The organism is Bradyrhizobium sp. 153, assembly GCF_023073835.1.
Lineage (GTDB): Bacteria > Pseudomonadota > Alphaproteobacteria > Rhizobiales > Xanthobacteraceae > Bradyrhizobium.
The window spans coordinates 1-49,085 of record NZ_JADPKH010000063.1 but is presented as its reverse complement, the minus strand read 5'-3'; the positions used below and the strand labels follow the sequence as shown (position 1 = coordinate 49,085).

General features: G+C 63.1%; 43 protein-coding genes and 1 pseudogene. 24 read left to right on the top strand and 20 right to left on the bottom strand.

Going from position 1 to position 49,085, the window contains the following annotated elements; all coding sequences use genetic code 11:
* On the bottom strand, positions 1–272 hold a 272-nt coding region (locus IVA91_RS15155), incomplete at its 3' end, for a hypothetical protein (RefSeq protein WP_247458893.1).
* 2,536 nt (positions 273–2,808) lie between these two features.
* Positions 2,809–3,381, bottom strand: coding sequence for a hypothetical protein (locus IVA91_RS15150; RefSeq protein ID WP_247448976.1), 573 nt, complete (start codon positions 3,379–3,381; stop codon positions 2,809–2,811).
* A 97-nt stretch (positions 3,382–3,478) separates the two neighbouring features.
* Here IVA91_RS15150 and IVA91_RS15145 point away from each other — a divergent pair, with 97 nt between their 5' ends.
* Positions 3,479–4,063, top strand: a complete 585-nt coding sequence (locus IVA91_RS15145; protein ID WP_346015490.1) for an HAD family hydrolase — start codon at positions 3,479–3,481, stop codon at positions 4,061–4,063.
* Between the two features lie 636 nt (positions 4,064–4,699).
* Here IVA91_RS15145 and IVA91_RS15140 read toward each other — a convergent pair.
* On the bottom strand, positions 4,700–5,248 hold the full coding sequence (locus IVA91_RS15140; protein ID WP_247458892.1) for a hypothetical protein: 549 nt from the start codon (positions 5,246–5,248) through the stop codon (positions 4,700–4,702).
* 455 nt (positions 5,249–5,703) lie between these two features.
* Positions 5,704–6,927, bottom strand: a complete 1,224-nt coding sequence (locus tag IVA91_RS15135; protein ID WP_247448974.1) for an AMP-binding protein — start codon at positions 6,925–6,927, stop codon at positions 5,704–5,706.
* Between the two features lie 89 nt (positions 6,928–7,016).
* On the opposite strand from IVA91_RS15135, the gene IVA91_RS15130 reads away from it, so the two are divergent.
* Entirely contained in the window at positions 7,017–8,171 is a 1,155-nt protein-coding gene (locus IVA91_RS15130; RefSeq protein ID WP_247448973.1) for an AGE family epimerase/isomerase, read from the top strand.
* Here the strand turns inward: IVA91_RS15130 and IVA91_RS15125 are convergent.
* The 6 genes from IVA91_RS15125 to IVA91_RS15100 all read right to left on the bottom strand — a co-directional run bounded on the left by IVA91_RS15125 (position 8,168) and on the right by IVA91_RS15100 (position 15,314).
* Entirely contained in the window at positions 8,168–9,007 is an 840-nt protein-coding gene (locus tag IVA91_RS15125) for an ABC transporter ATP-binding protein (protein WP_247448972.1), read from the bottom strand. The genes IVA91_RS15130 and IVA91_RS15125 overlap by 4 nt on opposite strands.
* Positions 9,008–9,149: 142 nt before the next feature.
* Positions 9,150–10,433 (bottom strand): ABC transporter substrate-binding protein, encoded by a 1,284-nt coding sequence (locus IVA91_RS15120; RefSeq protein ID WP_247448971.1) that lies wholly within the window; start codon positions 10,431–10,433, stop codon positions 9,150–9,152.
* Positions 10,434–10,475: 42 nt separating this feature from the next.
* Positions 10,476–11,549 (bottom strand): branched-chain amino acid ABC transporter permease, encoded by a 1,074-nt coding sequence (locus tag IVA91_RS15115; protein ID WP_247458891.1) that lies wholly within the window; start codon positions 11,547–11,549, stop codon positions 10,476–10,478.
* A gap of 3 nt (positions 11,550–11,552) precedes the next feature.
* Positions 11,553–12,446 (bottom strand): branched-chain amino acid ABC transporter permease, encoded by an 894-nt coding sequence (locus IVA91_RS15110; RefSeq protein ID WP_247278769.1) that lies wholly within the window; start codon positions 12,444–12,446, stop codon positions 11,553–11,555.
* Positions 12,447–12,564: 118 nt separating this feature from the next.
* Positions 12,565–14,496 (bottom strand): long-chain fatty acid--CoA ligase, encoded by a 1,932-nt coding sequence (locus tag IVA91_RS15105; protein ID WP_247458890.1) that lies wholly within the window; start codon positions 14,494–14,496, stop codon positions 12,565–12,567.
* Positions 14,493–15,314 carry an ABC transporter ATP-binding protein gene (locus IVA91_RS15100; protein ID WP_247448968.1) on the bottom strand — a complete coding sequence of 274 codons (822 nt, stop codon included), beginning with the start codon at positions 15,312–15,314 and terminating at the stop codon, positions 14,493–14,495. Before IVA91_RS15100 ends, IVA91_RS15105 begins: the two co-directional genes overlap by 4 nt.
* A 334-nt stretch (positions 15,315–15,648) precedes the next feature.
* Here IVA91_RS15100 and IVA91_RS15095 point away from each other — a divergent pair, with 334 nt between their 5' ends.
* Positions 15,649–16,323 carry a Crp/Fnr family transcriptional regulator gene (locus tag IVA91_RS15095; RefSeq protein ID WP_247448967.1) on the top strand — a complete coding sequence of 225 codons (675 nt, stop codon included), beginning with the start codon at positions 15,649–15,651 and terminating at the stop codon, positions 16,321–16,323.
* On the opposite strand, the gene IVA91_RS15090 is transcribed toward IVA91_RS15095, so the two are convergent.
* Both IVA91_RS15090 and IVA91_RS15085 read right to left on the bottom strand, forming a co-directional pair.
* Positions 16,320–17,582 (bottom strand): MFS transporter, encoded by a 1,263-nt coding sequence (locus IVA91_RS15090; protein WP_247458889.1) that lies wholly within the window; start codon positions 17,580–17,582, stop codon positions 16,320–16,322. The two genes, IVA91_RS15095 and IVA91_RS15090, sit on opposite strands and share 4 nt — an antisense overlap.
* 176 nt (positions 17,583–17,758) lie before the next feature.
* The gene (locus IVA91_RS15085) at positions 17,759–18,598 is read right to left on the bottom strand and encodes a uroporphyrinogen-III synthase (protein WP_247448965.1); all 840 of its coding nucleotides are present in this window, start codon (positions 18,596–18,598) and stop codon (positions 17,759–17,761) included.
* A gap of 145 nt (positions 18,599–18,743) precedes the next feature.
* Here IVA91_RS15085 and purU point away from each other — a divergent pair, with 145 nt between their 5' ends.
* A complete protein-coding gene (gene purU, locus IVA91_RS15080; protein WP_247448964.1) occupies positions 18,744–19,607 on the top strand; it encodes a formyltetrahydrofolate deformylase in 864 nt (287 codons plus the stop codon).
* Between the two features lie 111 nt (positions 19,608–19,718).
* Here the strand turns inward: purU and IVA91_RS15075 are convergent, their stop codons facing one another.
* Positions 19,719–20,003 (bottom strand): hypothetical protein, encoded by a 285-nt coding sequence (locus IVA91_RS15075; protein ID WP_247422020.1) that lies wholly within the window; start codon positions 20,001–20,003, stop codon positions 19,719–19,721.
* 522 nt (positions 20,004–20,525) lie between these two features.
* On the opposite strand from IVA91_RS15075, the gene IVA91_RS15070 reads away from it, so the two are divergent.
* The 6 genes from IVA91_RS15070 (at position 20,526) to IVA91_RS15045 (ending at position 26,510) form a co-directional block, all read left to right on the top strand.
* Positions 20,526–21,704 carry an ABC transporter substrate-binding protein gene (locus IVA91_RS15070; RefSeq protein ID WP_247448963.1) on the top strand — a complete coding sequence of 393 codons (1,179 nt, stop codon included), beginning with the start codon at positions 20,526–20,528 and terminating at the stop codon, positions 21,702–21,704.
* Positions 21,705–21,943: 239 nt separating this feature from the next.
* The gene (locus tag IVA91_RS15065; RefSeq protein ID WP_247458888.1) at positions 21,944–22,813 is read left to right on the top strand and encodes a branched-chain amino acid ABC transporter permease; all 870 of its coding nucleotides are present in this window, start codon (positions 21,944–21,946) and stop codon (positions 22,811–22,813) included.
* 8 nt (positions 22,814–22,821) lie between these two features.
* Positions 22,822–23,850, top strand: coding sequence for a branched-chain amino acid ABC transporter permease (locus tag IVA91_RS15060; protein WP_247278759.1), 1,029 nt, complete (start codon positions 22,822–22,824; stop codon positions 23,848–23,850).
* Positions 23,847–24,602: an ABC transporter ATP-binding protein gene (locus IVA91_RS15055; RefSeq protein ID WP_247448960.1), complete on the top strand. Its 756-nt coding sequence runs from the start codon at positions 23,847–23,849 to the stop codon at positions 24,600–24,602. Before IVA91_RS15060 ends, IVA91_RS15055 begins: the two co-directional genes overlap by 4 nt.
* Entirely contained in the window at positions 24,595–25,311 is a 717-nt protein-coding gene (locus IVA91_RS15050) for an ABC transporter ATP-binding protein (RefSeq protein WP_247448959.1), read from the top strand. The genes IVA91_RS15055 and IVA91_RS15050 overlap by 8 nt, the downstream gene beginning before the upstream one ends.
* An 80-nt stretch (positions 25,312–25,391) precedes the next feature.
* Positions 25,392–26,510: a cobalamin-independent methionine synthase II family protein gene (locus IVA91_RS15045; RefSeq protein ID WP_247448958.1), complete on the top strand. Its 1,119-nt coding sequence runs from the start codon at positions 25,392–25,394 to the stop codon at positions 26,508–26,510.
* A gap of 7 nt (positions 26,511–26,517) precedes the next feature.
* On the opposite strand, the gene IVA91_RS15040 is transcribed toward IVA91_RS15045, so the two are convergent.
* The 3 genes and pseudogenes from IVA91_RS15040 to IVA91_RS15030 all read right to left on the bottom strand — a co-directional run.
* Positions 26,518–27,087 carry a transposase gene (locus IVA91_RS15040; protein WP_247448957.1) on the bottom strand — a complete coding sequence of 190 codons (570 nt, stop codon included), beginning with the start codon at positions 27,085–27,087 and terminating at the stop codon, positions 26,518–26,520.
* Positions 27,041–27,298, bottom strand: coding sequence for a hypothetical protein (locus IVA91_RS15035; protein ID WP_247458887.1), 258 nt, complete (start codon positions 27,296–27,298; stop codon positions 27,041–27,043). The genes IVA91_RS15040 and IVA91_RS15035 overlap by 47 nt, the downstream gene beginning before the upstream one ends.
* 349 nt (positions 27,299–27,647) lie before the next feature.
* A pseudogene (locus IVA91_RS15030) lies at positions 27,648–28,116 on the bottom strand (peptidase C14, caspase catalytic subunit p20); the annotation flags it as partial.
* A gap of 176 nt (positions 28,117–28,292) precedes the next feature.
* On the opposite strand from IVA91_RS15030, the gene IVA91_RS15025 reads away from it, so the two are divergent.
* The 9 genes from IVA91_RS15025 (at position 28,293) to IVA91_RS14985 (ending at position 37,901) form a co-directional block, all read left to right on the top strand.
* The gene (locus tag IVA91_RS15025; RefSeq protein ID WP_247448978.1) at positions 28,293–29,648 is read left to right on the top strand and encodes a hypothetical protein; all 1,356 of its coding nucleotides are present in this window, start codon (positions 28,293–28,295) and stop codon (positions 29,646–29,648) included.
* Between the two features lie 60 nt (positions 29,649–29,708).
* A complete protein-coding gene (gene metK, locus IVA91_RS15020) occupies positions 29,709–30,905 on the top strand; it encodes a methionine adenosyltransferase (protein ID WP_247278754.1) in 1,197 nt (398 codons plus the stop codon).
* A gap of 128 nt (positions 30,906–31,033) precedes the next feature.
* Entirely contained in the window at positions 31,034–32,455 is a 1,422-nt protein-coding gene (gene ahcY / locus IVA91_RS15015) for an adenosylhomocysteinase (protein WP_247448955.1), read from the top strand.
* A gap of 164 nt (positions 32,456–32,619) precedes the next feature.
* Positions 32,620–33,069, top strand: a complete 450-nt coding sequence (locus IVA91_RS15010; RefSeq protein WP_247458886.1) for a hypothetical protein — start codon at positions 32,620–32,622, stop codon at positions 33,067–33,069.
* Positions 33,070–33,084: 15 nt separating this feature from the next.
* Positions 33,085–34,551: an NAD(P)/FAD-dependent oxidoreductase gene (locus tag IVA91_RS15005; RefSeq protein ID WP_247448953.1), complete on the top strand. Its 1,467-nt coding sequence runs from the start codon at positions 33,085–33,087 to the stop codon at positions 34,549–34,551.
* A gap of 159 nt (positions 34,552–34,710) precedes the next feature.
* On the top strand, positions 34,711–34,866 hold the full coding sequence (locus IVA91_RS15000; RefSeq protein ID WP_007612486.1) for a hypothetical protein: 156 nt from the start codon (positions 34,711–34,713) through the stop codon (positions 34,864–34,866).
* A gap of 128 nt (positions 34,867–34,994) precedes the next feature.
* A complete protein-coding gene (locus IVA91_RS14995) occupies positions 34,995–35,924 on the top strand; it encodes an aspartyl/asparaginyl beta-hydroxylase domain-containing protein (RefSeq protein WP_247278751.1) in 930 nt (309 codons plus the stop codon).
* 13 nt (positions 35,925–35,937) lie between these two features.
* Positions 35,938–36,396 carry a nuclear transport factor 2 family protein gene (locus IVA91_RS14990; protein ID WP_247278750.1) on the top strand — a complete coding sequence of 153 codons (459 nt, stop codon included), beginning with the start codon at positions 35,938–35,940 and terminating at the stop codon, positions 36,394–36,396.
* A 164-nt stretch (positions 36,397–36,560) separates the two neighbouring features.
* Entirely contained in the window at positions 36,561–37,901 is a 1,341-nt protein-coding gene (locus IVA91_RS14985; RefSeq protein WP_247448951.1) for an MFS transporter, read from the top strand.
* A 61-nt stretch (positions 37,902–37,962) separates the two neighbouring features.
* Here the strand turns inward: IVA91_RS14985 and IVA91_RS14980 are convergent, their stop codons facing one another.
* The 3 genes from IVA91_RS14980 to galE form a co-directional block, all read right to left on the bottom strand.
* Positions 37,963–38,664 carry a fumarylacetoacetate hydrolase family protein gene (locus IVA91_RS14980; RefSeq protein ID WP_247278748.1) on the bottom strand — a complete coding sequence of 234 codons (702 nt, stop codon included), beginning with the start codon at positions 38,662–38,664 and terminating at the stop codon, positions 37,963–37,965.
* Positions 38,665–38,702: 38 nt separating this feature from the next.
* On the bottom strand, positions 38,703–40,505 hold the full coding sequence (locus IVA91_RS14975) for an ABC transporter ATP-binding protein (protein ID WP_247458885.1): 1,803 nt from the start codon (positions 40,503–40,505) through the stop codon (positions 38,703–38,705).
* Positions 40,506–40,623: 118 nt separating this feature from the next.
* The gene (gene galE, locus IVA91_RS14970) at positions 40,624–41,637 is read right to left on the bottom strand and encodes a UDP-glucose 4-epimerase GalE (protein ID WP_247458884.1); all 1,014 of its coding nucleotides are present in this window, start codon (positions 41,635–41,637) and stop codon (positions 40,624–40,626) included.
* A gap of 126 nt (positions 41,638–41,763) precedes the next feature.
* Here galE and IVA91_RS14965 point away from each other — a divergent pair, with 126 nt between their 5' ends.
* Positions 41,764–42,801, top strand: a complete 1,038-nt coding sequence (locus IVA91_RS14965) for a glycosyltransferase family 4 protein (RefSeq protein WP_247448948.1) — start codon at positions 41,764–41,766, stop codon at positions 42,799–42,801.
* A gap of 178 nt (positions 42,802–42,979) precedes the next feature.
* Here IVA91_RS14965 and waaF read toward each other — a convergent pair whose 3' ends face one another.
* On the bottom strand, positions 42,980–44,050 hold the full coding sequence (gene waaF / locus IVA91_RS14960; protein WP_247448947.1) for a lipopolysaccharide heptosyltransferase II: 1,071 nt from the start codon (positions 44,048–44,050) through the stop codon (positions 42,980–42,982).
* A gap of 156 nt (positions 44,051–44,206) precedes the next feature.
* Between waaF and rfaD the strand changes: the two genes are divergently transcribed.
* From rfaD to IVA91_RS14940, 4 genes are all read left to right on the top strand, one after another.
* On the top strand, positions 44,207–45,187 hold the full coding sequence (gene rfaD / locus IVA91_RS14955; protein ID WP_247458883.1) for an ADP-glyceromanno-heptose 6-epimerase: 981 nt from the start codon (positions 44,207–44,209) through the stop codon (positions 45,185–45,187).
* Between the two features lie 11 nt (positions 45,188–45,198).
* Positions 45,199–46,683, top strand: coding sequence for a D-glycero-beta-D-manno-heptose-7-phosphate kinase (gene rfaE1, locus IVA91_RS14950; protein WP_247458882.1), 1,485 nt, complete (start codon positions 45,199–45,201; stop codon positions 46,681–46,683).
* A complete protein-coding gene (locus IVA91_RS14945; RefSeq protein WP_247448944.1) occupies positions 46,680–47,966 on the top strand; it encodes an O-antigen ligase family protein in 1,287 nt (428 codons plus the stop codon). The genes rfaE1 and IVA91_RS14945 overlap by 4 nt, the downstream gene beginning before the upstream one ends.
* A gap of 125 nt (positions 47,967–48,091) precedes the next feature.
* The coding region (locus IVA91_RS14940) for a polysaccharide biosynthesis protein (RefSeq protein ID WP_247448943.1) at positions 48,092–49,085 on the top strand (994 nt) is incomplete at its 3' end.

The window sequence follows — 49,085 nt, the reverse complement described above, 5'->3', positions numbered from 1 at the left end:
GCGCTGCGTCTGCGCACTGTTTTTATCTGCTCGGCATGCATAGGAAAGGAACCTTTCATCCCAGCAATTTGAAGCGCCGTAGAGCCGCTGCTGATGGGGCTGCTATGTAGTTCGAACAGTCGCGACAGAGTCAGGGGGTAGCTGTTCGGAATCCACTTGGCATGTTTGCTTCTGCGTTGCCTCCGATCATCCCGGACGATCGGCTCGACCGTGCATAAATGCTCAGGCGACTGGGTAATCAGTCTCCGCGCATCCACAATTCTTTTCGGCATGGAAAAATTCTGAGGCGGCAGACCCGTGCCGTTTCGTCCCGCAAATTGGCCCGCCACAACAAGCGGTTCTGTCCGGCATGAATGCCGAGTGGCTGCGCAGCGGAGCTGCCCGAGGCCATTCACCTTGCGTTGCGTGAATCAACGAAGGAACAGGCGGCGAGCGGGATCAGGACGGCCGTCAGTGCAATGTGGACATTTTTCCGTCGCGAAGGGTTGAGCGCCGTTCGGCCGGCTGAGCAGAATTGGCCAGACATCGCCCCGTAAACGGATACGCTGGAAGCCCTATCAGCGCCGGATTAAAGCTTCGCGACTACTGACAAGACTTGGACCAAAACCAACCTGCGTGGCTGCGACCGAGCAGTCAGCATCTTCAACCATCTGCGCCCTTCGGCCACCTGAAGACAATGACTTTCATCGCGGCGCTGCGCCGCGATTGGATTGATGCGCCCTGGCTGGGTGGCGCGCCCCGTGAATGGTGAGCTCTTCACGCTCGACGTCGAGAAGGTGCTGGCGCAAAGTCTGGCACAAGGCGAAATCATCATCTTTCAACAACCTTAGACAACCCCAAGGGCCCGAGGCAACTTGGAAAGCCAGCGCCGGGGAACATATTCATTCGTGGCGTGCATTTATGCAAGAAGCGTAGAAGGCCAGGAGCTGAACACGAGCTAGATGCACTCGCCGAACGCTTTTAAGGGATTCCCCCTCTGGACATGGCGCACGATCCTGGCCGTAGGCTACAGTTACCATCTAGCACGACCAAAAGAAACCCGGCCGAAGTTGCGAGCCGGCAGGAGTATGGACTGTACATCACGAACGGCATCACCGAGCGTGGCCGGCATCTATCATGAAACGTCGGAGCGCGAAGGTGAAGCGGCGCCGGGCAATCCACTGCTGCCTATGACTTGTCCGTGCGCTCACCTACGGGTGAGCATCATACTGTTCAGTTTAATTCGGAGACCTGCCATGCAGGCGAATTGCTCGCAATGATTTTGCTCGCTTGTGCGTTTTGGAGCAGCAGCCAAGCGCAAATATGCGCGACCCATCCGGAGAGACCTTGGCCGCCTCGATCTTCGACAGGCATGAACTCAGGCGGCAAACGACACGCCAGACTCGAGGGCAGTTTGCAGCTAACGCACAGGACTAAAGGCGAAATCCAAAGCACTGGAGGGCAAAATGAGCGGACGGGACGAGCTTATGGGCGATTTTTGGAATTGATGCAGGCTGCATCAGAAGTAGCGTTCCCTCACTGGGGGACATTGCGGACTACGAAGATCTCTCCATGCATGACGCCGCCTGGCACGTCGGGATCGTCTCCAGCTCGCGTAGCCAAGTGCTCAAAACGGCAAGCCGGCAAACGACAGCCGATCTCTTCATAAACCTCTCTTACAATACATTCCAGGAAAGACTCGTTGCCTTCGCGATGGCCCCCAAACAATCCAACTTTCCCCGGATGTAGGATTCCAGGAACAGTGTCACGCTGCTGCAATAGAAGACGCCCGTCCTGAGCAAGAAGAATGGCGGCGGTCGCTTCCCGTCGTTTACCGTTCATGAGATTGCATCGCTGATCGGTGCCTCTTTGCTCGATGACGAACCGAACAGGACCTTGCTGAATCGCAAGGCTTGGCGCGCAACTGGCGCGCCGAAAACACTAATACGAGCAGGCGAGACTGCGTCACAGGCGAGATCTGCATATTGAAACAACCATGTCTCTCGTCGTCTGCGCCTGCACAGCGTGATCTCGGAGCGAAGGTCGAGCAGCTAATTGGTCGCCTGTGACCGGTCTTCGGGTTGCGCGAACTTCACGTGCTGAGCGTCGCCGGAGCTCTCGTTACATATTGGACGAGTCTGACTTGGCATCGTGTCTCGCGGAGTGGTGTAGCTGGTCATTATCCGGCGAGTCGGAAGACTTCAGATTGCCATGGCGGGCAAGCTGCCCATGGAATCATAGCCCAATGGAACGGTAGTTTCTAGGTAAGGTAAGGGCGCGCTGCACAAACGAGGTCCTTGTCGGGAACTGGTCCTTCGACGCCCGATTAGGGTCCTGCGGCGGGCGACGTTGCGCGAGAACGCGGTCCAGAATGCCTAGGCCTCGGAGGAGCCGATGTCCATGCCGAACATCCCGCGTCGGCCGTCACTGTTGACGCCGGGAGTTCAGACTGTAGATAACGGCCTACCAGCGATTTAGAAACAGCGGCCAAGTTGTGGCTGTTCCCGCCGGGCAGCCAATCCTGCTGGAGCAGATCTTTGCGATTTCCGCTGCGACAGGTATCACGTTCCTGATCCTCGCGCTTAGCTCATCATGCTCGCAGCCCAGCTTCCAATTGGCTTCCATTTTGGTCTGTACCGAGAAACATGAGTTGCGAAATTCTGCGCAAAAGGTGCGGATAGGCCGCTAAACGCCCGCCAGCCCATTTGTCGCTGAGCCCACCCCTGTAGGCCAGGTGCACAGCCATTGAGACGTTGAAACTTGGCGTGTTTTGATTCGCGAGGGAGGGCTCTGATCTTGCTTCTGCAATTTACAAGTCCACACGCGAGGTCAGTCCTGATCATCGGATCTTCGTGCTATCGCGCAGTCTGATGCGGTGCGATTGGAGTTTGCTTGGCCCGATCGGCGAAAATTACTCAATTCTCTTATCAGCAGGAGCCGCCGAAGCTGCGTTCCGTTCAGGAGCGCTTCAAACAGGGACAGAATTTCGCGTGCCTGGACATAGATTTCCATGTTCAGGGCGTGCTGATCGAAGCCGTAGGAGCGGAGCCGGGCTTCGATTTCAACGGCAGAAGCCGGATCGAGCTGCCAATCCAGCGCGTTCCTAATCGTGTAGATTTCGGCGGCGTCCTGTAAGTCGGGAGGCATGCCCGCGACGTCCACGCGCCGAAGCGTCATCTCGACCGCCTTCTGCCGGTACGCGCTAAGGAGCCTGTGTCGCAGAACCCGGTAGCGCTGCATCTCCCAGGAGAGTTCGGCAATGTCAATGGCGAGGAGCCATTCGATAGCCGACCGCGGATTGATGTCGCGAAAGATTGCAGCCTGAAGCGCGTGATAGTGATCGATGTTCTCTCCAGGCAGGAGCTGTGGTGCAGGACAAAGCGCTTCGAGGTGAGGGGGCAACGCAGCCAGCGTTAGCGGGTGAGCAGCACAGAGAAAGACGCAAGATGCGCTGGCAGAGGTCCTGCCTGATCGTGCGACTGTTGAAAAGAAGCAGGGATTGTCGGAAGATCGGCTGTTAACCGTGCAACTTGGCCGTAAAGATTTGATGCGTCCGGCAGTTTTTTTTGATCGTGATGGCGTCCTCAATGAGGATGACGGCTATGCTTTTGATCCGAACAAAATCCGGTGGGTGAAAGGGGCCCAGCAGGCCGTAAAGGCAGTCAATGATGCTGGTTATCTCGCGTTCATCGTGACGAACCAATCAGGAATCGCCAGGGGGTTTTACGAGGAGCGGCATGTTCGCAATTTGCACGAATGGATGTCGCGTGAGCTTGCTGTCGTTGGTGCGCATATTGATGCGTTCGAATTTTGTCCGCATCATCCCGATGGCCTGATTGCGCGGTATCGTGTCGTCTGCAACTGCCGCAAGCCGCAACCAGGGATGATCAAAGCTCTGCTTGAACGGTATCCGGTAGATATCGGTGCTAGCTTCATGATCGGCGACAAGCAGAGTGATCTTGCTGCAGCGCAAGCGGCTGGCATCGCAGCCCATTTGTTTGATGGGTCAAACCTCCATGCGTTCATCGCCCCGCTGTTGAATGAACGGGGTCCCGATCACCCCGCATCGAACACGGTCCCATAACGGCCGCGGAAAAGGGGGATTGATGCCGTCACTCTTGCGATGGTTCGCTCGCTAGCCGAATTCAAGGAGGTAAGTTGGCGTCAAAGCGAATCGAAGCCAATCGGGCAAACGCAGCGAAGAGTACAGGTCCGCAAACAAACGCCGGGAAAGCAACCTCGAGCCGCAACGCTTATCGGCATGGCTTATCGCGTTGGGACGAAGCCGCGGATTCTGGGCCCGCCGGGTTCGATGCAGCCCTTGCGGAGGAGCTTAACGGCACGGGCTTGGAAATCGCGCTTCAAGATCTGGCTCAAGCCAGGAGTCGACAGGATCACCTGCGAGCTCTTAGGCTACGTCAAGGGGCGTGGGGACCATCGAAGCGGGAGTTCAACCTGTTCTACTTGATGGTGCGGCAGAACTTACGTCGACCCAGCCCGCCCATGAGATTCCTCATTGGCCCAATCTGATCCTCGGAAAGCCGCTGCTTTCTGCCGCTCAAGGTAACGGGCACCGTTTGGAAGGCGAATTTTCGCGTGATCCCGGCCAAGCTCACGGCGCCTTTGGGCCTGCCCGCCGGATTGCCGGCCTTTTTTGAAACGCGTTTCCTCCGGCGGCTGCTTTCGTTTGGATGCACTTCCGCGTCCTGGTCCGGAGTCTCTAGTAGACATTCTCACCTCCTGCGCGAGCCTTCAGGAGGGCCTCCTCTTTAAGCAGTTTCAGCAGGGCAAGATCGCGCTCATATTCGGCGAAATACGGTCTCAAGGTCCCCTCGTCCCGAGGCGGCGGACCTTCTCGCAGCAAAATGTATCCTGCGAGATCCATCGGTACGTTCTTCGGAACATGGATTACCGACGATTCCTGCAGGACCTCAGCTTCGAGCAGCTCAGCGCGTTGGCATTCGCGTAGGAACTGCTTGATCGGACGAAGCTGCCCGTTGATAATTCTGGCGAATAGGCCGTGAAGCGTCGCCTCATGCGGATGCAGCTTGGCGATGCGGCCGTTGAGCTTGACCTCGACTGGCTGGTCCAAAAATTTCGTAAGCTTCGACGACTGCCGGGAATACACGCTTTTTGGGCGGGTGCGCCGCTGGGGCTGCGGCCGTACTCCGAACTGAGTAGCCTTCGGCGGCTTGCCATAGCCTACCTGGTAGGGACGCCGCTCGTCATGCATGCGGCGCTTGGCGCTCTCGGCTTCATCAGATTCCATCGTCTCATCTCCATCTTTGGCGGCACGCCACGGAGTGAGACCTCTTGTGCAGCAGAGAGCCACGCGAAGATGTCACACGCCGAGACGCGATCGTCGCGCATCTCGTTCGTGTCGGTTATCTTTCGTGTTTCTGAAGCGGCGAGTTCGGGTGGTTCGTCCCGATCGCTAACGCTTACTTAGGCATGAAAATCGCAGCCGTCAAACATATTTGGGCGAATGCGATTCCTGAACTGAGCACCTGAACGATGAAGCTCCGATGCACGCATTGCAGAGAGCCTTCGCGTTTGCGCCCTCGCATTCCCGCCGAGCGGCGGATCGAATTCCCGCCACCAATCTCACCGGAATCTTGCCTTCAAAGCCTTGGTTTCGCGCAATTTTCCGCGAGCTGAGGTGAGCAAGGATGCGGTTTTTGATGATTTTACCGTGTTAATTCCCGATTGAGCGAACGGGCCAAGTCAGCGCTCGTCCGCGATCACCTTGCCGTCGTTCGGCAGCACGCCGGGGCTGACTAGCTCGACGTTGCCGCCGAGCTTCGTCACGGCACGCAAGGTGCTGGCGATCTGCTCGCGCAACGCGTCGCTCGCAGCTGTCGTTTCCGCTTTCAGCGTCATTGCGTCGGTCTCGCCCTGGCGCGAGACGACGAGGCGTAGTCGTCCGAGTGCGGAATGGCGCTTGCCGATTTCGGCAATCTGCTCGGGGCGGACGAACATGCCCTTCACCTTTGTAGTCTGGTCGGCGCGGCCCATCCATCCCTTGATGCGCATGTTGGTGCGTCCGCACGGGCTGACGCCCGGCAGGGCCGCGGTGAGGTCGCCGAGCGCGAGGCGGATCCAGGGATGGTGCGGGTCGAGCGAGGTGACGACGATCTCGCCGACGTCGCCCGGCGCAACCGGATCCCCCGTGCCGGGCTTGACGATCTCCAGGATCAGGTCCTCGTTGACGACCATGCCTTCGCGGGCTTCGGTCTCGAAGGCAATGAGGCCGAGATCGGCGGTGCCGAAGGCCTGATAGGCGTCGATGCCGCGCGCCTTCATCTCGGCCTGCAGCGAGGGCGGAAACGCCGCGCCCGAGACCAGAGCGCGCTTGATCGAGGAGATGTCGCGGCCGCCGCTTGCTGCGGCATCGAGCAGGATCTTCAGGAAATCCGGCGTGCCGATGTAGCCGACCGGCCGGTAAGCCTCGATCAGCTCGAACTGCTGTTCGGCATTGCCGGGACCCGCCGGAATCACCGCGCATCCAAGCGCACGTGCCGATGCGTCGAAGATGAAGCCGCCCGGAGTGAGGTGGTAGCTGAAGGTGTTGAGCACGACGTCGTCCGGGCGGAACCCGGCTGCGAACAGCGCCCGTGCGCCGCGCCAGGGGTCGGCTTGGCGCCCCTCCGGCTCGAAAATGGGCCCAGGGGAGGTGAAAAGGCGGGCGAACGCCCCCGGCGCGGCCGCCACAAGGCCGCCGAACGGCCTGGAAGCCTTGTGCAGGGCCGGTAGTTCCGACTTGCGCAGCACGGGCAGGCCCGCCAGCGCCTCTCTAGACCTCACCGAGGCGGGGTCGAGGCCCCTCAGCCGCTCGGCATAGGCTGGAGCGGCCATCGCGCCGCGCAGGACCTCCGGGAGCCGGGAAAACAGCTCGGCCTCGCGCGCGCCCTGGTCGCGCGTTTCGAGGGCGTCGTAATGAGCGGTCATGGCTGATCTTTCCGGGTTGGCATGGTCCGTTGCACGCCGCCGCCGGCATCGGTATCAGACGGCCATTGGCGAGGCTTGAAGAGGACCCGATGGCGGACGAAGGAAGTATTGCGGCGGACGAGGCGGTGGACGTCGTCGCGCGCCTGAAGCGCCGCATGATCGAGGAGGCGCTGCCGCTGTGGTCGACCATCGGCTGGGATCACGCCACGGGCGGTTTCATCGACCGGCTGCACCCGAACGGCACGGCGGACGCGGCCGCGCCGCGGCGCGTGTTCGTGCAGGCGCGCCAGATCTATTGCTACGCCAAGGCCGCGCAGATGGGCTGGTATCCCGAGGGGCGAGCGATCGCGCTGAAGGGGCTGGAGCATCTGTTGGACAGAGCGAAGGCGCCCGACGGCCGGCCCGGCTATGTGCACCGGCTGGCGCCGGAAGGGGCGGTGCTGGATGCCCGGCGCGATGCCTATGACCATGCCTTCATCCTGTTTGCGCTCGCGACGGTCTACGCCTTCGACCAGGATGCACAGGTGCGCGCCGAGATGGATGCGCTGCTCGCCTTCCTCGACGGCCATCTGCGCTCGCCGCATGGTGGCGTCCACGAAGGCCTTCCGGTCTCGCTGCCGCGCCGGCAGAACCCGCACATGCATCTGTTCGAGGCGATGATCGCCTGCTTCGAGGCGACCCACGATCTGTCGTTCCAGAACCGCGCCGGTGAGTTCTTTGCGCTGTTCCTCGCTAATCTCTATGACAAGCGCAAGTGCGTGCTCGGCGAGTATTTCGAGGAGGACTGGTCGAAGATCGAGCCGACCAGCGTCGAGCCGGGTCACCAGGCGGAATGGGTCTGGCTCCTGAAGGGCTTCGAACGCATCACGGGATGCCCGACCGCGCAGCGGCGCGCCGAACTGTTGGCAACCTCGCTGCGCTACCGCGACGAGGCCACGGGCTGCCTGATCGACGAGGGCGACGACGCTGGCAACATCCGCCGCAGCACGCGTCGGCTGTGGCCCCAGACCGAAATCGCGAAGGCGTGGATCGCGCAGGCCGAGTCCGGCGAGGCCGGCGCGGCGGATGAAGCGCGTGCAGCGCTGTTGCGGCTCGAACGGCATTATCTCAGCCATCCCGTGAAGGGCGGCTGGTACGATCAGTTCGACCGCGACGGCAAATCGCTGATCGACACCATTCCTGCGTCGTCGTTCTATCATGTTCTCTGCGCAGTCACGGAAGCGGAACAGGTGCTGGAAAGTTAAAGCCAACGCTTGCGCCGCTTGAAGCTCTTGAGGTTCTTGAAGCTCTTGCGCTGGTCGCCGGCGCCGCCGAGGTAGAATTCCTTGACGTCCTCGTTGTCGCGCAGTTCGTCCGCGGTGCCGTCGAGCACGACCTTGCCTTGCTCCATGATGTAGCCGTGGCTCGCCACCGAGAGTGCGGCGCGCGCGTTCTGCTCGACCAGCAGAATGGTGACGCCGAGGTCGCGGTTGATCTTCTGGATGATCGAGAACACCTCCTTCACCAGCAGCGGCGACAATCCCATGGACGGCTCGTCCATCAAGATCATTTTCGGGCGCGCCATCAGCGCGCGGCCGATCGCAAGCATCTGTTGCTCGCCGCCCGAGAGATAACCGGCAAGTCCGGTGCGTTCCTTCAGGCGCGGGAAGTAGTTGAAGACCATGTCGAGGTCGGCATCGACCTCGCGATCCCTGCGGGTGAAGGCGCCGAGCCTGAGGTTCTCCAGCGAGGTCATGTCGGCGACGATGCGCCGGCCCTCCATCACCTGGAAGATGCCGCGGCGCACGATCTTGTCGGGATCGATGCCGTTAATGCGGTCGCCCTCGAACAGGATATCGCCACGCGTGACCTCGCCGTCCTCGGTCTTGAGTAGTCCCGAGATCGCCTTCAGCGTCGTCGACTTGCCGGCGCCGTTGGCCCCTAGCAGCGCCACGATCGCGCCCTTGGGCACATCGAGGCTGAGGCCGCGCAGCACCAGGATGACGTCGTCATAGACGACCTCGATGTTGCGCACGCTGAGGAGGACGGGCGCAGGCACGATGCTGGGGTTGGGGCGCGTTGCTTCGGCGGTCTGGGTCATGCAGTCTTCTCCGCTGTCGTCACCCGCGAAGGCGGGGTGACCCAGTATTCCAGAGACGCCCAACGTTCCCGAGAGGTCGCGGCGTACTGGATCCCCCGCCTTCGCGGGGGATGACAGTTGTGTTGGGGGCCAAAGCGGGGGCTCACCACCCCAGCAATTCCGGCTTGCGCGGCAGTTCGACGGTCTTGACCTTCTCGAGCTTGATCGTGCCCTTGGCCATGAGGTCGTTGAGGTCGCCATCGGTCGCACCTGAGACCTTGGTGCGATAGAGATCGACCTTCAACGTGCCGCGGTGGTCCTTGTCGGTCCAGGTCGAGGGATTGCAGACGCCTTCCATTCCGGCCGGAACCCAGTCCTTCTTCTGGTAGAAGCCTTTGGCAACGTTCTCGCCCGTGGCGCCGCCGTTCTTGGCAGCCCAGTCGAGCGCTTCCTTCATGTACAGCGCTGAGCAGACGGCGGCGACGTAGTGTACGGGACGATAGACCTTGCCGGTGGGATCGGACATCTTGGAGATCTCCATCAGGGTCTTCATGCCCGGCGCATCGCCGCCCCAACTCACCGCGGTGCGCAAGGGGAAAATCACGCCATTGGCGGCATCGCCTGCAGTCTTGGCGGCGTTCTCGTCCATGCCCCAGACGTTGCCGAGGAACTGGATCTCGACGCCCGCGGTCTTGCAGGCCTTCATCACCGAGATGTTGGAGGCCGCGGTGTTGCCGAGATAGGCGTAGTTGGCGCCCGAAGATTTCAGGCTGAGGCACTGCGCGCTGTAGTCACCGGGTGCGAGCGCGAACACCAGCGGCGGCAGCACCTCGAAGCCGAGCTCCTGTGCCATGGCTTCGCCGGCGGCCTTCGGCGCGTTCGGATAGGGATGGTTGGCGCCCATGTGGACGAATTTCGGCTTGCCGGACTTTCCCTTGGTCTTCCAGTCCTCGGCCGCCCAAATCAGCATCGCGCGTAGCGCGTCGGAATAGCTCGGGCCGTAGAAGAAATTGTAGGGAGCAGGCTTGGCTTTGCCGCTGACGCCTTCGGGATCGGTCAGCGCGGCGGCATAGGAGCCGGACATGTCTGGAATCTTGTCCTGTGCGAGGAAGCCGGTCAGCGCCTCGGTGTCCGCGGTGCCCCAGCCCATGATCGCAGCGACCTTCGAGTCCGGCGCCGACCACTTCTTGTAGAGCGCGATCGCACGCGGCACCTGGTAGCCATAATCGTTGGTGTCGACGTTGAGCTGCTTGCCGCCGACGCCGCCGTTTTTGTTGACCCAGGCGAAGGTGTCGGCGACGGCCTGTCCATAGGGCGTGCCCACGTCGGAGGTGCCGCCGGAATAATCGGCGAGATGTCCGATCGCGATCTGTGCCTGCGCGCTTGCCGAGAATGCGGCGATCGCAAGCGCGAGCGATGCGGTGCTCAAAAGGGACTTCATCGTCATGGGTCGGTTCCTCCTGTTATTGTTTAAGTGAAGCTTCCGCGCTCAATGCGAGAACGGGTAGAGTTTCCAGTAAGCCTTGATCTGCCGCCAGCGATGCGCGAGGCCATCAGGCTCGAACATCAGGAACGCGATGATGATCACCCCGATCGCGATCTCGCGCAGGAAGGTGATGTTGTTGTTGAGCGAGAGCGCCTTGTCGATTGCGCCTCCCTTCAAGTGTAGGCTGAGGAATTCCATCGATTCCGGCAGCAGCACCACAAAGGCGGTGCCCATCAGCGTGCCCATGATCGAGCCGGTGCCGCCGATGATGATCATGGCCAGGAACAGGATCGAGCGCTCTATGCCGAAACCTTCCTGGGAGACCACGAGCTGGTAATGCGCATAGAGCGCACCGGCAATCCCGGCGAAGAAGGCGGCGAGGCCGAACGACAGCGTGCGGTACTTGGTGAGATTGATGCCCATGATCTCCGCTGAGAGATAATGGTCGCGGATCGCCACCAGCGCGCGGCCGTCGCGCGTGCGCATCAGATTGGTGACGAGGATGTAGCTCGCCAGCACATAGGCAAGCACGACGTAGAAATACTGCCTATCCCCGCGCAGCGTGTAGCCCAGAATCGAGAACGGCTCGGCGCTCGCAGGCACCGATCCGCCCGAGAACCATTCGGCGCGGGAGAAGAAGTCGAGCAGGATGTATTGCGCGGCCAGCGTCGCGATGACGAGATAGAGGCCCTTCAGCCGCGCCGCAGGGATGCCGAAGATCAGCCCGACCAGCGCAGTGACGATCCCGGCGAGCGGAATTGCGAAGAACACCGGGATCGACGCCTTGTTGGAGATGTAGGCCGAGGTGAAGGCGCCGAGCAGGAAGAACGCGGCGTGGCCGATCGAGATCTGGCCGGTGAAGCCGACGAGAATATTCAGCCCCAGGGCCGCAATCGAGAAGATGCCAATCTGGATCAAGATGCTGAGCCAGTAGCCGCTGAAGAATTGTGGCGCGAGACACAGCAGCAGCACGCCGGCGATCGCAAAATTGCGGCTGGTCGTGGTCGGGAAGATCGTGGTGTCCGCGGCATAAGTGGTGCGGAAATCACCAGCGGGGATGAGGGCAGGGCCGGCCATAGGTCAGATCCGCTCGATGTCGTGGGTGCCGAACAGGCCGTAAGGCTTGATCATCAGCACGATGATGAGGACGTAGAAGGGCGCGATCTCGTAGAGATTGCCCCAGTGCAGATATTCGCTGTCAACATATTGCGCGACGTTCTCCAGTAGCCCAATGATAATGCCGCCGAGCACGGCGCCGCCGACCGAATCGAGTCCGCCGAGGATCGCCGCCGGAAACACTTTGATGCCGTAGGCCGCAAGGCCAGAGGACACACCGTTCACGACTGCAACGACGACGCCGGCGACGGCCGACACCGTCGCGGAGATCGCCCAGGCCATCGCGAACACGCTTTTCACGGAAATGCCGAGCGACTGCGCAACCTGCTGGTTGAATGCGGTTGCGCGCATCGCAAGACCATATTTGGAAGCGCGGAAGAACCAGGCCATGCCGATCATCATCGCCACCGACACCACGAGGCTCATGACATAGACAGTCTGGATCTGAAGGCCGAACAGACTGACCGACTGGCTCTCGAACACGCGCGGGAACGGCTGCGGATTGACGCCGAACATCCATTTCAGCGTCGCCTGGAGCACGGTGGAGAGGCCGATCGTCACCATGATCACCGAGATGATGGGCTCGCCGATCATCGGCCGCAGGATCAGGACCTGGACCGCGATACCGAAAACGAACATGAACACCAGCGTCATCGGCATGCCGATCCAGAACGGCACCTGGTATTTCGCCAGCAGGGCCCAGCACACCCACGCGCCGACCAGCAGCAGCTCGCCTTGCGCGAAATTGACGACCTGCGTCGCCTTGTAGATCAGCACGAACGACATCGCGACAACGCCATAGAGCGTGCCGACCACGAGGCCGTTGACCAGGAGCTGAAAGAGGAAGGCGGTGTTCATGTCGGTCGACCCAGTTCGTCATTGCCGGGCCCGACCCGGCAATCCATCGATGTGGACGGAAGCTTGCTCGGAAGGGGATGGATGCGCGGGTCAAGCCTGCGCATGACGATCACGTGTGTCACTCCGCGGCCTCCGCCATGTGCCGATGCCCACCCAGATCCACGACGCGCAGGGTCGTGCGGACGCGCTGCGTGGTGCCGTCCTGGAAGCGGATCACGGTGTCAACGGGAATGTCTGAATCGCCGCGGTAGATCGCATCGATGATCCCTGCGTACTTCTCGTTGATGACGCTGCGGCGCACTTTGCGTGTGCGGGTGAGTTCGCCGTCGTCGGCATCGAGCTCCTTGTAGAGCAGCAGGAAGCGCGAGATGCGCTGGGCCGGCGGCAGCGTCGCGTTGACGGTCTCCACCTCCTTGCGCAGCAAGGTATAGACCTCGGCCCGCGAGGCGAGGTCGCTGTAAGTCGTGAACGAGAGCCGGTTCTTCTCCGCCCATTTCGAGATGATGGAGTAGCGGATGCAGATCATGGCAGCGAGCGTGTCGCGGCCGGCGCCCAGCACCACGGCCTCGGCGATATAGGGCGAAAACTTCAGCTTGTTCTCGATGAATTGCGGCGAGAAGCGCTCGCCGCGCGATGTCTCGGCGAGATCCTTGATACGGTCGATGACGACCAATTGCTCCTGAGCGTTGAAATAGCCAGCATCGCCCGAGCAGAGCCACCCGTCCTTGAGGTCAGCGACGCTCGCCTCGGGGTTCTTGTAATAGCCGAGGAACATGTTGGGATGCCGCACCACGATCTCACCGACGCCGTGGACGTCGGCGTTGTCGATCCGGATCTCGACATTGTCGGCCATTGGTACGCCTGTCGTGTCGGGATCGACCTTGCCCTCGGGATGCAGCGTGTAGGCGCCCAACAGCTCGGTCTGGCCATAGAGCGTGCGCAGCGGCACACCCATCGCCTGGAAGAACTTGAACGTTTCAGGACCGAGCGCCGCGCCGCCGGTCGCGGCCGAGCGCAGACGGGTGAAACCGAGCCGGTCGCGCAGTGCGCGGAACAAGATCGCGTCGGCAAAACCCGAGCGCTTACGCTGCGCGAGTGCGGCCAGACCCGATTTCATGCCGACATCGAACAGGCGCTGCTTCAACGGCGTGGCGTCCATCACCTTGGCGCGGACATCGGCTGCGATCGATTCCCAGACGCGCGGCGCGAACAATACGAAGGTCGGCGCGATCTCGCGCAGATCGTTCATCATTGTATCCGGCTCTTCGACGAAGTTGATCTTCATCCGGCACAAGAGGCCTTTGCCGAGCACGTAGACCTGCTCCATGATCCAGGGCAGCGGCAGCACCGAGACGTATTCGTCATTAGGTCCCTTCGGATCGAAGGCGAGATAAGTCGCGCAATGGCCGAGCACGCGGCCGGCCGCGAGCATCGCCAATTTTGGATGCGAGGTGGTACCAGACGTCGTGCAGAGGATCGCGACGTCCTCACCCTTGGTCGCATCCACGAGCCGATCGTAAAGCTTCGGATCCCGAACGGCCCGCGCGCGGCCGAGCTCGGCGAATTTCTCGGCCGACATCAGCCTGGGATCGTCATATTTCCGCATGCCGCGCGGATCGGAATAGATGATGTGCTTCAGCTTCGGCACGCGGTCGGCGAGGGTGAGCAGCTTGTCGACCTGCTCCTCGTCCTCCGCGAAGACGAGCTGCGCTTCGCCATAGGTCAGGAGATAGGCGGCTTCCTCGTCCAGCACGTCGCGATAGAGCCCGAGGCTCAACCCGCCAACGGCATGGGTCGCGACTTCCGCCGCGACCCAGTCCGGCCGGTTGTCGCCGATGATGCCGATGACGTCGCCGCGGCCGAGGCCGAGCTCGACGAGCCCGAGCGCGAAGTCGCGCACCCGCGTCTGGTAGTCGTTCCAGGTGAAGATGCGCCAGAGCCCGAGATTCTTCTCGCGCAGCGCGATCTCGTTGCCATGCTCCCTCGCATTGAGCCGGAGCATCTTGGGATAGGTGTCGGCCTGCGCTACGCGTCCTGCGTAATCCATCATGCCGCGCTCTCCTGCGCCGGCGGGGCGTCGTCCGGATCGACCAGCACCTCGTCTTCCTCACCAAGATAGGCACGCTTGACGTGAGGGTCGGCAAGAACCGCCGCGGGATCGCCCTCGGCGATCTTCTTGCCGAAGTCCAGCACCATGACACGATGCGAGATGTCCATCACCACGCCCATGTCGTGCTCGATCATCACCACCGTCATCCCGAACTCCTCGTTGAGATCGACGATGTAGCGCGCCATGTCCTCCTTCTCCTCGAAGTTCATGCCGGCCATCGGCTCGTCGAGCAGGATGAGGCGCGGCTCCAGCGCCATGGCGCGGGCGAGCTCGACGCGCTTGCGCAAGCCGTAGGAGAGGGTGCCGGCGGTGGCTTTTCGCACCGATTGGAGATCGAGGAAGTCGATGATCTCCTCGACCTTGCGGCGGTGCTCGAGCTCTTCTTTGCGCGCGCCGGTGAGCCAATACAGCGAGCCCGTGAGGAAATTGTTCTTCAGGAGGTGATGGCGCCCGACCATGATGTTGTCGAGCACGCTCATGTGGTGGAACAGCGCGAGATTCTGGAAGGTGCGGCCGATGCCGAGCGAGGCGCGGGCGTTCGGCGTCAATCCGGTGATGTCGCGGCCCTGGTAGAGGAGCTGGCCTTCGGTCGGCCTGTAGCGACCGGAAATACAGTTCACGATCGAGGTCTTGCCGGCGCCGTTGGGTCCGATGATCGAGAACAGCTCGCCTTGCCTGATGGCGAAGCCCACATCGGTCAGCGCACGGACGCCACCGAATCGCAAGGACACGCCGCGCACTTCTAGACTAGCCACCAAACAAATCCCTCCCGGTGATGGCGCCTTCAGTGGCGCTCTTCATCCGTTGTTTTCGGGCGATCCTAGTACGGTCGTCCTGGTGAGGCCATGCAGCCATTGGTCTCGACCGGAGCCGCGCCGCCTTCGTGCCCATCAGGGCTCAAAGGCCGCATCGCCCAAGGTGGCTCTCAATACGGGAAAGCGCTATTTTGAAATGTCTTCGGCCTGACAATTCGGTGACAAAGTTTTTCGGGCGGGCGCGGCGTCCATCTTTGGTCGGATGGCCGCCGAGGTGATCATGTTGCAGTGCAGCAGAAGAGCGGAGTGACGAAACGGTGTGGCTGGCTTCGAGATCATGATTTCAGAGGATCAACTGAAGCGCATCGCCGCCTGGTCGCGCGAGCTCACGGAGGCCGAGATCGAGGTCGCACGCGCCGGAATCACCGAGCGGTCCTACGCCACCGGCGAGACCGTGTTCATGCGCGGCGACACCTTTGGCTACTGGGCCGGCATGGTCTTTGGCCTTGCCCGGATGGGCGGAGTGTCGCGCGACGGCAAGGAGACGAGTCTTGCCGGGCTGACGGCAGGGGCCTGGTTCGGCGAAGGCAGCGTGCTCAAGAACGAGCCGCGACGCTACGACGTGGTCGCGCTGCGCGACAGCCGGGTCGCGCTGATGGAACGCAGCGCCTTCATGTGGCTGTTTGAGAACAGTGTCGGCTTCAACCGCTTCCTGGTCCGCCAGCTCAACGAGCGGCTCGGCCAGTTCATCGGCATGCTCGAGGTCAACCGCACGCTTGACGCCACCGCGCGCCTCGCCCGCAGCATTGCCTCGCTGTTCAACCCGATCCTCTATCCCGAATCGACTGCGCATCTGCAGATCACCCAGGAGGAGATCGGCGCGCTTTCCGGCATGTCCCGCCAGAACGCCAACCGCGCGCTGAACCGGCTGGAGAAAGAGGGGCTGCTGCGGCTCGAATATGGCGGCGTCACTATCCTCGATATCGAGCGGCTGCGCGGGTACGGGGACTAACGCGCATTGGCGGGGGCGTGCACCGGCCAGAGGTCGGCGCGCCAGCGGATCGCAATCGCCAGCATCGCGATGATCCCTGAGGCGGCATAGAGCGAACCCGTGGCGGAATAGCCGATGATGTCGATCAGGCTGCCGGCCGCGAGTAGTCCGAGCGGCAGGCCGTAGATCACCATCATGCGGACACCCATGACGCGGCCGCGCAGATGTGCGCTCGCCGTCCGCATCAGGATCACGGCTGCCGAGATCATCGACATGCTCTGCGCAATGCCGGCCAGGACGAGGCAGGCCATCGCCACCGGCAGGGTCCTGATCTCAACGAACACCAGCAGCATGGCGTACCAGGCCAGCGTCGCGCCGATCAGGAGCCGGGCAATGCGCAGTCCGCTCACCAAGCTCAGCGTGATGGAGCCGATCAGCGAGCCGACGGCGAAGCTCGCCGAGAGATAGCCAAGGCCGGTCTGGTCGGTCTGAAAGATCTCCCGCGCGATGTAGGGCAGCAGTCCGCCGGTGAAAGGAAATGCGGTGAGATTGGCCAGAAAGGCGACACACAGCGCCGCGCGCATTCCCGGGCCATTCCAGGCGTAGACGATCCCCTCCTTGAGGTCGGCAAATAATCGGGACATCGCGTGACTGTTCGCCGGGAGATCGCTCGTGGTGACGGTCCTTTTCGGCCGGGTCAGGCAGAGCATGAGCAGCGCGGCCACGAGATAGAGGCATGCGATCGCCACATAGACGAGGCCAATGCCAAGAACGGCGAACAATCCGGCGCCCGTCAATGCTCCGGCGATGCGGGCGCTGTCCTGGGTGGTGCGCGCAACGCTGATGGCGCCGACCAGTTGCTCGGCCGGCATGATCTCGGCAAGCAGCGCGCCCCGGACGCCGAGATCGGAGGGCCGAATCAGGCCCATGATCGCGACGATGACCATGACACTGAGCGGCGACAAATGACCGGTCAACGCCAGAGCCATGATGGTCGACGAGAGCACCGTATAGGCAAGGCGCATCGCGACCAGCAGGTCGCGATGACCCATGCGGTCGCCGATCATGCCGAATACCGGCGCCACCAGAGTCCCGACGAACTGGAGCGATGCAAGCACGGTGAGCAGCAGCACTGAGCCGGTCTCGACCAGGATGTACCAGCCGAGCACCAGCGTTTCGACCTCGAATGCCCAGGAGGTAAGCAGGTCGGACGGCCACTGAAAGCGATAATTGCGGATGCGGAATGGCGCGAGCGCCGATCGTCGCGCGGCTGTGCTCACGACGCGATGACGCGTGTCACGGCGATTCCTTTACTTTGTTTCTTCTTCTGCGCGAGAAGGTAGCGTCGGTGACGCCGGTGTCAATCGAAGCTGCCGCATGCCGCCATGCGTCGCCGTTTCAGCGCGCCGGCTCACCGCAAGCGCGCGACCGGATCGCGGAGACCCGGCCCCGCGGATCAGCGCGTCGCCACTGGCTTCCGTTCTGCCAGCGCTGCGGCCATCGCCGAGATCAGCGGACGCATGAAAAAGGCGTCCTCTGGCGGTGAGATGTCTGTACGCAGGCCGTGCGCGGCGAGTTCGCCGGAGACCGCCGGACCTACCGAGGCGATCAGCGTCCGTTGAAGGCCTGCGCGCAACTTCGCCTCGCTGCCATGCGCTTTCGCGGCCTCGATCAGGCGGCGGACCTGGCCGAGATTGGTCAGCGCGATGGAATCGATCCGCCCCTCGGCCATATCGTCGATGGCGGCGACGATGTTGGCATCCGCCGCCTTGGAATCGTACACATACGGCAGCACGGTATCGACCTCGGCGCCTTGCGCGGCGAGCGCGCCGGTCAGCGCGCTGTGGTCCTTGTCCGGATAGAGCTGGAGGCCAAGCCGCCGGCCCGTCAGGTCCAGCCTGCCCAGCATCTCGATCACGCCCTCGCTGGTCGGCTTCTCCGTGGTCTGCTGCGCCTCGAGGCCGATCTCGCGCAGCGCCTTGCCGGGCTTTGGGCCGCGGGTGAATTTTCGCGATTTGGCAAGCGCTGCCACGAGAGCCTGATCCAGCCCACGAGCGACGGCGAGCTTCATGATCCGGCGCAGGCCTTCGCCCGTCATCAACACGAGGTCGTCGAACGGCCGGTCGATGGCGCGGCGGACCCAGGCCTCGACGGGTGCGGGATCCGGCGCATCGTGAATGGTGAACATCGGGCACTGCACGACCTCGGCGCCTTGCTCGGCGAGAAGCTTCGAAAACTGCGCCTCCTCGCGCGTCTCCAGGATGAGGATGCGGGTGCCGTTCAAGCGGTCGGCCATAGGCGTGCTCCGGTCAGTCAAATCGCAATGGTACGTTCATCCTGACTCCGCGCTTGGGATTGGCGCAAGGGCGGCGTCGGTGCTAGAGGAGGCCGCAAATCGCAGCTAGTTCCGCGGGCCTTTGCCCAAACCTTCATCAAGAGACATGCCCGATCATCAATATGTCCTGACCCTGTCCTGTCCGGATCGCCCGGGCATCGTGTCGGCTGTGTCGACGTTCCTCGCCCACAATGGACAGAACATTCTCGACGCCCAGCAGTTCGACGATGTCGAGACCAAAAAGTTCTTCATGCGCGTGGTCTTCACCGCGGCCGATCTCGCCGTGGAGCTGTCGGCGCTCCAGACCGGCTTTGCGGCAATCGCCGAACGTTTCAGCATGGAATGGCAGATGCGCGACCGCGCCGCGCACCGCAAGGTCATGCTGCTGGTGTCGAAGTCCGACCACTGCCTGGTCGACATCCTCTATCGCTGGCGCACCGGCGAATTGCCGATGATTCCCACCGCGATCGTCTCCAACCATCCGCGCGAGGTCTATGCCCGGCTCGATTTCGGCGGCATTCCGTTCCATCATCTGCCGGTGACCAAGGAGACCAAGCGCGAGCAGGAGGCGCAGATCCTCGACCTCGTCGCCAGCACAGCCAGCGATCTCGTCGTGCTCGCCCGCTACATGCAGATCCTGTCGGACGATCTCTCGGCAAAACTGTCGGGGCGCTGTATCAACATTCACCACTCGTTCCTGCCGGGCTTCAAGGGCGCAAAGCCCTATCACCAGGCCCACGAGCGCGGCGTCAAGCTGATCGGCGCGACCGCGCATTACGTCACGCGTGATCTCGACGAGGGTCCGATCATCGACCAGGACGTCGAGCGCATCAGCCATCGCGATACGCCCGAAAACCTGGTCCGCAAGGGCCGGGACATCGAGCGCCGTGTGCTGGCCCGCGCGATCCGCTACCATCTCGACGACCGCGTCATCCTCAATGGCCGCAAGACCGTGGTGTTTGTGGATTGATGCGCTATCATCCCGGGGCGCCTCAAAGAGGCGAACCCGGTATCTCGAGATTCTCAGGTGCGCAACTGCGCGCCATGGTCCGATGCTGACGCATCGCCCCGGAATGACCGCCTACCGCAACGCGCTGCCTGACGAAGATCCCGTCGCGCCCTTCTGCGCCTGCTCTTCCTTTTCGCGATCGGCGGCGGGCATCAGCCGCTTGCGTTCGCGCTCCTTCATGTAGGCGTCGTATTGAGGGGTGCCCGGCCGGGGCGGGGCATCCGCCGGCAGGCCGCCGGCCCATTGCGGGACGTAGTCGCCCATGCCGGCAGAGAGTCTTTCGTTGACGGTGCCGCAGCCGGCCAGCCCCGCTGCGAGGGCAGCGAGGACGAGGACGGAACGAAGAATCTTGGGCATTGTATCGGTGCGCGCGCGTTCGGTCGTTGGACGCCGGACCGGGCCGGCGCGAGGAGAATAGCCTTCAACACGGTAAAATAGACTTATTCGAGGTGGGTATTTTATTACCGAGGAGTGTCGATCAAGGCCTCGCTGAGGTACACATTCTGCAAAAGAGAGCGAAATCCTCCATCCACGCAGTCCGTCGCGCTTCTAGACTGCCGGCCGAGGCTCGCGACAAAGTGGCGTGACCGAGCGCAACGAGTTTTCGTTGACAGGTACATTTTATTTGTACAATCGTACAAATGGCGATGGGCTCAATCTGGACGCTCGGGCAGCCGGCGTAATCCCGATGCCGCGTGCCGCCGTCGGCGATCGGAGCGTTCGGCTTGGGCCGAATGGTCGCCAAACGTCCGATTGACAATAAGGGCGCGAAAGACGCCATGTGGCGCGGCGACATGCGCGTGCGCGCTAAGGTAAAGGCAAGGACCGGGCACTCGGTTCGATGCACAAGAGGTCAGGAATGAAGGGGAGGGACATCTGATGTTCGAGCGCAAAACGTTTTCACGGACGGCAGCAGCGGCCGCCATCGCGGGCCTCGCCGCCATCGCGCCTGCGAAGGCGCAGGACGCCGTGAAGATCGGTCTGATTCTGCCGATGACCGGCGGCCAGGCCTCGACCGGCAAGCAGATCGAGAACGCGATCAAGCTCTACATGCAGCAGAAGGGCGACACCGTCGCCGGCAAGAAGATCGAGATCATCGTCAAGGATGACGCCGCGATTCCCGACAAGACGAAGACCGCCGCGCAGGAACTGATCGTCAACGACAAGGTCAGTTTCATCGCCGGCTTCGGCGTGACGCCCGCCGCGCTCGCGGCGGCGCCGCTCGCAACGCAGGCCAAGATTCCGGAAGTCGTCATGGCGGCCGGCACCTCCATCATCACCGAGCGTTCGCCCTACATCGTGCGAACCAGCTTCACGCTTGCGCAGTCCTCGACCATCATCGGCGATTGGGCGGTCAAGAACGGCATCAAGAAGGTGGCAACGCTGACCTCGGACTACGCGCCGGGTAATGACGCGCTGAACTTCTTCAAGCAGAATTTCACCGCCGGTGGCGGCGAGGTGGTCGAAGAGGTCAAGGTGCCGCTGCAAAACCCAGATTTCGCGCCGTTCCTCCAGCGCATGAAAGACGCCAAGCCTGACGCAATCTTCGTGTTCGTGCCGGCCGGCCAGGGCGGCAACTTCATGAAGCAGTATGCCGAGCGTGGTCTCGACAAGGCCGGCATCAAAGTGATCGGACCCGGCGATGTCACTGACGACGACCTGCTCAACAACATGGGCGACGCCGTGCTCGGCACGGTCACCGCGCATCTCTACTCCGCGGCGCATCCCTCGCAGATGAACAAGGATTTCGTTGCCGCTTACAAGAAAGCCTTCGGCAACCGTCCGGGCTTCATGGCGGTGAGCGGCTATGACGGCATCCACCTGATCTACGAAGCGCTGAAGAAGACGGGCGGCGACACCAACGGTGACAAGCTGGTCGAAGCCATGAAGGGACAGAAGTGGGAGAGCCCGCGCGGCCCGATCTCGATCGATCCCGAGACCCGCGACATCGTGCAGAACATCTACATCCGCAAGGTCGAGAAGGTCGACGGCGAGCTCTACAATGTCGAGTTCGCGACCTTCGAGGCCGTCAAGGATCTCGGCAAGACCAAGAAGTGATGCGCTCTTCTAAACCTCTCCCGCTTGCGGGAGAGCGTAGGCCAGCTTTGGTGGCCGTCCTATAAGAGACGCCGAGGCGAAGCCTCGGCTATCGCGAAGCGCCGGGTGAGGGCTCTTTCAAGTCGGGATTGTCCCGTTGCCGAGATACCCTCTCCCCAGCCCTCTCCCGCACGCGGGAGAGGGAGCAGAGCAGCCTACTCCGCTAGACCTGATACTTTCTCGACAACGATCTGCTCCCGATGACCGCAATCCTCACCAACCTGTTCGATGGCGTTGCCTACGGCATGCTGCTGTTCGTGCTCGGTTGCGGGCTTGCAGTCACGCTCGGCCTGATGAATTTCGTCAATCTTGCCCATGGCGCCTTCGCGATGGCCGGGGGCTATATCTGCATGGTACTGGTCAACCGGATGGGCTGGCCGTTCTTCGCCGCCCTGCCGCTCGCCTTCGTCTCCGCGGCCGCGATCGGCATTGCGCTCGAACGCACGCTCTACCGCCACCTCTATGCGCGCAGCCATCTCGACCAGGTTCTGTTCACCATCGGCCTGACCTTCATGTCGGTCGCGGCCGTCGACTACATTCAGGGATCCTCGCGCGTCTTCATCAATTTGCCGGCCGCGCTCCAGGGCCAGTTCGACGTGTTCGGCGTCGGCATCGGCCGCTACCGGCTGATGATCATTGTAATCTGCGGCTTGCTCACCATCGCTTTGCAGATGGTGCTGGCCAAGACCCGCTTCGGCAGCCGTCTGCGCGCCGCCGTTGACGATCCGCGCGCCGCCAGCGGTCTCGGCATCAACGTGCCGCAGGTGTTCGCGCTCACCTTTGCCTTTGGTTGCGGGCTCGCCGGCCTCGGCGGCGCGCTGAGCGCCGAGATCCTCGGCCTCGATCCGTACTTTCCCCTGAAGTTCATGATCTACTTCCTGATCGTGGTCACCGTCGGCGGCTCGTCCTCGATCACCGGTCCGTTTTTGGCCTCGCTCCTGCTCGGCATCGGCGACGTCGCCGGCAAATATTACGTGCCGAAGATGGGCCCCTTCGTGATCTACACCATGATGATCGTGATCCTGATCTGGCGCCCGAACGGCTTGTTCGGCCGCACGGCCGCGCGCTGAGTTTGCCGATGAGCGCCTCCTCCGACGTCGGTTATCACGCCCAGCGCCAGGCGCGCTGGCACTTTGGCGAAATCGCCTTCTGGCTCATCGTGCTGGCCTGCGGCTTCGCCTTCCCCACGCGCTATCTGATCATGACTGACATCCTGCGGCTGGCGCTGTTCACGATGTCGCTCGATCTCATCCTCGGCTATGCCGGTATCGTCTCGCTCGGCCATGCCGCATTCTTCGGCGTCGGCGCCTATGCCGCGGGGCTCCTCGCGCTGCACGGCATCATCAAAGAGCCCGTGCTGGCGCTCGTCGCGTCCGGCCTTGCCGCGATGGTGCTCGGCTTTGCCACCAGCTTCCTGGTGATCCGCGGCGTCGACCTGACCCGACTGATGGTGACGCTCGGCATCGCCCTGCTGCTGGAAGCACTGGCCGAGCGCTTCTCCAATATCACGGGTGGCACCGACGGCCTGCAAGGCATCGAGATGCAGCCGATCTTCGGCGAGATCCCGTTCGACATGTTCGGCAAAGCCGGCTTCTTCTACTCACTGGCTGTGCTGTTCCTCCTGTTCCTGTTCGCGCGCCGCGTCGTGCATTCGCCGTTCGGCCTGTCGCTACGTGCGATCAAGAACAATCCGCTGCGGGCCGCAGCGATCGGCATTCCGGTCAACCGCCGCTTGATCGCGATCTACACGCTGGCGGCTTTCTATGCCGGCATCGCAGGCGCACTGTTCACCCAGACCACCGCGATCGCCTCGCTCGACGTGTTTGCGTTCGAGCGCTCCGCCGATCTGATGCTGGTGCTCGTGATCGGCGGCACCGGCTATCTCTATGGCGGGCTGATCGGCGCGGTCGTGTTCCGCATGCTCCAGGAATTGTTCTCGACCATCACCCCGCAATATTGGCAGTTCTGGATCGGCCTCGTGCTGGTCGTGATCGTGCTGATCGGCCGCCAGCGCCTGCACCGCTGGGTACTTTATGTGCCGAACCTGATCATCAAGCAGGTGGCCGGGCGCAAGGCCGTTGTTGCTGTGCCGGAGAGCGACGCATGACTATCGCGCTCGAAACGAAGAATCTCGAAAAGCAGTTCGGCGGTCTGCGGGTCACCCGCGACCTGTCGCTCAAGGTCGAGCAGGGCGCCCGTCACGCGCTGATCGGCCCCAATGGCGCGGGCAAGACCACCGTCATCAACCAACTCACCGGCGTGCTCAAGCCGAACTCGGGCCGCATCGTGCTCGAAGGCCAGGACATCACGGATCTGCCCGTGCACAAGCGCGTGCTGCGCGGCCTGTCGCGCACCTTCCAGATCAATCAGCTCTATCCCGACCTGACCCCGCTCGAGACCATCGGCCTTGCCGTCTCCGAGCGCCTTGGCCATGGCGGCGACTGGTGGCGGCGGATGGGCACTCGCAGCGACGTCAATGGCGAAATTGCCGATCTGCTCACGCGCTTCCATCTGCTCGACGTCATGAACGAGCAGACCGTGACGCTGCCTTACGGTAAGCAGCGCCTGCTCGAGATTGCAGTCGCAATCGCGGCCAAGCCGCGCGTGCTGCTGCTGGACGAGCCTGCCGCCGGCGTGCCCGAGAGCGAGCGCCACGACATTCTGGCGGTCGTCGGCGCGCTGCCGCGCGACGTCACTGTACTCTTGATCGAGCACGACATGGACCTCGTGTTCTCCTTTGCCGACCGTATCTCGGTGCTGGTCTCGGGCGCGCTGCTCACGGAGGGGCCGCCCGAACAGGTCGCGCGCGATCCGCAGGTCAAGGCAGTCTATCTCGGCGAGGAGGCGGTCAATGTCTGACCTGCTCGCGATCGACGCGCTTCGCGCCGGCTATGGCGAAGCCGTGGTGCTGCCCAACATGTCCTTGCGCCTCGCCGAGGGGCAGGTGCTGGCGCTGCTCGGCCGCAACGGCACCGGCAAGACCACGCTGATCAATTCCATCGTCGGCGTCACCCGCCGCTTCTCCGGCTCGATCGCGCTCGCCGGGGTCGACGTCACGGCCATGCGGCCGGACCAGCGCGCGCGCGCCGGGATTGGCTGGGTGCCACAGGAGCGCAATATCTTCCGCTCGCTCACGGTCGAGGAGAACATGACCGCGGTGGCGCAGCCCGGCCCATGGACGGTCCAGAAGGTCTACGAGATGTTCCCGCGGCTGAAGGAGCGGCGCAGCAATTTTGGCAACCAGCTCTCCGGCGGCGAGCAGCAGATGCTGGCGATCGGCCGCGCGCTGACCCTCAATCCGAAAGTCCTGCTGCTGGACGAACCGACCGAGGGCCTCGCCCCCATCATCGTCGAGGAGCTGCTCAAGGCGATCGGCACCATTACCCGGGCGGGCGGCATCTGCTCGATCATCGTCGAGCAGAATGCGCAAAAGATTCTGGGGCTGGCCGACCGCGTTGTGATATTGGAGCGCGGAACGATCGTCCACGACGCCCCGAGCGCCGCGCTGAAGGCCGACCCCTCGGTCCTGGAGCGTCACCTCGGCGTCGCCGGGGCGGCGGCCCACTAACTTGTCCGACGCGTTTTCTTAACGTGAACCGGTAGCCACTTCGCTTGAAAACGCGATAGAAAATATCCCGGGAGTAACAAATGCAGCGAACCAAAGCCCCCTTCCGCGCCGACGAGGTCGGCAGCCTTCTGCGTCCGGCCAAGATCAAGGAAGCGCGCAGCCGTCTCGAGAAGGGCGAGATCTCGGCCGACGATCTGCGCAAGATCGAGGACATGGAGATCGAGAAGGTCGTGCACAAGCAGGCTTCGATCGGGCTCAAGCTCGCGACCGACGGCGAATTCCGCCGCTCCTGGTGGCATTTCGACTTCCTGGCCAAGCTCACCGGCTGCGAGCTGTTCCACCCCGACACCGGCATCCAGTTTGCGGGCGTGGAGACGCGCCATGATGCGGTTCGTGTGGTCGGCAAGCTCGACTTCCCCGACAACCACCCGATGCTGGATCATTTCCGCTTCCTGAAGAAGTATGCCGACCAGGCCCACGTCACCGCCAAGATGACGATCCCGTCGCCGGCGGTGCTGCATTTCCGCGGCGGCCGCAAGTCGATCTCCAAGGAGGTCTATCCCGATCTCGACGCCTTCTACGAGGACCTCGGCAAGACCTACCGCAAGGCGGTGAAGGCGTTCTACGACGCCGGCTGCCGCTATCTCCAGTTCGACGACACCGTCTGGGCCTATCTCTGCTCGCAGGACGAACTGCAGAAGGCGCGCGAGCGCGGCGACAATCCGGACGGCCTCCAGCAGATCTATGCCCGTATCATCAACTACGCGCTGGCCGAGAAGCCCGCCGACATGGTGGTGACGACGCATGTCTGCCGCGGCAACTTCCGTTCGACCTGGATCTCCTCGGGCGGCTACGAGCCGGTTGCCGAGACCATGCTCGCCGGTACCAATTACGACGGCTATTTCCTCGAATACGACAGTGACCGCGCCGGCGGCTTCGAGCCGCTGCGCTTCCTGCCCAAGGGCGACAAGGTCGTCGTGGTCGGTGTCATCACCTCGAAGTTCGGCGAGCTCGAGAAGAAGGACGACATCAAGCGCCGCCTGGAAGAAGCCGCCAAGTTCGCCCCGCTGGAGCAGCTCGCGCTGTCGCCGCAATGCGGCTTCGCCTCGACCGAGGAGGGCAACATCCTCTCCGAGGAAGAGCAATGGGCCAAGCTCAGCCTCGCGGTCGAGATCGCGAAGGAAGTGTGGGGCCGGTAAGGCCCCATTAGCTCCGCTGTCGACCTGTAGCCGCGTGCCCCCGCTGCTTGCCGCTCTCGCGGGTGTGTGGGGCAAGGCCGCACAGCGCCGCAATTTTCTTGCGCGACAGGTGCCCAAGCTCCGGCAGTTCCGCGATCAACGTCTCGGCAATGATGGGACCGACACCGCAGAACGTCTGCATACGCCGGCTGTTCTCGGCCTGCGTTGAAGCAATCCGTTCGGCAATGGCCGTCTCAACAGCAGCAAGCGAGCGCTCAAGAGCGGCGATAACCTGCTGCAAACTCTCGCTGACGATGGCGCAGTCCGCCAAATCGCGGCGGCAAGTCTCGGCATGCAATAGGTCCTGCAACTGCCGGCGCCGCGCCGCGAGTTCTCGCAAGGCCTCATCGGCTTCCGGAACCGGCGCGAGGTCGCGGCGGGCAAGCTCCTCGGCAGCGAAGTCAGCCAGTAATCTGGCGTCGATACGGTCCGTCTTCGCTCTGATGCCTCGCCGCCTGCGGTATGCGACCACTTCGTTCAGGTGCACTTGCTTAGAGGCAACTTGCGCCCGGCTGAGACAATGGCGCAGGTCGCTCATCGCCGCCTGTTGGCTCGAAAGCGACCAGGCCGATTGACCCAGGGCCGGTCTCGGCCAGCCAACCGTCAATTGCCTGCTCATTGTTGCTGATCCGTCTGACGCGACGTTCGCCGGCGACGGCGACGTCGATCCATTCCTTGGCGACATCTATCCCGATCATCATCTTGCCCATGCTGCTGATCTCCGACAGAATATGGATCTTGGTCAGCACGCTGGATTGCAATGCGGGCTCAGGCCCTTTCTACCGTACGCGTGTCAGACCGTAAGGCCGGCGGTCCCAAGATTCCCACGGTCTCACAGGACCCATCCAGTAATCGGGAGGCCGCCGGCGCCCCATCCTTGAGGAGGATGGCGACACAATCATGCAATCCAGTACGCCGCGGCTTCTCCTTATCTATCGCCGTCACCGCAATACTGGATCGTCCGGTCAAGGCCGAGCGATGACAGCTGAGTTGGGCGATAGCGCATCGTCGCTTCGCCGCCAGGTAGACCTCGCCCAGCAGACGAGGAGTTCGACCACGGCACCTGATTGTTCTTCGTGATCGAGACCACCTCGGTCCGAACGAGAACGCCGACTTCGGGTCGGCCTTGATTGACCTGTCGTAATCGGCAATGGCATAGTCACGCTTGCCGCGTCAGGCATTGCCTGCCGCGATGTGGAAGATGATGCCGCTGGGCGGGCCGAGCTTCAGCGCGCCGAATCCGCGATCGCGATCTCGTACTCGCCTTTGTCGTAATAGGCCGATCCCCGCAAGTTGTAGACCGCCTGGCCGTCTGGAGCCGGATCGCTTCCGTGCTGTCGGCGACGAACTTGGCGTGCCGCCCTTCTTGTTCCACGCGACCGCACGCCGGAAGTCTCGTCCCTGAACACCTTCAGCGCGATGATCCTGTGCGGGCGTCGACAATCCGGTCTGCCGGCGTCGTCTCGCTCGTGCAGAGTGGACCGAGCTGATTGCGCGCCTGCCCCAAGGCGGGCGCGGACCACGGCGCACGTGTGAACAGGCAGAGCGCGACGAGCAGGCGGCGCATGGCGATGGTCTCGTGAGAGGGGAAGCGCTGGTTTGTTGTCCGGCGTGGCGCAGGGGTTCACGCTTTCCGCCCTGGCGCACCCGGCAAACCCGCGGCGGCTCGATCCGCTATTCCATGAGTGGGCAGACTTTGCTAGGTTGTGTGACCCATCCCGTCTGCCCAACGCTTTCCCACTGATGAAAAACGACGAAATCCTGAGCCAAATCACCGAGTTCTGCCGCAAGGCGGATATGGCGGAATCGACCTTCGGCCGCCGCGCGGTGAACGATGGGAAGCTGGTGCACCGCCTGCGCGAGGGCAAGCGCATCACCATCGACACGCTGGAGCGGATCCAGGCCTATATGGCCGCATCGATGGCCGGCGGCGTGCCGCCGCCGCGGGGACTTCAGGTGCCGCCGGAAAAACGCGACCCGCGCGGCAATTTCCGTTTCTTCGAGAACCGTCAGAAATACCTGCTGTTCGTCCACACCTGCAGCGAGAAGCGGGTGATCGCGGACAGGGTTACCCTGGAGCTAAGCTCCATCCACCCGCGCCCGCCGGCGCTGCGCCTGTTCGACGCCGGCGTCGGCGACGGTACGGTGCTGGCGCGGGTGCTGCGCGCAACGCACCAGCGCTTTCCGCACATGCCGTTCTATGTCGCGGGCAAGGAGCTCAGCCTCGAGGACCTGCGCCTGACGCTGGAGAAGGTGCCGGATCGCATTTTCGAGCATCCGGCGTCGGTGTTCGTCTTCACCAACATGTTCTACGCCGAGGCGCCCTGGCTCACGCCGGCATCGCCTGCGGCGGCGGCGGCCACCGTCTGGCACGAAGTGCCGCTCCGCGGCGCTTCATCGGGCGAGTTCGAGCAGCAGATCGCGGAGCTGAGGCCGTTTTTGGAGCAGAATTGGCGCGCTGCGATTAGCCCGCGCACGGCCATGCCGCTCTATGAGCGACCCGTCGTCCTCGTGCTCTATCGCGAGGACCATAGGTTCCTGTTGGATTCGACCATTCCGCGGCCGGGACAGGCCGAGGCCAATTTCGACCTCGTCATCGCATCACAGCCCTACCGGGCCCTGTCCTCGGTCAATTTCCGGGCCAAGCGGATCATTGCACCGCTGGCGCGGGCGCTCCGGCCTGGCGGCCGGCTGATCGGAATTCACTCCCACGGCCAGGATCCGGGCATGGAAATGATCCAGGCGATCTGGCCTGGAGAAAATCCTTTCTCAGTCAGCCGTCATGAGCTACTGCGTGCAGTTAAGTATGAACTTGGATCAGTGGGCCGCGACTTAAATTTTAATGCCTACGCGGATAACCGTTCGATCTTCAGGTATGATATGGAAGCGCTGCCCAACGAGGTCACCGGCACCATCGGTACCTCGACGGCCTTTGCAGCGTGGAATGCGGCGGTGTATGTCGCTCAGATTGAGGACGACCGGTTGACTGAAATGACTCAAAACGGCCGCACTCTGGATGCCGCCAGGGACGTGCTGCGAAAGTACAATGGGCTCTGGTTTCTCGACGAATCCTACGTCATCTCGCGTCGGCGTGATTGACATCATCAAAAGTAAACATCGCAAACGCCCGCCGGCTAATGGCGGAACAAGGGGTTACTGATGCGCGCGTCCTATCTCTTCACCAGTGAGTCCGTGTCCGAGGGTCATCCGGACAAGGTCTGCGACCGGATCTCCGATGAGATTGTCGACCTGTTCTATCGTGAAGGGCCGAAGGCGGGCATTGACCCCTGGCAGATTCGCGCCGCCTGCGAGACGCTGGCCACCACCAACAAGGTTGTGATCGCCGGCGAGACCCGCGGTCCGAAGTCGGTGACAAACGAGCAGATCGAGAGCGTCGTCCGCGGCGCGATCAAGGACATCGGCTACGAGCAGGACGGCTTCCACTGGAAGACCTGCGACATCGAGATCCTCTTGCATCCGCAATCGGCCGACATCGCGCAGGGCGTCGACGCGCTGCAGCCGGGCGAGGTCAAGGAAGAAGGCGCGGGCGACCAGGGCATCATGTTCGGCTACGCCACCAACGAGACGCCCGACCTGATGCCGGCGCCGATCTTCTACGCCCACAAGATCCTCCGCCTCATCTCCGAAGCGCGCCACTCCGGCCGCGAGAAGGTGTTGGGCCCGGATTCCAAGAGCCAGGTCACCGTGCAATACGAGAACGGCAAGCCGGTCGGCGTGCGCGAGATCGTGGTGTCGCACCAGCATCTGGTCGAGGATCTCACCTCCAAGCAGGTGCGCGACATCGTCGAGCCCTATGTGCGCGAGGCGCTGCCGAAGGACTGGATCACGCCGAAGACGATCTGGCACATCAACCCGACCGGCAAGTTCTACATCGGCGGCCCCGACGGCGACTCCGGCCTGACCGGCCGCAAGATCATCGTCGACACCTATGGCGGCGCGGCCCCGCATGGCGGCGGCGCGTTCTCCGGCAAGGATCCGACCAAGGTCGACCGCTCCGCGGCCTATGCCGCGCGCTATGTCGCCAAGAACGTCGTTGCCGCCGGTCTTGCCGACCGCTGCACGCTCCAGCTCGCCTATGCCATCGGCGTGGCACGTCCGCTGTCGATCTACATCGACACCCACGGCACCGGTAAGGTGTCGGAGGACCAGCTCGAGAAGGCCGTCGCTAAAGCGATGGATCTCACGCCGCGCGGCATCCGCAGCCATCTCGACCTCAACCGCCCGATCTACGCGCGCACCTCGGCCTACGGCCATTTCGGCCGCACGCCCGACAATGAGGGCGGCTTCTCCTGGGAGAAGACCGACCTCGTCGAGCCGCTCAAGCGCGCGCTCTAGTTTTACGCCTCATCCTGGGCGCGCCCGCAACGCGAGCGAAGCCGGGAACCTTATCCATCACATCGAGATGCCGGGTCCGCCTCTTTGGGCCACCCGGAATGACGAGTTCAACAAACAGGACACTCGCAATGAACGCGAAGCCCGGCTTCACCGATTACATCGTCAAGGACATTTCGCTGGCCGATTTCGGCCGCAAGGAAATCTCGCTCGCCGAGACCGAGATGCCCGGCCTGATGGCCACCCGCGAGGAGTACGGCCCGAAGCAGCCGCTCAAGGGCGCGCGCATCGCAGGCTCCTTGCACATGACGATCCAGACCGCGGTGCTGATCGAGACGCTGGCCGCGCTCGGCGCCGACATCCGCTGGGTCTCCTGCAACATCTATTCGACCCAGGACCACGCCGCCGCCGCGATCGCGGCCGCCGGCATTCCCGTCTTCGCCGTCAAGGGCGAGACGCTGACCGAGTACTGGGACTACACCGCAAAATTGTTCGACTGGCATGGCGGCGGCACGCCCAACATGATCCTCGATGACGGCGGCGACGCCACCATGCTGGTGCATGCCGGCGTCCGCGCCGAGAACGGCGACACCGCCTTCCTCGACAAGCCTGCTTCGGAGGAAGAGGAGATCTTCTATGCGCTGGTCAAGCGCCTGCTGAAGGAAAAGCCCAAGGGCTACTTTGGCGAGATCGCCAAGAATATCAAGGGCGTCTCGGAAGAGACGACGACGGGCGTGCATCGCCTCTACGAGATGGCCAACAAGGGCACGCTGCTGTTCCCGGCGATCAACGTCAACGACAGCGTCACCAAGTCGAAGTTCGACAACCTGTATGGCTGCCGTGAATCACTGGTCGACGGCATCCGTCGCGGCACCGACGTGATGCTGTCGGGCAAGGTCGCCATGGTTGCGGGCTTCGGCGACGTCGGCAAGGGCTCGGCCGCTTCGCTCCGCCAGGCCGGCTGCCGCGTGATGGTTTCCGAAGTCGATCCGATCTGCGCGCTGCAGGCCGCGATGGAAGGCTACGAGGTCGTGACCATGGAAGACGCCGCGCCCCGCGCCGACATCTTCGTCACCGCCACCGGCAACAAGGACATCATCACCATCGAGCATATGCGCGCGATGAAGGATCGCGCCATCGTCTGCAACATCGGCCACTTCGACAACGAGATCCAGATCGCGTCGCTGCGTAACCTGAAATGGACCAACATCAAGCCGCAGGTCGACGAGATCGAATTCCCCGACAATCACCGCATCATCCTGCTGTCGGAGGGCCGCCTCGTGAACCTCGGCAATGCGATGGGCCATCCGTCCTTCGTGATGTCGGCGTCGTTCACCAACCAGACGCTGGCGCAGATCGAGCTGTTCGCCAACAACAAGGACGGCAAGTACGAGAAGAAGGTCTACGTGCTGCCCAAGACGCTCGACGAGAAGGTCGCGCGCCTGCACCTCGCCAAGATCGGCGTCAAGCTCACCGAGCTGCGCAAGGACCAGGCCGACTACATCGGCGTGAAGCCGGAAGGACCGTACAAGTCGGACCACTACCGGTACTGATCTGACGTGATTGCGACACCAGGGCCCCGGAGCGATCCGGGGCCTATTTTTTGTGGTCGCCTCTGTGATACGCTCGCAGGTAGAGCCGCAACAAGCCCGCCACTTTTTGCAGCGGGCGGCCTTTTTTCCGACGTTCATTGTCAAAATGCATATGGAGGAATGCGATGTCCAGCGAAGCCAACGTTCAGCTGTTGAAGGAAGCCTATCGCCAGTGGAACGACAGCAAGGGCCAAAGCGTCGACTATTGGTTCGACAACGTCATCGGCCCGCAGATCAAGTTCGATTCGCTTCCGCGGGGAGCCGAGCCGGTACCTTTCGCCAGGCGTTATGACGACCGGACCGAGCTGCGCGGCTATTTCGACGGCCTGCTTGCTGACTGGAGCATGGAGTACTACACGATGAACGAATACGTTGCGCAGGGCGATGCCGTCGTTGCGCGGCGAATGCGCATGGACGAACAAGAAGACCGGAAAGGTCGCGCAGACGCCGAAGGTCGATTTCTGGCGCTTCAAGGACGGCAAGGCGGTCGAGTACCACGAGTTCTTCGATACCGCCTGCGTGGCCGCTGCTGCGGCCTGACGGTTGCAATTTGCCGCGGCGCTGCCATCCTCTGAGCGGGGAGAACCGCCGTGGCTGAAGCCAAAGAACATTTCGACGTGCTGATCGTCGGTGCCGGCCTATCCGGCATTGGCGCGGGCTATCATTTGCAGACCAAGTGCCCGACGAAGAGCTACGTCATCCTGGAGGGACGCGACTGCATCGGCGGCACCTGGGACCTGTTCCGCTATCCCGGCATCCGATCCGACAGCGACATGTTCACGCTGGGCTATTCCTTCAAGCCGTGGACCGATCCTAAGGCGATCGCCGACGGGCCGCAGATCCTGAACTATGTGCGCGAGACCGCCGCCGAGAACGGCATCGAGAAGCACATCCGCTTCAGTCATCGCGTCAAGCGCGCATCGTGGTCGACGCCGAAGGCGCGCTGGACCGTTGAGGCCGAGCGCACAACAGGCGAGGGCGCAACCGAGTTCGTGCGCTTCACCTGCAATTTCCTGTTCATGTGCTCGGGCTATTACAAATACGAGGCGGGCTACACCCCGGAGTTCAATGGCACGGCGGATTTCCAGGGCCGCATCGTGCATCCGCAGAAATGGACTGAGGACATCGACTATTCGGGCAAGCGCGTCGTCGTGATAGGCTCGGGCGCGACGGCGGTGACGCTGGTGCCGGAGCTCGCCAAGAGAGCGGCGCAGGTCACCATGCTGCAGCGCTCGCCGACCTATGTGGTGTCGCGTCCCGCGCACGATCCCTTCGCCAACAAGCTGCGTCGTAATTTGCCGGCGCGGCTCGCTTATCACCTGATCCGCTGGCGCAATGTGATGTGGGGGATGTTCTTCTTCCAGCTCAGCCGGCGCCGGCCCGCGAAAGTGAAGGACCTCATTCTCAAGGGCATCAGAAACGCGCTGGGGCCCGACTACGATGTCGCGACCCATTTCACGCCGCGCTACAATCCCTGGGACCAGCGGCTGTGCCTCGTACCGTACGGCGACTTGTTCAAGGCGATCCGCGAGCAGCGCGCCTCCGTCGTCACCAATGAGATCGATACCTTCACGCGCGATGGCATCCGCCTGAAGGACGGCCGCGAACTTGCCGCCGACATCATCGTGACGGCGACTGGCTTGGTGCTCCAGGTCGTCGGCGGGCTCGAGATCAGCGTCGATGGCCGCGCCGTCGATTTCGCCAACACGCTGACTTACAAGGGCATGATGTATGCCGACGTGCCGAACATGGCCTCGGCGTTCGGTTACACCAACGCGTCGTGGACGCTGAAATGCGATCTCACCTGCGAATATGTCTGCCGGCTCATCAACTACATGGACCGGCACAATTTCCGTCAGTGCATGCCGCACAATGACGATGCCACGATCAGCGCCCAGCCGTCGCTCGACTTCAGTTCGGGTTATGTGCAGCGCTCGATCGCCAGGATGCCGAAGCAAGGCTCGAAGCGGCCGTGGCGGCTGTATCAGAACTACGCACTCGACATCGTCTCGCTGCGCTTCGGGCGGATCGACGACGGCGTGATGCGATATTCCTGACCCTGCCGCTGCTGCGGCGGGTGTCCCTTTCGAGGTGAGCGCGGTGGCGCGATCGCCGCCGGGTTGAGCCTGGCGCAGACCGCACGGTTAACGCCGGCTTAACCGATTGAGTCCTAGCCTGTCTCGGCCGGGGTTACTCGCAAGGCCGAGGTGAGCCCAATGGAAGCCCAGAGAATTGCGGTCGACGCCGTCGTCGCGCTGACCGATTGCGACCGCGACGCCGTCATCGCCTTCATCCGCCGTCTCTATCTCGCCGGCGTCACCGACCCCAAACGCCTGACCTTCAAAGGGCTCCAGGCGCTATCGCGGGCGTGACTGCGTCTCCGTCAGGTTCCATGCTCCCGCTCGCGCCAGTGTGAGTGCAACCCAGCGGTGAATATCTTGCCGCCCCGGTCGGGTCGGGATAGATGACGTCCCCGGCTGGGTCACTGGGGAACGGGGATATGCTGAAACAGCTTTTTGCGCCGCAACTTGTTATCCTTTATGTGCTGGTCGTCTCGACGATTTACGTCCACTTCCGCGGCAAGCAGCGGCTGCGCTTCGCGCGCCAGCTCGGCGACCACTCGACCTATCTCGCGCCCTACAATGTGTTGATGTATGTCGGCTCGGCCGTACCCAACAAGCCGGTGATCTCGGTCGATCAGTTTCCCGAGCTGAAGCTGCTGAGCGAGAACTGGGAGATCATCCGCGACGAGGCGGTGCGCCTGTTCGACGAAGGTTTTATTCGCGCGGCCGCCAACAACAACGACTGGGGCTTCTACTCTTTCTTCAAGAGCGGCTGGAAGCGGTTCTACCTGAAATGGTACGACGATTTCCTGCCGTCGGCGCGCACGCTCTGCCCGAAGACGGTGGAGCTGCTCAACGCGATCCCGAGCGTGCACGGCGCGATGTTCGCGATGCTGCCGCCGGGCGGCAAGCTCGGCGCCCATCGCGATCCGTTCGCGGGCTCGCTGCGCTATCACCTCGGCCTCGTCACGCCGAACTCGAACAAGTGCCGCATCCTGGTCGACGGTGTCGAATGCGTCTGGCGCGACGGGGAAGCCTTTATGTTCGACGAGACCTTCATCCACAGCGCCGAGAATGCGACCGACGTCAACCGCATCATCCTGTTCTGCGACGTCGAGCGGCCGATGAAGTTCGGCTTCATGACCGCCATCAACCGCTGGGTCAGCCACCACATCGTCAAGGCGTCGGCGACCCAGAACGTCGACGGCGAGAATGTCGGCGTGCTCAACAAGTTGTTCGGCAAGCTCTACGAGATCCACCTCGCCAGCCGCAAGGTCAAGGAATGGAACCGCAACGTCTACTACACGCTGAAATATTCGCTGACGGCCCTGATCCTCGGCCTCATCGTGCTGTCGGCTCTGCGGTGATCAGGGCGTCGCGATGAGCCCCTTGCCGGTCGCGAATACGGAGATCGTGCAGTTCTTCCGCCACTGGCTGGAAAGTTTTGCCGGCTATGTCCGGGAGGTTGATTACGCTTCGGCGCGGCCGCTCTTCCATCCGGACGTGCTTGCCTTCGGCACGCATAACGACGTCATCCCTGGTCTTGATCAGTGGGTCTCGACGCAGTGGAATAACGTCTGGCCCAAGACGACCGATTTCCGTTTCGTCCTCGAGCAGATCTCCGTTCTGGCATCAGCCGATGGCACGATGGCGACTGTGATCGCGCCATGGGCGAGCACGGGTTATCATCCCGATGGCAGCCCCTTCCCACGCCCCGGCCGGGCGACGATGGTGTTTGCCAGGAATGGCGAAACGTGGCTGTGCGTGCATTCCCACATGTCGCTCAATCGCGGTGTGCCGCAGGCAAGCCACGCCAATCGGCCCGTGAAGGCTTGGTAGCGCCAAGCCATCCGGCAGCGTGCGCCGCGGCTTTATTGGCCGACTAAAGTTTTACACTCTCGTTCCACCTCGGCCGGAACCCTTGGAACCTGATCTCGTTTGCTCCTCAAGGAACAACCGGTGAAAAATACGCAACCGGGGGGCTATCCGAGGGAAACGCTCCAATGGCAACACTCGGCCTTGACGCCACCCGACTTACTCCATCCGAGCATCAGCGCCAGCTTCGTCGCGCGGTGATCGCGTCCACGGTAGGGACCGCGATCGAATGGTATGATTTCTTTCTCTACAGCACCGTCACCGGTCTGGTTTTCGCAAAGCTGTTCTTTCCGCAGTCCGACCCCTGGGTCGGCACGCTGGAGGCGTTTGCGATCTACGCAGTCGGCTTCATCGCGCGCCCGATCGGCGCGGCAATCTTTGGTCACTATGGCGACCGCATCGGCCGCAAGTCGACGCTGATCGCGACGCTGCTCTTGATGGGACTGGCGACCGCCGCGGTGGCCGTGGTGCCGACCTATGCGAGCATCGGCATCTGGGGCGCCGTGATCCTGACCGTGCTGCGATTCATTCAGGGCGTCGGCGTCGGCGGCGAGTGGGGCGGCTCGGTGCTGATGTCGATGGAATGGGCCCGCAGCGACCGATCCCGAGGATTGATCGCGTCATGGCCGCAATTCGGCGTGCCCTGCGGTCTGTTCCTCGCTAATCTCGCCGTGCTGGCGTTCAGCCAGATGGCGGGCGATCAGTTCCTGGCGTGGGGCTGGCGCATTCCGTTCGCGCTCAGCATCATCCTGGTCGGCGTCGGCCTTTATATCCGGCTCGGCATCCTCGAAACGCCGGTGTTCTCAAAGCTCGTGGCCGAACGTCAGGTGGACCGCACGCCGATGCTGACCGTGATCCGGGAGTATCCGAAGGAGATTCTGCTGTCCGCCTTTGCGCGCATGTCGGAGCAGGCGCCGTTCTACATCTTCACAGCCTTCGTCTTTTCCTATGGCATCGGCACCTTGCATGTCTCGCGCGACTTCCTGCTGACCGCGGTGCTCTCGGCCTCGGTGCTGTCGTTCGTCTCGATCCCGCTGTGCGGACATATCTCCGATCAGATCGGCCGCAAGAACATGTACATGATCGGCGCTGCCGTGACGGGCGTATTCGGCTTCGTCTATTTCGCGATGCTCGACACCGGATCGCCAACCATCATCTTCGTCGCGATCATCCTGTCGCTGATTCCGCATGACATGCAGTACGGCCCGCAAGCCGCCTTGATCGCCGAGAGCTTTACCGGACGCCTGCGCTACAGCGGCTCCTCGCTCGGCTATCAACTCGCTTCCGTGATCGCCGGCGGTCCGGCGCCGCTGATCGCAACCTGGCTGTTCGGCACGTTCCACTCGGCGACCGCGATCGCAATCTACATCGCGATTTGCGCTGTCGTGACGCTGGCCGCGACCGCGATGATGACCGATTACACCGGGAAGGACATCAACGTGGCCGGCGCGCATGAGCGGCGAACTTGAGCGCGTAAAAGCCCCGGACGCGACGTCCGGGGCTTTGCGTTTTCCTTGATTTGAGCTCAGCCTATTCTGGCTGGCCGATCGCGACCTTCAACGTGCCGATGCCGTCGACGCCGCATTCGAGCTTGTCGCCTACCTGGAGCTGCGACACGCCGGCCGGCGTGCCCGTCATGATGATGTCGCCGGCGGCGAGCTTCACCTGCTGCGAGAGCTGCCAGATGATTTCGGGCACGTTCCAGATCAGCTCGGTGAGATCGCCCTTCTGCGCTTCCTTGCCGTTGACCGTGAGCCAGATCTTGCCCTTGGCGGGATGGCCGATCTTCGATGCAGGTTGAATCGCGGAGCACGGGGCGGAGCCGTCGAACGACTTGCCGATCTCCCACGGCCGCTCCTTCTTGCGCGAGGCGATCTGGAGGTCGCGGCGGGTGAGGTCGATGCCGACTGCGTAGCCGTAGACGTGGTCGAGCGCCTTGTCGGCGGGGATGTTCAGCCCGCCGCTCTTCATCGCGACGACCAGCTCGACCTCGTGATGCAGATCCTTGGTCAGCGGCGGAAAGGGAATGGTGGCGCCATCAGGCACCAGCATGTCGGCGTGCTTGGCGAAGAAGAACGGCGGGGCGCGCTCGTCATTGCCCATCTCGCGGATGTGCTCGAGATAATTGCGACCGACACACCAGATGCGGCGCACCGGATAGCGGCCGCTCTCGCCGACGACGGGAAGCGAAGCCTGGGGCGGAAGCGGAATGACGTAGGAGGCGGCGTTCATGGAGCGGATCTCGCGGCTCTTGAGGTTGATAAGGAACTCTATGCGGTTGCGCTGATCGGCGCCAGAGCGCCGGAATGGTGATGCTGCAGGCGGAAGAACGACGCATAGCGCCCGCCGCGGCGCAGCAGATCGTCGTGCCGGCCGTGCTCGACGATTTCGCCGCCCTCGACCACCAGGATGCGGTCTGCGTGCATGATGGTGTGCAGGCGGTGCGCGATCACGATGGTGGTGCGGTTCTGGCAGAGATGCTCGATCGCCTCCTGCACCTGCCGCTCGGACTCCGAATCGAGCGCGGCGGTGGCTTCGTCCAAGAGGATGATCGGCGCGTTCTTGATCAACGCGCGCGCCACCGCGATGCGCTGGCGCTGGCCGCCTGACAGCTGCGTGCCGTGCTCGCCGACGGGCGTGTCATAGCCGAGCGGGAAACCCGTGATGAAATCATGTGCGCAGGCCGCCTTCGCGGCCTCGACGATTTCCTGTTCGCTCGCGCCCGGCCTTCCGAAGGCGATGTTGTTGCGGATGGTGTCGCGGAACAGATAGACGTCCTGGCCGACATAGGCGGTCTGCGCTCGGAGCGATTTTCGCGAGACTGACGAGATCGACTGCCCGTCGATCACGATCTCGCCTTGCGTCACCTCGTGGAAGCGCAAGAGCAGCGCCAGCACGGTCGACTTGCCGCCGCCGGACGGGCCGACCAGCGCGGTGACCTTGCCCGGCTCGGCGACGAAGCTCATGCGGTTGAGCACGGTCTCGCCTGAGCGATAGGAGAAGCTCACGTCGCGCAGCTCGATGCGGGCATCTGACAGCTTCAGCGCCGGCTTGTCGTCATCGGACTGCTCGCTCGCCGGACTGTCGACGACCTCGAGCAGCATGCGCGCGCCGACCAACTGGCTGTTCAGGTCGATGTTGAGCCGCGCCAGCCGCTTGGCCGGCTCGGTCGCCATCAGGAATGCCGTCATGAAAGAGAAGAACGCGCCGGGCGTCGCATTGAGCGCGACCACGCTGTAGCCGCCATAGAGCAGGCAGCCGGCAACGGCGAATCCGCCTAGCATCTCCATCAGCGGATTGGAGCGGTTGGCGACGCGGGCCATCTTGTTGGCATTGCGCTCGACGATCGCGATGTTCTCGTCGATGCGCTTCTGCATGGTGTCTTCGAGCGTGAACGCCTTCACCGTGCGGATGCCCTGCAGCGATTCCTGCATGGTTTCCATGATGTCGGCGGTGCCGGTGAACTGGTTATGCGCGAGACCCTTGATGCGCTTGACAAGCTTGCGCAGCACCAGCATCGCAGGCGGCACCGCGACGAGGCCGATGAACGACATCATCGGGTCCTGCCATACCATCACGCCTATCATGGCGAGCAGCATCAAGAGGTCACGCCCGACGGCGTTGACCAGCATGTTGAGCACGTCGGTGATGGACTTGGCGCCGGCGGTCAGCCGCGCCAGAAATTCGGACGAATGCCGCTCGGAGAAGAAGCCGACGCTTTCGCACATCAACTTGGCGAAGAGCTGACGCTGATTGGTGGCAAGGATGGCGTTGGAGATCTTCGTCAGGATCACCATGTGGCCGTAGGTCGCAACGCCCTTGATGAACAGCAGCACCACCGTGATGCCCGAAAACATCGCGATGCCTGGAATGTTCTTGTCGACATAGGCCTGGTTGATGACCTGGCCGAGCACGTAGGTCGCGCCTGCGGTCGCGCCGGCGGCGAGCGCCATCAGCGCGAAGGCGACGAGGTAGCGTCTCCAGTAGACGACCCCTTGTTCCAAAACCAGGCGGCGAATCAAGACCGCTGCTGCATAGGGGTCGTCAGTGATTTTCTTTGGAAACTGGGCCATCCGGTGTCCATTGACGGCGCGGGACAAAGCCTGCCCGTGCGTCAGGGATCGATGGGCCTCTGTGCCCGCTCGGCTACAGTTTTTCAAGCCCAATTAAGGGCTTGCGCTCGGGTTGATTCTAGGCCGAGACGGCGTGGCGGAGCTCGCCATGGCGCTCGCGGAACAGCTTGTCCTCCCAGGCGAGGGCGTGCGCGGCGATGGTCTCGAGGTCGTCATACTGTGGGTGCCAGTCGAGCAGGCCGCGGATGCGGCTGGTATCGGCGACCATGGTCATGATGTCGCCAGGCCGGCGCGCGGCGTATTGCACGGCGAAGCTGCGGCCCGAAACCCGGCGCACCGCGTCGATGGTCTCCAGCACCGAATAGCCGCGGCCATAGCCGCAATTGAGCGTCGTGGAGGCGCCGCCATTGCGCAAATAGGCCAGCGCCGAGCGATGCGCCTGCGAGAGGTCGGTGACGTGGATGAAATCGCGGATGCAGCTGCCGTCCGGGGTCGGATAGTCCGTGCCGAACACGTCGATCTTGGCGCGCTGGCCGGTGGCGGCTTCAACTGCGATCTTGAGCAGATGCGTGGCGCCGACAGTGGCAAGCCCGATGCGCGCCTGCGGATCGGCGCCGGCGACGTTGAAGTAGCGCAAGGTCACATATCGCATGCCGTAGGCGGCCGCGACGTCATGCAGCATGATCTCGGTCATCAGCTTCGACGAGCCGTAAGGCGAGAGCGGTCGCGTCGGCGCATGCTCGGGCACCGGCACCTGGTCAGGATCGCCGTAGACGGCGGCGGTCGAGGAGAAGATGAAGCGGCTGATGCCGCGCTTGACCGCGACGTTGAGCAGATTGCGCGCGGTCGTGAAGTTGTTGCGATAATAGCCGAGCGGATCGCGCATCGAATCCGGCACGACGACCGAGCCCGCGAAATGGATGATGCTCTCGATGTCGTGCTGCGCGATCACGCCTTCGAGCAGGTTCTCGTCGCCGGCATCGCCGATGAACAGCGGCACACCTTCCGGCAGATAGGTGGAGAAACCCGTGGAGAGATCGTCGATCACGACGACGTCCTCGCCGGCTTCCGCCAGCGCCAGGACCGTGTGACTTCCGATGTAGCCGGCGCCGCCGGTGACTAGCACAGTCATGATCTCACCCGTCTTCGATCAACGCGCAAAACTACCGCCCGCGTGGTGAAGAGGGGGTATCGGCGCGGCTGAACTGGTCACTATGCTTAATGTTGCGTATAGGGATCTTTCGAAACGGAGCATGACGTGGCGAATTTCCCCGGCGATCTCGAAGTGATCGTGCCAAATCTGCACAGGCGCTATTCCGGAGTCACCGCGACCAATCGGATGGTGGCGCCGCGGCTGGCAAGGCTGTTTCGCGCGGCCTGGTTCGGCTCCGATGCGCCGGCTGGGATCGGCCGCCTGACCGCTGCGGATTTTCTGAAGCTATGGCGGCGCAAGGCGCCGCTGATCTGGCATGCGCGGCGCAACAACGAGATGATCGCCGCCGTCGCGTTGCGCGCGCTCGGCTGGCCCCTGAAGCTCGTGTTCACCTCGGCCGCGCAGCGGCATCACAGCTGGATCACGCGCTGGCTGATCCGGCGCATGGATGCGATCATCGCAACGAGCGACATCTCGGCATCATTCCTGAAAGTGAAGGCAACCGTGATCCCGCATGGTGTCGACACCGACGTCTACGCACCGCCGACAGATCGCGCCGCGGCCTTCGCGGAAGCCGCGCTGCCCGGCCGCTACGCAATCGGCTGCTTCGGCCGCGTGCGCGCCCAGAAGGGCACCGACATATTCGTCGATGCGATGTGCCGGCTGCTGCCGCGCCATCCGGATTTCTCCGCTGTGATCGTCGGCCAGGTCACGCCCGAGCAGACGCCCTTTGCCAAGGACCTGAAGCAGCGCATCGAGACAGCCGGCCTGCAATCGCGCATCGTCATGACCGGCGAATTGCCGATCGAAGCGGTGCAGCGCTGGTACCAACGCTTGACGATCTACGCCTTCACCTCACGCAACGAAGGTTTTGGCCTGACGCTGATCGAAGCGATGGCCACCGGCAGCGCTCTCGTCGCCGCACGCGCCGGTGCCGCCGAACTCGTGGTCGAGGATGGCGTGACCGGCGTGCTGGTGCCGCCGGGCGATGTGGATGCGCTGGTCGCCGCGCTGGAACCCATTATGCGCGACGTGGATGTCGCGAGCGCGATGGGCGCGCGCGGGCGGGCGCGTGTGCTCGCAAAGTTCAGCCTGGATGCGGAGGCGGCGCGGATCGGCGAGGTCTATCGGCCGCTGCTCTGAACCGGCTTTTTCGCGACCGCCAAACAAAAAGTGCGAAAACAACCCCATGCACCGTAGCCGGTGCTAGTAAATCAATGGGTTGACCGCTGGTACGATCTTTTGCGGATTTTTCGAATCGCGTTTGACTCGTCGGGCAAAACACCGGCAGGATGTCATCATCGGCAATGGCCGGATCGCCTCACGTCGTCGCCCGCGCTTCCGCTTCACTCAACACCCGCTGCGCAATCGCGACCACCTCGCTCGCCGCGACGTCGCGCATGCAGCGGTGGTCGTTCATCTTGCAGATCGTGCTCTGGCACGGCTGACAGGACAGCACGCTCTTGTTCTGAACCACGGTGGCGGCAAGGCCGTTGAGCGGGGCCCAGAGATAGGGGTCGGTTGGGCCGAAGATCCCCATGGTGGGCGTGCCCAGGGCGGCTGCGATGTGCATCAGGCCGGAATCGTTGGAGATCGCGACGCCGGCCGCGGCCATGGCCAGCACGCCGTTGCGCAGATCGTTGCCGGTGAGGTCTCGCACCCCCGCGCCGCCGGCCGCGACGATCTCCTGGGCGAGGCCTTTCTCGGCAGGGCCGCCGACAACCCAGACCTCCAGCCCGCGCTCCACCAGCAACCGGGCGGCCTCGGGATAGTAGGTCCAGCGTTTGGACACTCCGACCGAGCCGGGGGCCAGCGCTACGGCTGCGCCGGCGCTGAGGCCATTGGCCTGCCGCCAGCGGGCGATCTCCTCGGCCGGGACCCGCAATTGCGGCACCGGCCATTCCGCAAGCAGCGGCGCGCCGTCGGGCTGGGCGAGGGCGGCGTTCTTGTCGATGAAGCGGGGCAGCTTCTTCTCGCCCCAGCGCCAACGGTTGAGCAGGCCGAACCGGAACTCGCCGACGAAGCCGACCCGTTCGGGAATGCCGGCCAGTGCGGGCGCGATGGCCGCCTTCCAGGTCCGGGGCAGCACGAAGGCGGTGCCGTAGTTCCGCTCGCGCAGGCGTTTTGCCAGGCTGACCTGGCGGCCAATTGCGAGCCGGCCGCGCGGCAGGTCCCAAACGACGCCAGCGCGCACGCCGGGCATGTAATCGACCAGCGGGGCGCACAGGGAGGTGGTCAGGAGATCGACCGGCCGGTTTGGCCATCGCTGATTTAGGACCCGCACGACGGTGTGATTACGGACGAAATCGCCGATCCACATGTAGGGAATGATCAGGATCGGGCGCGTGTCGTCCCGGTCTGCATATTCCCCAAGTTGCGAATTTTGATTCATTGTAATACGATCGGGCGAGCTGATATGGGCGCTCGGTTAGCCGCTCCCAGCCGGCAGGTAAAGCCGGCTGAGGAACGATCCCAAAACCGCTTACACTTTGGCAGATCATGCGCTACGGCAGGACCGGGCATTCAGAAAATCGGGCAGGTAGGTGGAATGTTGCTGGTGACCGGCGGGGCCGGTTTTATCGGATCGAACGTCGTCGCCGCGCTGAACCAGGCCGGCCGCAGCGACGTCGTGGTCTGCGATCTCCTCGGCTCTGACGGCAAATGGCGCAATCTCGCCAAGCGGCAGCTTGTGGATATCGTCCCGCCGGCCGAACTGGAGGGCTGGCTGAAGGGCCGCAAGCTCGACGCAATGATCCATCTTGGTGCGATTTCCGAGACCACCGCGACCGACGGCGATCTCGTGATCGAGACCAATTTCCGCCTCTCGATGCGCCTGTTGAACTGGTGCACGGCGAATGCGGTGCCGTTCATCTATGCCTCATCGGCCGCGACCTATGGCGATGGCGCGGATGGCTTTGACGACGTTTCCTCGCTGCCGGCGCTGAAAAAGCTGCGGCCGATGAATCTGTACGGCTGGAGCAAGCACCTGTTCGACCTCGCTGTTGCCGAGCGCGTAGCGGCGGGCGACCCGCTCCCGTCGCAATGGGCGGGCTTGAAATTCTTCAACGTGTTCGGCCCCAACGAATACCACAAGGGCTCGATGATGAGCGTGCTGGCGCGCCGCTTCGATGACGTGAAAGCGGGCCGCGTCGTGCAATTGTTCAAGTCGCATCGCGAAGGTATTGCCGACGGCGACCAGCGCCGCGATTTCATCTATGTCGACGACGTCGTGCGCGTCGTCATGTGGCTGCTGGCGACGCCGTCGGTCTCCGGCCTCTTCAACGTCGGGACCGGCAAGGCGCGCAGTTTCAAGGACCTGATGCTGGCCGCCTATGCAGCGCTCGGCAGAAGCCCCAACATCGAATACATCGACATGCCCGAGGCGATCCGGGGCAGCTATCAATACTTCACCCAGAGCAAGGTCGATCGTCTCCACCGCGCCGGCTATAACGGTGGCTTCACGACGCTTGAGGACGCGGTCAAGGCCTATGTCGGGGATTATCTCGACCGGCCCGACCGCTTCCGCTGAGGCCCAACACCATGCCGACGCCCATTCTCGATTTTGACGCCCTCGCGGAAGCCATCGCCGGCCGCACGGTGCTGTGCATCGGCGATATCATGCTGGACGAATTCGTCTATGGCGAGGTGTCGCGGATTTCGCCGGAAGCGCCGACGCCTGTGATCACGGCCCAGCGCAGCGAGATCCATATCGGCGGCGCCGGCAATGTCGCGCGCAACGTCGCTTCTCTCGGCGCGCGCTGCATCTTCGTCGGCGTTGTTGGCGAGGACGATGCCGGTGCACGGCTCAAGACGGCGCTGGACGAGCTCGCCGCGATCGAAAGCGTGCTGGTGTGCGATCCCTCGCGGCCGACCACGCGAAAAGTCCGCTTCGTCTCCGAACATTTTTCCATGCACATGCTGCGCGCGGATTGGGAGCAGGCGGCGCCTGTCTCCGATCAGGTCGAGACGAAGCTGATCGAGGCGATCCTGCCGCAGATCGCGCGCGCCGACCTCGTGCTGCTGTCGGACTACGCCAAGGGCGTGCTGACGGCGCGCGTCATCCGCCGCACCATCGACGCCGCGCGAAAGCTCGGCAAGCCCGTGATCGTCGATCCCAAGAGCCTGAACTGGGCGATCTATCGCGGCGCCACGCTGCTCACGCCCAACCGCAAGGAATTTTCGGAAGCGACGCGGAGCCGCGCCGACACACCGCAGAGCATCGTCGATGCCTGCGAGGACGTGATGCGGCTTGCCGATTGCGAGGCGATTCTGGTCACCCAGGGCGAGCACGGCATGACGCTGGTGCCGCGGGGCGGCGAGGCCGTTCACGTTCCGGCTTTCCCGGTGAAAGTGCGCGACGTCTCCGGTGCCGGTGACACCGTCGCCGCGGCGCTCGCGGTGTCGCTTGCGGCCGGCGCGGACTGGGACACGGCATTGCGCATGGCCAACGCCGCCGCCGCGGTCGCGGTCGGCAAGCAAGGCACCGCCAGCGTGAGTGCGGCCGAGCTGCGCCGAAAGATCCTGCCCCATGCCAGTCTCGCGGCCGAGGAGAAGATCGTGCTCGAGCCGGCCGCGCTCGACGCCCAGCTCGCCGAATGGAAGAGGCAGGGCCAGCGCGTCGGCTTCACCAATGGCTGTTTCGACATCCTCCATCCCGGCCATGTCAAGGTGCTGACCGCGGCGCGCGCCGCCTGTGACCGCCTGATCGTGGGTCTCAATAGCGACGACTCGGTGCGGCGGCTGAAGGGCGCCGATCGCCCGGTCCAGGACGAGCGCGCGCGCGCGGATGTGCTGGCTGCGCTCGAGGCCGTCGATCTCGTCGTCATCTTCGAGGAGGACACGCCAATCGAGCTGATCACCAAGATCAAGCCGGCTGTGCTGGTGAAGGGCGGCGACTATACCCGCGAGCAGGTCGTCGGCCACGAGGTCGTCGAGGCCGCGGGAGGGATGGTCGTGCTGGTCGATATCCTCCAGGGCTTCAGCACCACCGCGCTGGTGCATCGCGCGCGGGGAGGGGGCAAGTGACGACGCTCGCCCGTGAGACCCCCGGCCAGATATTGCGGCGGCGCCTGCGCAGTCCGGCGGCCTGGCGCGAGACAGTCGATCTGTTTGCGATTCTGAGTGCGGCCTCGCTGCCCTGGTCGACGTCGCTTACAGGGATCTTCAGCGCGCTGATGCTGCTCTGCATGGTGCCGTTCCTCGACGTCCGCGCGTTCCTGCAATCGCTGAAGCGTCCGATCTGCGCGGCGCCGATCGCGCTGGTCGTTCTCGCGCTACTCGGGACGCTGTGGTCGGATGCGTCCTGGGGCGCGCGCCTGTATGCGGTCAATCCGACCGTCAAGCTGCTCGTGCTGCCCCTCCTGCTCTACCATTTCGAGCGCTCGGCGCGCGGACATTGGGTGTTCATTGCCTTCCTCGCCTCCTGCGCGCTGCTGGCAGTCGCGTCCTGGCTGGTCGTCTTCTATCCGAACCTCACGATCAAGCCGGGCGACATTGAGCGCGGCATCATCGTCAAGAATCACATCGACCAGGGCCAGGAATTTACACTGTGCGCGGTCGCGCTCGCCTATCCGATCGTGATGCTGGTGCGCGAGAACCGATACTGGCTCGCCGGGCTGCTCACCGCGCTTGCGATCAGCTTCTTCGCCAACATGGCCTTCGTGGTGGTGTCGCGCACAGCGCTCGTCACCATTCCGATTATGTTCGGCGTGTTCGCGCTGCTTCATCTCAGATGGCGCAGCATTGCGATCGTCGGCGCCGTGCTGATCACCGGCGCTGCTCTCGCCTGGCAGGTCTCGCCACATTTGCGCCAGACCGCTGAGAGGTTTATTAACGAGTATACGCGCTATGTGGAAAGGGGCGAGCCGACCTCGATCGGGCTGCGGCTCGAATTCTGGCGGAAATCGCTCGGCTTCTTCGCGGAGGCGCCGATCGTGGGGCACGGCACGGGCTCGACCCGCGGATTGTTCGAGCGGGTCGCGACACCCAGAGGGCAGTACCAGGCGTCCGCCGAAGTGATCGGCAATCCGCATAACCAGACGCTGAACGTCGCCGTGCAATGGGGCGCCATCGGTATCGCCGTTCTCTACGCGATCTGGATCCTGCAGCTGCTGTTGTTTCGCGGCGACGGGTTCGCCAATTGGATCGGACTCCTGGTGGTGGTGCAGAACGTCTTCACCTCTCTGTTCAACTCCCACCTGTTCGACTTCCACGAGGGCTGGATGTACGTCATCGGCGTCGGCGTTGCCGGCGGCATGGTGATCCGGTCTCAACGAGCCGAGGCGAAGCCGGAAGATGCCGGTTTCTGAACGGCCCTGGCGGCCGGCGGCCTCGACTGGCAAGCGTCACCTCGCAAGCCTTCTCTGGCATGTCCTGCCGAGATGGGTTATCAGCGCGGACAGGTTGCATCTAACTGGGTTTCATTGGTCGGCAAATGACGCGTCTTTCGCATCTCACTTTGCGCAATTTCCTGATCGCGCTCCACGACTTGCTGGCAACCACAGCGGCGCTTTTTGTTGCCTTCTATCTGCGATTCGAGGGCGGCGAAGGCTTCTTCGAACGCTTGCCGTTGCTGTTCCAGATCCTGCCCTATTTTCTTGCCTTCAGCGTGGTCGTGTTCTTCGTCTTGAACCTGACCACGACGAAATGGCGCTTCATCTCGCTGCCGGACGCGCTGAACATCATTCGCGCGACAACCGTGCTGACGGTTGCCCTGCTCGTGCTCGACTACATCTTCGTCGCCCCCAATGTTCGTGGCGCCTTTTTCCTCGGCAAGGTGACGATCGTCCTCTACTGGTTCCTGGAGATCTCCTTCCTCAGCGCGCTGCGCATAGCTTATCGCTATTTCCGCTATACGCGGGTGCGGCGTCAGGCGAAGACCGATGATGCTGCGCCGACGCTGCTGATCGGCCGCGCCGCGGATGCGGAGGTGCTGCTGCGTGGAATCGAGAGTGGGGCGATCAAGCGTATCTGGCCGGTCGGCGTGTTGTCGCCGTCGCTTGCGGATCGGGGCCAGTTCATCCGCAACCTACCGGTGCTGGGCGGCATCGACGATTTCGAGGAAATCATCGCGGACTTCGCCAAGCGCAACAAGCCGATCGCCCGCCTCGTGATGACGCCGTCGGCGTTCGAGCCGGAGGCGCATCCGGAATCGATCCTGATGCGGGCGCGCAAGTTGGGCGTGATCGTCAACCGCATGCCCTCGCTCGAGAGCGGCGACACGCCGCGGCTTACGGCTGTCGCGGTCGAAGATCTCCTGCTGCGGCCGAGCGAAAAGATCGATTATGTGCGCCTCGAATCCCTGATCAGGGGCAAGGCGGTGATCGTTACCGGCGGCGGCGGCTCGATCGGCTCCGAGATCTGCGAGCGCGTCGTCGCCTTCGGCGCCGCGCGTCTTCTGATCGTGGAAAATTCCGAGCCGGCGCTCT

Excerpts from the sequence above, each read along its gene's own strand:
- IVA91_RS15140 (WP_247458892.1), bottom strand. The coding sequence starts at position 5,248 with ATGGAATCTGATGAAGCCGAGAGCGCCAAGCGCCGCATGCATGACGAG.
- IVA91_RS15135 (WP_247448974.1), bottom strand. The coding sequence starts at position 6,927 with ATGACCGCTCATTACGACGCCCTCGAAACGCGCGACCAGGGCGCGCGC.
- IVA91_RS15130 (WP_247448973.1), top strand. The coding sequence starts at position 7,017 with ATGGCGGACGAAGGAAGTATTGCGGCGGACGAGGCGGTGGACGTCGTC.
- IVA91_RS15125 (WP_247448972.1), bottom strand. The coding sequence starts at position 9,007 with ATGACCCAGACCGCCGAAGCAACGCGCCCCAACCCCAGCATCGTGCCT.
- IVA91_RS15120 (WP_247448971.1), bottom strand. The coding sequence starts at position 10,433 with ATGACGATGAAGTCCCTTTTGAGCACCGCATCGCTCGCGCTTGCGATC.
- IVA91_RS15115 (WP_247458891.1), bottom strand. The coding sequence starts at position 11,549 with ATGGCCGGCCCTGCCCTCATCCCCGCTGGTGATTTCCGCACCACTTAT.
- IVA91_RS15110 (WP_247278769.1), bottom strand. The coding sequence starts at position 12,446 with ATGAACACCGCCTTCCTCTTTCAGCTCCTGGTCAACGGCCTCGTGGTC.
- IVA91_RS15105 (WP_247458890.1), bottom strand. The coding sequence starts at position 14,496 with ATGATGGATTACGCAGGACGCGTAGCGCAGGCCGACACCTATCCCAAG.
- IVA91_RS15095 (WP_247448967.1), top strand. The coding sequence starts at position 15,649 with ATGATTTCAGAGGATCAACTGAAGCGCATCGCCGCCTGGTCGCGCGAG.
- IVA91_RS15085 (WP_247448965.1), bottom strand. The coding sequence starts at position 18,598 with ATGGCCGACCGCTTGAACGGCACCCGCATCCTCATCCTGGAGACGCGC.
- purU (WP_247448964.1), top strand. The coding sequence starts at position 18,744 with ATGCCCGATCATCAATATGTCCTGACCCTGTCCTGTCCGGATCGCCCG.
- IVA91_RS15075 (WP_247422020.1), bottom strand. The coding sequence starts at position 20,003 with ATGCCCAAGATTCTTCGTTCCGTCCTCGTCCTCGCTGCCCTCGCAGCG.
- IVA91_RS15070 (WP_247448963.1), top strand. The coding sequence starts at position 20,526 with ATGTTCGAGCGCAAAACGTTTTCACGGACGGCAGCAGCGGCCGCCATC.
- IVA91_RS15065 (WP_247458888.1), top strand. The coding sequence starts at position 21,944 with ATGACCGCAATCCTCACCAACCTGTTCGATGGCGTTGCCTACGGCATG.
- IVA91_RS15060 (WP_247278759.1), top strand. The coding sequence starts at position 22,822 with ATGAGCGCCTCCTCCGACGTCGGTTATCACGCCCAGCGCCAGGCGCGC.
- IVA91_RS15055 (WP_247448960.1), top strand. The coding sequence starts at position 23,847 with ATGACTATCGCGCTCGAAACGAAGAATCTCGAAAAGCAGTTCGGCGGT.
- IVA91_RS15050 (WP_247448959.1), top strand. The coding sequence starts at position 24,595 with ATGTCTGACCTGCTCGCGATCGACGCGCTTCGCGCCGGCTATGGCGAA.
- IVA91_RS15045 (WP_247448958.1), top strand. The coding sequence starts at position 25,392 with ATGCAGCGAACCAAAGCCCCCTTCCGCGCCGACGAGGTCGGCAGCCTT.
- IVA91_RS15040 (WP_247448957.1), bottom strand. The coding sequence starts at position 27,087 with ATGAGCGACCTGCGCCATTGTCTCAGCCGGGCGCAAGTTGCCTCTAAG.
- IVA91_RS15025 (WP_247448978.1), top strand. The coding sequence starts at position 28,293 with ATGAAAAACGACGAAATCCTGAGCCAAATCACCGAGTTCTGCCGCAAG.
- metK (WP_247278754.1), top strand. The coding sequence starts at position 29,709 with ATGCGCGCGTCCTATCTCTTCACCAGTGAGTCCGTGTCCGAGGGTCAT.
- ahcY (WP_247448955.1), top strand. The coding sequence starts at position 31,034 with ATGAACGCGAAGCCCGGCTTCACCGATTACATCGTCAAGGACATTTCG.
- IVA91_RS15010 (WP_247458886.1), top strand. The coding sequence starts at position 32,620 with ATGTCCAGCGAAGCCAACGTTCAGCTGTTGAAGGAAGCCTATCGCCAG.
- IVA91_RS15000 (WP_007612486.1), top strand. The coding sequence starts at position 34,711 with ATGGAAGCCCAGAGAATTGCGGTCGACGCCGTCGTCGCGCTGACCGAT.
- IVA91_RS14995 (WP_247278751.1), top strand. The coding sequence starts at position 34,995 with ATGCTGAAACAGCTTTTTGCGCCGCAACTTGTTATCCTTTATGTGCTG.
- IVA91_RS14990 (WP_247278750.1), top strand. The coding sequence starts at position 35,938 with ATGAGCCCCTTGCCGGTCGCGAATACGGAGATCGTGCAGTTCTTCCGC.
- IVA91_RS14985 (WP_247448951.1), top strand. The coding sequence starts at position 36,561 with ATGGCAACACTCGGCCTTGACGCCACCCGACTTACTCCATCCGAGCAT.
- IVA91_RS14980 (WP_247278748.1), bottom strand. The coding sequence starts at position 38,664 with ATGAACGCCGCCTCCTACGTCATTCCGCTTCCGCCCCAGGCTTCGCTT.
- IVA91_RS14975 (WP_247458885.1), bottom strand. The coding sequence starts at position 40,505 with ATGGCCCAGTTTCCAAAGAAAATCACTGACGACCCCTATGCAGCAGCG.
- galE (WP_247458884.1), bottom strand. The coding sequence starts at position 41,637 with ATGACTGTGCTAGTCACCGGCGGCGCCGGCTACATCGGAAGTCACACG.
- waaF (WP_247448947.1), bottom strand. The coding sequence starts at position 44,050 with ATGAATCAAAATTCGCAACTTGGGGAATATGCAGACCGGGACGACACG.
- rfaD (WP_247458883.1), top strand. The coding sequence starts at position 44,207 with ATGTTGCTGGTGACCGGCGGGGCCGGTTTTATCGGATCGAACGTCGTC.
- rfaE1 (WP_247458882.1), top strand. The coding sequence starts at position 45,199 with ATGCCGACGCCCATTCTCGATTTTGACGCCCTCGCGGAAGCCATCGCC.